At 60.9% G+C, this 53,813-nt stretch carries 50 protein-coding genes (1 of these 50 cut by a window edge); 15 read left to right on the top strand and 35 right to left on the bottom strand.

The genetic code is table 11. From position 1 onward, the window contains the following. Positions 1–136: 136 nt before the first annotated feature. From ACTHND_RS04815 to ACTHND_RS04740, 16 genes are all read right to left on the bottom strand, one after another. Positions 137–685 carry a dihydrofolate reductase family protein gene (locus tag ACTHND_RS04815; protein ID WP_440176280.1) on the bottom strand — a complete coding sequence of 183 codons (549 nt, stop codon included), beginning with the start codon at positions 683–685 and terminating at the stop codon, positions 137–139. After that, the gene (locus tag ACTHND_RS04810) at positions 682–1,038 is read right to left on the bottom strand and encodes a DUF2200 domain-containing protein (RefSeq protein ID WP_440176278.1); all 357 of its coding nucleotides are present in this window, start codon (positions 1,036–1,038) and stop codon (positions 682–684) included. Before ACTHND_RS04810 ends, ACTHND_RS04815 begins: the two co-directional genes overlap by 4 nt. A 3-nt stretch (positions 1,039–1,041) precedes the next feature. After that, on the bottom strand, positions 1,042–1,404 hold the full coding sequence (locus tag ACTHND_RS04805) for a ribonuclease E inhibitor RraB (protein ID WP_440176276.1): 363 nt from the start codon (positions 1,402–1,404) through the stop codon (positions 1,042–1,044). 72 nt (positions 1,405–1,476) lie between these two features. Next, positions 1,477–3,378, bottom strand: coding sequence for an ATP-dependent zinc metalloprotease FtsH (ftsH, locus tag ACTHND_RS04800; RefSeq protein WP_440176275.1), 1,902 nt, complete (start codon positions 3,376–3,378; stop codon positions 1,477–1,479). A gap of 152 nt (positions 3,379–3,530) precedes the next feature. Further along, positions 3,531–4,862, bottom strand: a complete 1,332-nt coding sequence (gene tilS / locus ACTHND_RS04795; RefSeq protein ID WP_440176273.1) for a tRNA lysidine(34) synthetase TilS — start codon at positions 4,860–4,862, stop codon at positions 3,531–3,533. Between the two features lie 8 nt (positions 4,863–4,870). Next, the gene (locus ACTHND_RS04790) at positions 4,871–5,830 is read right to left on the bottom strand and encodes a tol-pal system protein (protein WP_440176271.1); all 960 of its coding nucleotides are present in this window, start codon (positions 5,828–5,830) and stop codon (positions 4,871–4,873) included. Between the two features lie 157 nt (positions 5,831–5,987). Then, a complete protein-coding gene (locus tag ACTHND_RS04785) occupies positions 5,988–6,947 on the bottom strand; it encodes a CsgG/HfaB family protein (protein ID WP_440176269.1) in 960 nt (319 codons plus the stop codon). Positions 6,948–7,195: 248 nt separating this feature from the next. Beyond that, complete coding sequence (gene pal, locus ACTHND_RS04780; protein ID WP_440176267.1) at positions 7,196–7,744, bottom strand: peptidoglycan-associated lipoprotein Pal; 549 nt, start codon at positions 7,742–7,744, stop codon at positions 7,196–7,198. A 282-nt stretch (positions 7,745–8,026) separates the two neighbouring features. Next, a complete protein-coding gene (tolB, locus tag ACTHND_RS04775) occupies positions 8,027–9,352 on the bottom strand; it encodes a Tol-Pal system beta propeller repeat protein TolB (RefSeq protein WP_440176265.1) in 1,326 nt (441 codons plus the stop codon). A 31-nt stretch (positions 9,353–9,383) separates the two neighbouring features. Then, positions 9,384–10,214: a hypothetical protein gene (locus ACTHND_RS04770; RefSeq protein WP_440176263.1), complete on the bottom strand. Its 831-nt coding sequence runs from the start codon at positions 10,212–10,214 to the stop codon at positions 9,384–9,386. A gap of 4 nt (positions 10,215–10,218) precedes the next feature. Next, the gene (locus ACTHND_RS04765) at positions 10,219–10,725 is read right to left on the bottom strand and encodes an ExbD/TolR family protein (protein WP_440176261.1); all 507 of its coding nucleotides are present in this window, start codon (positions 10,723–10,725) and stop codon (positions 10,219–10,221) included. Between the two features lie 4 nt (positions 10,726–10,729). Then, the gene (gene tolQ / locus ACTHND_RS04760; RefSeq protein ID WP_440176260.1) at positions 10,730–11,455 is read right to left on the bottom strand and encodes a protein TolQ; all 726 of its coding nucleotides are present in this window, start codon (positions 11,453–11,455) and stop codon (positions 10,730–10,732) included. A 124-nt stretch (positions 11,456–11,579) separates the two neighbouring features. Continuing rightward, positions 11,580–12,047: a tol-pal system-associated acyl-CoA thioesterase gene (gene ybgC, locus ACTHND_RS04755; protein ID WP_440176258.1), complete on the bottom strand. Its 468-nt coding sequence runs from the start codon at positions 12,045–12,047 to the stop codon at positions 11,580–11,582. Between the two features lie 199 nt (positions 12,048–12,246). Then, positions 12,247–13,941 carry a carboxylesterase/lipase family protein gene (locus ACTHND_RS04750; protein WP_440176256.1) on the bottom strand — a complete coding sequence of 565 codons (1,695 nt, stop codon included), beginning with the start codon at positions 13,939–13,941 and terminating at the stop codon, positions 12,247–12,249. A gap of 1 nt (position 13,942) precedes the next feature. After that, positions 13,943–14,863 (bottom strand): ROK family protein, encoded by a 921-nt coding sequence (locus tag ACTHND_RS04745; protein ID WP_440176254.1) that lies wholly within the window; start codon positions 14,861–14,863, stop codon positions 13,943–13,945. Positions 14,864–14,975: 112 nt separating this feature from the next. After that, positions 14,976–16,364, bottom strand: coding sequence for a sugar MFS transporter (locus ACTHND_RS04740; RefSeq protein ID WP_440176252.1), 1,389 nt, complete (start codon positions 16,362–16,364; stop codon positions 14,976–14,978). Between the two features lie 451 nt (positions 16,365–16,815). On the opposite strand from ACTHND_RS04740, the gene pyk reads away from it, so the two are divergent. Genes pyk through ACTHND_RS04725 form a run of 3 tightly spaced genes read left to right on the top strand, consistent with a single transcriptional unit; the run spans position 16,816 to position 20,819 of the window. Next, positions 16,816–18,279, top strand: coding sequence for a pyruvate kinase (gene pyk, locus ACTHND_RS04735; RefSeq protein WP_440176250.1), 1,464 nt, complete (start codon positions 16,816–16,818; stop codon positions 18,277–18,279). Positions 18,280–18,336: 57 nt separating this feature from the next. Next, on the top strand, positions 18,337–19,593 hold the full coding sequence (locus ACTHND_RS04730; protein ID WP_440176247.1) for a glycosyltransferase family 87 protein: 1,257 nt from the start codon (positions 18,337–18,339) through the stop codon (positions 19,591–19,593). Further along, entirely contained in the window at positions 19,593–20,819 is a 1,227-nt protein-coding gene (locus tag ACTHND_RS04725; protein WP_440176245.1) for a glycosyltransferase family 87 protein, read from the top strand. Before ACTHND_RS04730 ends, ACTHND_RS04725 begins: the two co-directional genes overlap by 1 nt. Here the strand turns inward: ACTHND_RS04725 and ACTHND_RS04720 are convergent. The 4 genes from ACTHND_RS04720 to ACTHND_RS04705 form a co-directional block, all read right to left on the bottom strand. Beyond that, on the bottom strand, positions 20,779–21,069 hold the full coding sequence (locus ACTHND_RS04720) for a type II toxin-antitoxin system RelE/ParE family toxin (protein ID WP_440176243.1): 291 nt from the start codon (positions 21,067–21,069) through the stop codon (positions 20,779–20,781). The genes ACTHND_RS04725 and ACTHND_RS04720 overlap by 41 nt on opposite strands. Further along, a complete protein-coding gene (locus tag ACTHND_RS04715) occupies positions 21,069–21,362 on the bottom strand; it encodes a CopG family ribbon-helix-helix protein (protein ID WP_440176241.1) in 294 nt (97 codons plus the stop codon). Before ACTHND_RS04715 ends, ACTHND_RS04720 begins: the two co-directional genes overlap by 1 nt. Positions 21,363–21,445: 83 nt before the next feature. Continuing rightward, positions 21,446–22,390: a Gfo/Idh/MocA family protein gene (locus ACTHND_RS04710; RefSeq protein ID WP_440176238.1), complete on the bottom strand. Its 945-nt coding sequence runs from the start codon at positions 22,388–22,390 to the stop codon at positions 21,446–21,448. Positions 22,391–22,462: 72 nt separating this feature from the next. Beyond that, entirely contained in the window at positions 22,463–22,822 is a 360-nt protein-coding gene (locus ACTHND_RS04705) for an L-rhamnose mutarotase (protein WP_440176236.1), read from the bottom strand. Positions 22,823–22,975: 153 nt separating this feature from the next. Here ACTHND_RS04705 and fucP point away from each other — a divergent pair, with 153 nt between their 5' ends. The 8 genes from fucP to ACTHND_RS04665 all read left to right on the top strand — a co-directional run bounded on the left by fucP (position 22,976) and on the right by ACTHND_RS04665 (position 29,771). Beyond that, the gene (gene fucP / locus ACTHND_RS04700) at positions 22,976–24,256 is read left to right on the top strand and encodes an L-fucose:H+ symporter permease (RefSeq protein WP_440176235.1); all 1,281 of its coding nucleotides are present in this window, start codon (positions 22,976–22,978) and stop codon (positions 24,254–24,256) included. Then, positions 24,256–25,083, top strand: coding sequence for an amidohydrolase family protein (locus ACTHND_RS04695; RefSeq protein ID WP_440176233.1), 828 nt, complete (start codon positions 24,256–24,258; stop codon positions 25,081–25,083). The genes fucP and ACTHND_RS04695 overlap by 1 nt, the downstream gene beginning before the upstream one ends. Before the next feature lie 9 nt (positions 25,084–25,092). Continuing rightward, positions 25,093–25,848 carry an IclR family transcriptional regulator gene (locus ACTHND_RS04690; RefSeq protein ID WP_440176231.1) on the top strand — a complete coding sequence of 252 codons (756 nt, stop codon included), beginning with the start codon at positions 25,093–25,095 and terminating at the stop codon, positions 25,846–25,848. An 86-nt stretch (positions 25,849–25,934) separates the two neighbouring features. Further along, on the top strand, positions 25,935–26,975 hold the full coding sequence (locus ACTHND_RS04685; RefSeq protein WP_440176229.1) for an aldo/keto reductase: 1,041 nt from the start codon (positions 25,935–25,937) through the stop codon (positions 26,973–26,975). Next, a complete protein-coding gene (locus tag ACTHND_RS04680; RefSeq protein ID WP_090650279.1) occupies positions 26,972–27,274 on the top strand; it encodes a UxaA family hydrolase in 303 nt (100 codons plus the stop codon). The genes ACTHND_RS04685 and ACTHND_RS04680 overlap by 4 nt, the downstream gene beginning before the upstream one ends. Beyond that, a complete protein-coding gene (locus ACTHND_RS04675; protein WP_440176226.1) occupies positions 27,264–28,481 on the top strand; it encodes a UxaA family hydrolase in 1,218 nt (405 codons plus the stop codon). Before ACTHND_RS04680 ends, ACTHND_RS04675 begins: the two co-directional genes overlap by 11 nt. A gap of 39 nt (positions 28,482–28,520) precedes the next feature. Then, positions 28,521–29,249, top strand: a complete 729-nt coding sequence (locus tag ACTHND_RS04670; RefSeq protein WP_440176224.1) for an SDR family oxidoreductase — start codon at positions 28,521–28,523, stop codon at positions 29,247–29,249. 129 nt (positions 29,250–29,378) lie between these two features. Further along, positions 29,379–29,771, top strand: coding sequence for a cupin domain-containing protein (locus tag ACTHND_RS04665; RefSeq protein ID WP_440176222.1), 393 nt, complete (start codon positions 29,379–29,381; stop codon positions 29,769–29,771). Here ACTHND_RS04665 and ACTHND_RS04660 read toward each other — a convergent pair. From ACTHND_RS04660 to ACTHND_RS04630, 7 genes are all read right to left on the bottom strand, one after another. Further along, positions 29,768–30,616 (bottom strand): aldose 1-epimerase, encoded by an 849-nt coding sequence (locus ACTHND_RS04660; protein ID WP_440176220.1) that lies wholly within the window; start codon positions 30,614–30,616, stop codon positions 29,768–29,770. The two genes, ACTHND_RS04665 and ACTHND_RS04660, sit on opposite strands and share 4 nt — an antisense overlap. A 75-nt stretch (positions 30,617–30,691) precedes the next feature. Next, on the bottom strand, positions 30,692–32,122 hold the full coding sequence (locus tag ACTHND_RS04655) for a sugar porter family MFS transporter (protein WP_440176218.1): 1,431 nt from the start codon (positions 32,120–32,122) through the stop codon (positions 30,692–30,694). 338 nt (positions 32,123–32,460) lie between these two features. Next, positions 32,461–34,248: an IlvD/Edd family dehydratase gene (locus tag ACTHND_RS04650; RefSeq protein WP_440176216.1), complete on the bottom strand. Its 1,788-nt coding sequence runs from the start codon at positions 34,246–34,248 to the stop codon at positions 32,461–32,463. After that, a complete protein-coding gene (locus tag ACTHND_RS04645) occupies positions 34,241–35,209 on the bottom strand; it encodes an SMP-30/gluconolactonase/LRE family protein (RefSeq protein WP_440176214.1) in 969 nt (322 codons plus the stop codon). The genes ACTHND_RS04650 and ACTHND_RS04645 overlap by 8 nt, the downstream gene beginning before the upstream one ends. An 80-nt stretch (positions 35,210–35,289) precedes the next feature. Next, the gene (locus tag ACTHND_RS04640) at positions 35,290–36,051 is read right to left on the bottom strand and encodes an SDR family NAD(P)-dependent oxidoreductase (protein ID WP_303829701.1); all 762 of its coding nucleotides are present in this window, start codon (positions 36,049–36,051) and stop codon (positions 35,290–35,292) included. A 45-nt stretch (positions 36,052–36,096) separates the two neighbouring features. After that, complete coding sequence (locus ACTHND_RS04635) at positions 36,097–37,290, bottom strand: fumarylacetoacetate hydrolase family protein (protein ID WP_440176212.1); 1,194 nt, start codon at positions 37,288–37,290, stop codon at positions 36,097–36,099. 188 nt (positions 37,291–37,478) lie between these two features. Beyond that, a complete protein-coding gene (locus ACTHND_RS04630) occupies positions 37,479–38,537 on the bottom strand; it encodes a LacI family DNA-binding transcriptional regulator (protein WP_440176210.1) in 1,059 nt (352 codons plus the stop codon). A 243-nt stretch (positions 38,538–38,780) separates the two neighbouring features. On the opposite strand from ACTHND_RS04630, the gene ACTHND_RS04625 reads away from it, so the two are divergent. Both ACTHND_RS04625 and ACTHND_RS04620 read left to right on the top strand, forming a co-directional pair. Then, entirely contained in the window at positions 38,781–40,748 is a 1,968-nt protein-coding gene (locus ACTHND_RS04625; RefSeq protein WP_440176208.1) for a sialate O-acetylesterase, read from the top strand. Continuing rightward, positions 40,745–42,382, top strand: coding sequence for an alpha-L-fucosidase (locus ACTHND_RS04620; RefSeq protein ID WP_440176205.1), 1,638 nt, complete (start codon positions 40,745–40,747; stop codon positions 42,380–42,382). Before ACTHND_RS04625 ends, ACTHND_RS04620 begins: the two co-directional genes overlap by 4 nt. Positions 42,383–42,584: 202 nt before the next feature. Here ACTHND_RS04620 and pstS read toward each other — a convergent pair whose 3' ends face one another. Further along, a complete protein-coding gene (gene pstS, locus ACTHND_RS04615) occupies positions 42,585–43,655 on the bottom strand; it encodes a phosphate ABC transporter substrate-binding protein PstS (protein WP_440176203.1) in 1,071 nt (356 codons plus the stop codon). A gap of 129 nt (positions 43,656–43,784) precedes the next feature. On the opposite strand from pstS, the gene ACTHND_RS04610 reads away from it, so the two are divergent. After that, on the top strand, positions 43,785–44,243 hold the full coding sequence (locus ACTHND_RS04610) for a hypothetical protein (RefSeq protein ID WP_440176201.1): 459 nt from the start codon (positions 43,785–43,787) through the stop codon (positions 44,241–44,243). Between the two features lie 149 nt (positions 44,244–44,392). Here ACTHND_RS04610 and ACTHND_RS04605 read toward each other — a convergent pair whose 3' ends face one another. Beyond that, on the bottom strand, positions 44,393–45,883 hold the full coding sequence (locus ACTHND_RS04605; RefSeq protein WP_440176198.1) for a hypothetical protein: 1,491 nt from the start codon (positions 45,881–45,883) through the stop codon (positions 44,393–44,395). A gap of 88 nt (positions 45,884–45,971) precedes the next feature. After that, positions 45,972–46,817, bottom strand: a complete 846-nt coding sequence (locus ACTHND_RS04600) for a sulfite exporter TauE/SafE family protein (RefSeq protein WP_440176196.1) — start codon at positions 46,815–46,817, stop codon at positions 45,972–45,974. Positions 46,818–46,943: 126 nt separating this feature from the next. On the opposite strand from ACTHND_RS04600, the gene ACTHND_RS04595 reads away from it, so the two are divergent. Then, positions 46,944–47,453, top strand: a complete 510-nt coding sequence (locus ACTHND_RS04595) for a GNAT family N-acetyltransferase (RefSeq protein WP_440176195.1) — start codon at positions 46,944–46,946, stop codon at positions 47,451–47,453. Positions 47,454–47,615: 162 nt separating this feature from the next. Here ACTHND_RS04595 and ACTHND_RS04590 read toward each other — a convergent pair whose 3' ends face one another. From ACTHND_RS04590 to rpoD, 5 genes are all read right to left on the bottom strand, one after another. Further along, positions 47,616–48,164, bottom strand: coding sequence for an ATP-binding protein (locus tag ACTHND_RS04590; RefSeq protein ID WP_440176193.1), 549 nt, complete (start codon positions 48,162–48,164; stop codon positions 47,616–47,618). Further along, complete coding sequence (locus tag ACTHND_RS04585; protein ID WP_440176191.1) at positions 48,165–49,697, bottom strand: hypothetical protein; 1,533 nt, start codon at positions 49,695–49,697, stop codon at positions 48,165–48,167. It abuts the gene before it with no gap. Next, positions 49,672–50,466 (bottom strand): helix-turn-helix domain-containing protein, encoded by a 795-nt coding sequence (locus ACTHND_RS04580; protein ID WP_440176190.1) that lies wholly within the window; start codon positions 50,464–50,466, stop codon positions 49,672–49,674. The genes ACTHND_RS04585 and ACTHND_RS04580 overlap by 26 nt, the downstream gene beginning before the upstream one ends. 301 nt (positions 50,467–50,767) lie before the next feature. Next, positions 50,768–53,539: a PAS domain S-box protein gene (locus tag ACTHND_RS04575; protein WP_440176188.1), complete on the bottom strand. Its 2,772-nt coding sequence runs from the start codon at positions 53,537–53,539 to the stop codon at positions 50,768–50,770. 241 nt (positions 53,540–53,780) lie between these two features. After that, positions 53,781–53,813, bottom strand: the 3' end of a protein-coding gene (gene rpoD / locus ACTHND_RS04570; protein ID WP_440176186.1) for an RNA polymerase sigma factor RpoD. It continues 2,082 nt past the right edge of the window; 33 of the gene's 2,115 nt are visible here — the last part of the coding sequence; its start codon lies off the right edge, out of view; it ends in the stop codon at positions 53,781–53,783.

Genomic DNA, 53,813 nt, shown 5'->3' with positions numbered 1-53,813 from the left:
AACAAAGGCGCGATGACATCCCATTCTGTATCGGTCAACTCGTAGCGGCGACGCGTCATGAAAAAGGCTCCCTGTTCACCGGAAGCCTTGAATCACGATCAGTTCTAAATGGGAATCCCGTTTATGGGTTTACGCCCTAGTTAATGGCTGCGTAAACCAGATGCAGGGTGTCGTCGTCGATCCTGGCGCTGGAAATCAGGCGCAGCGACGGCGGCACGGTATGGAAAAACGGCTTGCCCTGGCCCAATACAGAGGGCCGCATGACGAGGTGATATTCATCGATCAGCCCCAGACCGGTCATCAGGCCGGCCAGTTCCGGGCCGGACACGCTGATCGTACCATCGATGCGTGCCTTCAGATCGCGGACCTGCGCCGCGATGTCGCCGGAAATAAGCGTAGTGTTCGGACCAACCTCCGTGAGCGTGCGCGATACCACCCATTTCGGCAGTTTGCGCCAGGCATCGGCAAACGCCCGCAATTGCGCGTCCCATTCCGGCCGGTCTTCGTCCCAGTACCGCATAAGCTCGTACATGCGCCGTCCATAGATCGCCGCCGCCTGATCCCGCACGGTCGCTGTCCAGAACTCAAATACCTTAGGGCCGGGTGGCCCCATCACCAGTGTGCCGGCGAGATCATCGACATAGCCGTCGATCGAGACATTCATTGCCAGTATAAGCTTGCTCATGAGGGACTCCGCAGGATTTTCGCCATCGGCCGCCCCCTGGCCAGTTCATCGATCAGCTTGTCGAGATAGCGGATTTCACGCATCAATGGCTCTTCGATATCCTCGATGCGAACACCGCAGATGACGCCGGTAATCAGGCTTCGCGCCGGATTCAGCCGAGGCGCCGCCGTCAGGAAGGTTTCAAAATCGGTCCCGGCATCGAGCTGCTGCTGAAGCTCGGCCTGACTGTAACCGGTCAGCCAGCAGATGATCTCGTCGACCTCATCCCGGCTGCGTCCCTTCTTTTCCGCCTTGGCGACAAGGTGCGGATAGACGCTGGCAAAACGCATGGCGTAGATGCGGTGACCAGCCATGGGTCAGACCTCATTCACCTGGAAACACCCCCAGCCGTCATTGCGGCCGTTAAGCGGCGCGGCGGCCTCTTGCAATTCCGCTTCAAAGGCGGTGATGGCGGCGTGATCCGGCACCATGTGGTGAACGACCTGAACATTCCATTTACCGAAATTGAGGTCTGTGACATTGTCGTGGTCGATCTCCCACGGGCCATAATCGACCTCATAGCCCTTCTCGGCGAAGATCACGCAGAAGGCTTTCGCCGACTCCTCATCACCGAACAGCAGCGAGAAATCGATATCGCGCGCCACGGAGAGATCGTCGCCATCGGCCTGCATGGCGCGCAGGACATCGCCGGTTTCATCGGCGGGAAAATCAACAGGCATGACAGGACTCCAAAGAAAAAGGCAGGCGGGATGCGCTCCCACCTGCCTTTAGCACATATATATCCGGAAAACCTATTCAGCGATCACTGGAACCGCGGTCGGGGCCGTTTCGGTTTCCGGCACCGCCGAATTGGCGCTCAGTTCGATTGCCACGCCGGTTTCCTCGTCGCGGACGATTTCCTCGCCATTCAGAATCTTGGCGATTTCATCACCGGTCAGGGTTTCCAGGTCGAGCAGTGTCTTGGCCAGGCGGTGCAGGCCATCGAGGTTTTCCAGCAGGATGCGCTTGGCCTCTTCATAGCCGTCATTGACCAGGCGCTTGACCTCGTCATCGATGATCTGCTGCGTTGCTTCCGAGGTATCGCGGCCGAGCGCGCCGTATTCATCTTCGCCCTGCTTGTAATCGACGAAGCCGAGCTTGTCCGAGAAGCCCCAGCGCGTCACCATCGACTTGGCCAGGCGCGTGGCGGCCTGGATGTCCGACGAGGCACCCGAGGTGATGTTGTCCTTGCCCATGATGATTTCTTCGGCCACGCGGCCGGCCATCATGATGGCGAGGCGCGAGGTCATCTGGGTGAAGTTCATCGAATAGCGGTCGCCTTCGGGCAACTGCATGACCATGCCGAGCGCCCGGCCGCGCGGAATGATCGTCGCTTTGTGGACGGGATCGGCCTGCGGGGTCTTGAGCGCCACGATGGCATGGCCGCCTTCGTGGTAGGCGGTATTGCGCTTCTCTTCCTCCGACATGGCCATGGACTTGCGCTCGGCGCCCATCATCACCTTGTCCTTGGCGTCCTCGAAATCGCGCATGGTGACCAGCTTGCGGTCCTTGCGCGCCGCCATCAGCGCGGCTTCATTGACCAGGTTGGCGAGATCGGCGCCGGAGAAGCCCGGCGTGCCGCGCGCGATCACCTTGACATCGACATCGACGGCCAGGGGCACCGGCTTCATGTGGACGCGCAAAATGGCTTCGCGGCCGGTCAGGTCGGGGTTGGAGACCGTCACCTGGCGGTCGAAGCGGCCGGGACGCAGCAGGGCGGAATCGAGCACGTCCGGACGGTTGGTGGCGGCGATCATGATGATGCCTTCATTGGCCTCGAAGCCGTCCATCTCGACCAGCAACTGGTTGAGCGTCTGTTCGCGCTCGTCATTGCCGCCGCCATGACCGGCGCCGCGGTGACGGCCGACGGCGTCGATTTCATCGATGAAGATGATGCACGGCGCATTCTTCTTGGCTTGCTCGAACATGTCACGGACGCGCGAGGCGCCGACGCCGACGAACATTTCGACGAAATCCGAGCCGGAGATCGAGAAGAAGGGCACGCCCGCCTCACCGGCCACGGCGCGGGCCAGAAGCGTCTTACCCGTACCCGGAGGGCCGACCAGCAGGGCGCCTTTCGGAATCTTGCCGCCCAACTTCTGGAACTTCGACGGATCCTTAAGGAAATCGACGACTTCCTGCAGTTCTTCCTTGGCCTCGTCCACGCCGGCAACATCGGTAAAGGTGACGCGGTTCTTGTGTTCCGTCAGCAGGCGCGCCTTGGACTTGCCGAAGCCCATGGCCCCACCGCGACCGCCGCCCTGCATCTGGCGCATGAAGAAGATCCAGATGCCGATAATCAGGATGACCGGCAAAAGCGTGGTGACGACATTCATCAGCAGCGACGTCTTGCCGCTTTCCTTCTTGGTCGGCACCTTCTTCTGGGCCAGGGCGTCATCAAGATCCTTGTGATCGAAACCGACCACCGCATGGAACTTCTTGCCATCGGCGGTCTTGCCGGCGGCCTCGTCATTATGGATGACGATTTCGGTCACCTTGCCGTCGTTCACATTCGCCACCAGTTCGGAATAAATCATCTCGACCGGCTTGTTCGGGTCACTCACCAGGCCACGGGCGTTGGTGTTCATGACCACGTAAATGCCCAGCAGAAAAGCCAGTATCACGCCGATAATCGCCATGGACTTCAGGTTCATGCCAATGTCTATCCTCAATAAGGCCCTTGAAAACGGGCGCCCCTCCACGGGGTTTTCGTACATAATCAGACGCCTCATGTTTATCCAAAAAGCGGCAATCCACTTTTTGGCATGAGGCTTTACTACCATATAGGACGCGCCGGGCGGTTTCGCTACACGCCATTTATTGGTGTAAAAACGCAATCGCTTTTTGCGCTTATTACAGCGCTTTCCGTCGTGATCAATCCCAGGGCGGCCCGCAAGCGCGATCCGACCAGACACCGGGCCGTAATGGCACCATACGCCCCTTGTCTTAAGGCCGGGTTTGTCAGCAAATATTTATTTTGATTATTGTTTTGAGCGGCCGGCACAAAAACCGGCTGAGTGCCACGCAAGTCCGCCGGCAGGCGCATCAGCCAGGACCTGTCAGCCTCAGTCAGATCACCGCGCACCCGCCCGGAGGCGACGACCTCGCCCGCTTGCGACGACCGGACAAGAAAGCGGCCATCCCAGACCGCCGCATCCGTTCCATTCAGTGTGCATACGCCGGACCGGTTGCGACCGATATCGCCCGTTTCCCGGCTGAGAGTGATCAGACCGTCCCGTCGGACGATCCGTGCCCCGGCCAGGTTCAGGGGACCGGCTGAAGACAGGTTTTCCAACAGCGCCGCGATCTTGTTCCGCCGCGGCAGTCTGTCACCGCCGCCGGCACAGACCTCCGCCGCCGCTAGAAGCTTAAGGGCCATTTCCCGCGGCAGGGCATCGAATGCCTCCGCCCTGAAAGCGATCATGCCTAAAGGCGCTAGGTCCTGGGGCTGATAAAGCAAATCGCGCAGCCCGCCGGCCGTTATTGTGGCTTCATCTTCACGCGCACTGAGATCAACGGATTGTTGATGCAGGGCCTTCCGTGTCCGCGCCCGTAAGGAGTGCGGACTGTCATTGGCAGGATCATCGATCCAAGTCACGCCCATGCCACGCAAATACGCCCGCAAGGTTTCCCGCCGCACATCGAGAAACGGCCTGTAAAGAAAGATATCATGCCCTTCCGGCCAGACCGGCGACGGCGCCCAGATTTTCGGCGCACCGACATTGGAACCCTGTGCGCGCATGACCTGGGCCTCGGCGATATCATCGGCGGTATGGGCCAGGCAAAGCACGGACAGGCCCTTTTCCCGCGCGGCCTCAGCCAGCAGGCGGTGCCGCGCCAGACGCGCCGCCGCAGACAGGCCGGTGGCCGGTTTTTCGCCTTGCCAGTAAAGCACGGTAAAGCCGGCCCCGACGCGCGCCGCGTGATCGGCCACCGATTGTGTCCATTGCGGACTTAAGGGATTGAGCCCGTGATCAACGCAGAAGACCTCCAGTGGCCTTTTGTTCCAGGCTGCCAGCGCATAGAGCAGCGCCACGGAATCGCCCCCACCGGAAACGGCCACACCGATTGCCCCGTCACCATCGAGACGGGCCGCGAAGTCTGGGAATTTATCCTGAATAAAAGCCGGAGCAGGCAAGGCGGCGCTTAAACCGCCCCGCACCTGTTCTTGTCCTTCAGCACCTTGGCCTGATTGCGCATCTCATTGGTGGCCAGCTTGGCATAGACCTTGTCGAACTGGGTCAGCGACGCACAGACATCGGCCGGGCGATTGCTGTCATTCAGCGCCTGGGCCAGCCTGACGGTCGCTTCCGGCGCCCACGACGTCTTTGGCCAGCCCTTGAGCGAGGTGGCATAGGCCGAAACAGCACCGGACGGATCGCCCTTCATGGCGCGGACCTGCCCGAGACGGAACCAGGCTTCCGGCGTCTGCGTCGATTGCGGCCAGGCCGTGGTGAAGGCTTCGAAGGCGCGGCCGGCATCATCCGTCTGTCCGGAGCTCATCAGGCTGAACGCCTGGTCGAAATCACCCTGGGCGCTGCCAGTCGAAGCCGGCGGCGGCGGCGGCGGCGCCAGTTGCGCCTCCAGATCCTTGATGTGGGCATCGGCGAGATCAGCGCGCTTGGTCAGGGTATCCATGCGGGCCGTCTGATTGGTCAGCGCCTGCTGCATCAACTGGTTCTGGTGCTGCAATTCCTCGACCTGGCCGATCAGGGTGGTGATCGAGCCGGCCTGCTGGTCCAGCTTGCGCGCCTGGCTGTCGACCGTGGCCTGGAGCGCCACCACTTCGGGATCGGGCTCGATCAGGATCGGCGGCGCGCCCTTCTTGTTTTCGACGCGCGAAACCGCACGTTCCAGCTTGCGGACATTGCGATCCAGCTTTTGCAGCTTCTTGGCGTCCCAGACCGTGTTATCGGTCGGCTGCTGTCCGGGGATTTCCTCATCATCCTCGTCGCCGAAAATCTGGGCATGAGCACCAGCGGGCGCAAAAGCCGACAGGGTAATCGTCGTCAAGGGCAGGGAAAGCGCCAGAATGGACAGGCCGGCGGCCATCTTGCCGCGTAAGCCCATTCGCAAACCACGGCGGGTCATATTACTATCCGTCATGTGCAGATCGCCCTTTTACTCAAAAACCAGGGAATTATCTTATAACTAACAACATAGTCAGGCTGAAATAAGACGCAAACCCTAAATTGCATCTGGCGAAATAAAGGGCGCGAGCCTTGCGGCCGCGCCCTTTATATAGCTCATGCGCGCCGTGCGCTTACTGCGAAGCCGCCAGGCTGTCGTTCTTCACCCAGCCGACATTGTCATTGTCGTCGGCCACTTCCCAGTACATGCCGTCCTTGTTGCCGGTCGGGTAAACTGTCAGCCCCACCGGCAGGGCACGGATGACCTTGCCCGTGGTATTGGGCGCCGAACGCAGGGTGGTCGCGGTCTGGACGGTGAAGCTGCGGCTCGGCGCCGCTTCCTTGCCGCCGACATCGATGCCGCCGAGATTATTGACCATTTCGGCATAGGCGACGATGAAGGCCTGGGTCACGATCTTGCCGATGTCGGTATCTTCGTAGCCGCCGCCGACCGCGCCGCCGAAGCCGATACCGCCGCCGGCGCCCCAGCTCAGGTCATTCTTGGCAGCATGGCCTTCAAAGGAATTGGACTCGGATGTGCGCACATCGGTCAGCGACAGGACCACATCGGCCTCGCTCTTCTTGGTGCGGAAGCCACCGACGATGGCCCCGGCCCGGCCGCCGACCAAACCGCCCAAGAGGCCAGCGGCCCCGCCGCCGCCCGTATTGGAATCGGCGCTGCCGACCTCCGCCACCAGCACGAAATCGGCGGCCTTGATCTGGCCCTTGCCCATGTTTGAGCCGCGTTGCAGACCCAGGCTGCCGCCGATATCGCGCTCACGCTGCGCCGCGTCCATGCCGGCGCCGCGATCGACCAGCGAGAAGCAGCCGGATTTCTGGACGATGACCTTGAGCAGCTTTTGCGGCGCCGCCAGGCTGTTATTGGTCCAGCCCGACGGGTCATCGCCATTGACGACCGAGATGGTGCCGAGCTTGGCCGAACAGTGCGGCAGACCGGCCATCATCTTGTCCTGGGTTTGTTGCGCCTTGCTGGCCTTGGCCTGGGCAAAGGCTGGCTCAGTCACGGCCAAGCCAAGCACGGCGGCGATCGCCGCACCGGCGGCCGCGGATTTGCGGATGGAATTGAATGTCATGGAACAGCTCCCCAATAATCGATTGAAAACAGGCGGACAACCCGCCGCAACGACTATGCGCAAGCCGAAGGCAGTTGACCGGGAAATATCAGAAATACGCGAACTGACTGGCGGCCAACGGGGCCGAACTGAACAGGTGTGACAGCGCCGGGAACGGATGCCCCCTGAAACGCATCATGCCCCCTGACCTTACGGCCAGAGGGCATGAGTTTCAATCCAAAAACCGACGGATAAGGCCGGTTTGAACCTTATTGGGCGCCCGAGGTCAGGCTGGTGTGGGCGTTACGGTTCTTGGCCCAGGCATCTTCACCCGAACCGTTGTCGATCGGGCTTTCCTTGCCGTAGGAGATGGTCGAGATGCGGCTGGCGGCGACGCCCTTGCCGGCCAGGAAGTCCGAAACGGCCTGGGCGCGGCGGGCGCCGAGGGCGAAGTTGTATTCGCGGGTGCCGCGTTCGTCGGCATTGCCTTCGATGCGGATATTGACCTGCGGATAACGGACCAGCCAGGCGGCCTGGGCGGCCAGAATGCCCTGCGCGTCAGAGCGGATGTCGGAGGAATCGGTGTCGAAATAGACGCGGTCGCCGACATTGACGACGAAGTCCTGCTGCGAGCCCGGAACGATGCCCGGCAGCGGCGCTTCGGCGACCGGCGGTTGCGGAACCGGCTGCGGCGCCGGCTCGGGGGCCGGAGCCGGAGTCGGCTCAACGACGGGCTTGGGCTTGCTGGTACAGGCCGCCATAGACGCCATAACCAGGGCCATTACGGCGAACTTTGCTACGGACTTGGTCGATACCATGATGTTGAATCCTCTCATTTCAATACAATGTGCTGAACATATCTCTGTTCTGTGACGGGATTATGCACAAAACTTATAAAGATACGATGATATGGCTGTTAACTTTTGTCAAACGGGCGTTGTCATTTTTCCAGAGAACTGGATGTTTTTTCCATCTTGCGGCGGAATTGGGCAATTTCACGACCGCTTTACACCAAATCCGATGAATTTTCGGTTTGTGGACATGGTTGCCCAATCCTTACACAGCTTATAATTACAAAGTTTGCGCCCTGTTCCAGCCGCCTACTTCAACCGCGGCGACCAGGCCGGATCCGAGGCGCCGCCGGGATAAGGTACGGCACGCTCGACACGGCCGGTGACCTCGACCATCCACAGAGACGGGTTGCCGCCCTGGCTCTCGCGGAAGAACATGATGTAGCGGCCATTCGGCGCCCAGGTCGGCCCCTCTTCGAGATAGGAGGAGGTCAGGAGCTTGGCATTGCCGCCACCGGCATCCATGACACCGATCGAGAAGCGGCCACCCGACTGCTTGGTAAAGGCGATCTGGTCGCCCTTCGGCGAAAACACCGGCGTGGAATAGGAGCCGCCGCCAAAGGTTATCCGGCGCACATTGCCGCCCGAGGCGTTCATCAGATAGATTTGCGGCGAGCCGCCGCGATCGGAGGTGAAGGCGATGGTGGAGCCATCGGCCGAGAAGGACGGCGAGGTATTGATGAAACCACCGCTGGTCAGCTTGGTCATCGAGCGGGTGCGCAAGTCCATGACATAGATATTGGTGGCGCCGCCCTGGCTGACCGAGAAGGCCAGCTTGGAGCCATCGGGCGAGAAGCGCGGCGCAAACGCCATGCCCTTGATCTGGCCCACGGCCTCCTGACGGCCGGTTTCGAGGTTATAGATATAGATACGGGCGCTGTCGGCGGTCAGGGCCATATAGGCAATTTCCTGGCTGTCGGCCGAGAAACGCGGCGTCATCACCTTGGTATTGTTGCCGGCCACCGGCAGGTAGGAAGGGTTGGCGCCATCCTGGTCCATGATGGCCAGGTGCTTGATGCGCGCCGTGCGGTAGCCGCTCTCGGCCACGAAAACGATGCGGGTGTCGAAATAACCTTCCTGGCCGGTCAGCTTTTCATAGATGGCGTCGGCGATCTTGTGGGCGATGCGGCGCCAGTTTTCCGGCGTGGCGGTCAGGGACTGGCCCAGAAGCTGGTTCTGCGAGAAGATATCCCACAGGCGGAAATCGACCTGAAGGCGACCGTCGGAATCGACAAAGGCGCGGCCATTGCTGAGATATTGCGCATTGATCGTCTTCCACGCGGCAAATTCCGGCTGGACGGCAACATCGGGATTCTGCTGGATAAAGGCCGCCGGATTGATAGGCGCGAAATAGCCGGAGCTTTCCAGGTCGTTCATCACCACCTTGGAAATCTTGTTGCCGAGATCACCGCCAGACGCGTCATTACCACCAATAGCAATGGCGATCGGCAGGGGCTGGATATTGCCCTGATCGACCGTGCCGGTCAGTTCATCTTGGGCATGAGCAAAGGCGGGGATGCACACCAGCATCAGCGCGCCGGACACCGCCGCCAAAATTGTTTTCATCAGTTTCATGTTCGCTCCTTTGGTCGGGACGGGCCGCTCATCAGCGCCCCTGGCAGGCCTTTCGGGCATCAAAAATAATCTTCAGCGGACGGTTATAGAGACCATCCGGCAGGTCGGTAAACGCATTGGGCTGGCCCTTGTTGACAGCGGCCAGGGCGAGATTGGCGCCCGCCTGCCAGACCGGGTCATTACGCTTGTTCACCCACTCCGGCCCCTGGGTAACACGGCCATTGGGCGAAAGTGTGAAGCGGATTTCCGGCGCCACGTTCTGGCTGCCCGGCACATCGCAATTGAGCAGCCACAGCTTGTTGAGGCGCTGGGTCAGGGCATTCATTTCGGTCTTCAGGCCGGCATCGGCCGGGCCGGATCCAAAGGCGGACGCGCCGGTCGTCTTCTGCGTGCTCGCTGACGGCGCGCGGCGGGTCGGCGCCTGGGAGGGCGTGGCAGCCAGACGGCTCAGGAGGTCGTCCTGCGGCTTGGCCTTGGGCGCCGGCTTGGCGGGTGTTGGCTTCTTCGCCGGCGGCTCCGGTTTTTTCAGCCCGTTCTTGTCGGGCGGGACCGGTGCTGGCTTCGGTGGCGCAGGCGTTGGCTTGGCTGCCGGCTTGATCGGTTCCGGCACGGGCTGTGGCGGGGTCGGGACCGGCTGTGGCGGTACGGGTTCGGGCTGCGGGATCGGTTCCGGCGTCTTGACCGCGAGGTCATCGACCGGGGCTTCCGCCATCTGGCGGCTCGGCATGTCGGAAATGATCGTCACCGGCACGGAGGCTACCTGGAGCGGCGGTGGCGTCAGGTGCAGGCTGATCAAGGCAAGCAGGATCAGGCCGACGTGCAGCAGAAGGGAGACGAGAAAGGACGGTCCGAATTTCTTCATGCGTCTATGGGGTCACGCTTTCGGGTTCAGCGGCGACCGTTGGTGCTGCGGGCTTGCCCCCCGAACCCTTACCCATCGTATCGGTGACCAGGCTGATCTTGGTGAAGCCGGACGACGACAGCTTGCCCATCACACGGGCGACGGACTCCCAGCTCGCCTCGCCCGCGCCCCGGACATAGATCTGGGTCTCTGTATCGCCGCGGGTGATGGCCAGAAGGCGCGGCGCCACCTGGTCATAGCTGGCCGGATCGTCATTGACGTAAAGCTGGCCGGTCTTGTCGATCGACACGGTGACGGGCTCGCCCTCATCCTTGAGCGCAGCCGCCTCGGTCTTTGGCAGGTTGATCTTGATACCCGAATTGAGCAGCGGCGCCGAGATCATGAAGATGATCAGCAGTACCAGCATGACATCGACCATCGGCGTGACGTTGATTTCCGACAGGGCGGCACGGCGGCGCGTGCGGCGTCCGCGGCGGCTGCCCCCTCCGTGGCCTGAACCTCCCATAGCCATAGGATCAGCCTCCCAGCTTGTCGCCGAGGCGGCGGGTGAGCGACACCATCAGCTCGTCGGCAAAGCCTTCCATGCGCGAAGTGAAGCGCGCCACCTTCGAGTTGAAGAGGTTGAAGGCGATATAGGCCGGAATGGCGGCGAACAGGCCCATGGCCGTGGCGAACAGGGCTTCGGAAATGGCCGGGGCCACGGTGGTCAGGTTGGTGTCGCCCTGGCTGGCAATGGCCGAGAAGGCGTTCATGATGCCCCAGACCGTGCCGAACAGTCCGACGAACGGCGAGGCCGTGGCGATGACCGCCAGTATGCTCAGCCCGTCTTCGATCGTATCGGCTTCGCTGGCGATGATGTGGTTCATTTCGCGGTCAACCTGGGCGACCAGCAAATCGCCCTGCGCAGCGCTCAACGACTTGCCCTTGTAGTCCTTCCAGGCGGCGGTGACGGCGACCAGCAGCTTCTGGAACGGTTCCTTCGGCTGGGTGCCCAGCGTGGCGGCGATATCATCGAGCGCGCGACCGGAATTGAGCGCGCCTTCGAAGCCGTCGGCCTCCTTGTTGACGCGATTAAGCGCGCCGGTCTTCTGGATGATGATGGCCCATGACCACAGCGAGGACAGGGCGAGCCCCACCATGATCACCTGGACCACGATATCGGCGTGCAGGAAAAGCTGAAGGAAGTTCAGGGCGCCGGGAAGGCTGTCGGTAGCTGAGCTGGCGGCGGAACTGGCGCTCATGTCGCATCCTCGGTGTTTAGGTTAAGACGAATAGTGAATCTGTAATGCTTGATACAAAGAAGTTTGGGTACCATGCCCGACAATTGGCGACATTTCTATGGCGTCGGAACAGAAAAAGGCGCTTTTACAGCGCCTTTTCACCCGCTACGTGCAATTTGATGGCGGTTTGCAGGTCTTTCGGCAGGCGTTTCGGGCGGCCTTTCAGATCGATGCAGACGACCTGAACCTGGGCTTCGGCGAGCTTTTGGCCCTCGCGCTCAACCCACTGATCGAGGGTGAAACTGGCGCCGCGCGCCGCGATCAGGCGGCTTTTGACGGTGACCAGATCATCGATGCGTGCCGGGCTCAGATAACGGATATTGATGCTGCTGACGGCAAAGGCCAGCGGCTCATCGAGCGCCGCCAACTGATGGTGATGGACACCGATCAGGCGCATATATTCGGACCGCCCGCGCTCGAAATATTTGAGATAGTTGGCATGATAAACGACACCCGAAAAGTCGGTGTCCTCATAATAGATGCGCACCGGCAGTTCGTGATGATCACCGTCGATGCGGCCGGATAGGTCTGAGGTCTGAAGGTTTGAGGTCATCCGATGAATGTAAAGACAGTTCACTGCGTTTTCCAAGCCCTTTTGCTTCTCCTCCCCTGCAAAGCGGGGGAGGTGGCAGCGCGAGGCTCGCAGAGCCGGTGTCGCTGACGGAGGGGGGCATTCCACAGGTTTGCCCCCCTCCGTCTCGACGCGCTGCGCTTGCTCGACACCTCCCCCGCTTTGCAGGGGAGGAGAAATGTCACGGCCTATCCAGCAACGCGCAGATATCGGCGCGCATATCGTCCTCCATCCGGCTGCCCTTGCGAGTGAATTCGATATAGCGCCCTTTACGGCCATAAGATTTCCAGTCATTCAGGCCCTTGCGGTTTGGATCACCCGTCTTGGCAAATTGCACCCAGTAATCCATCAGCGTCGGCCAGCGATCTTTTTTCACGCCTTCCGGGCGGTCATTGAAGACGAAGTTCAGTTCAGACCCATGATGCACATCGGCTTTCGGGTCGGCATCGATATCGAGTTGGTAAAGCCACGCTGCCTGCCCGGCAGCCGTCATCTGACGGGCCATCCAGTCAGCCGGACAGCGCAGCATGAGATCGGTGGAAAGCTGCATCGCTGCATCCCCCAGTACCGGATCGGACTTCGGGGTCTTGTCGATATCGAGTTTATAAAAGCGCAGCACCTTGCTACGGTCTTCACCAAAGCGTGTGGCGATGGCGCCGTAGAGCGAGGCGCTGACGTCGGCCAGCATGAGTTCGCGCGCGGAAACGCCGATGATCAGCGGCACCTTCGCCCCCTCGCCGGCCCTGAAAATCTCCGCCGGCGATTTCGGCAGCACATGGCCATCGATCGTCGCCTGGTCCCATATAAAGCTGGCGTCCTCCATCGGCGGAGAGAGCTTGTCCCCCGCCTGCTGGAGCGCCAGGGCCGGCGCCTGGCGCAGGTCGGCCAGAGCCCTTGCGCTGTCGGCCGGATCGTTGCTGAACTGCTCAGCCAGCCGGATGCCGAGGGCCTCGTTCTGCGCCAAAGTGCGCGGCGCGAAGCCGAACTGCGGTGTGCCGCTTTCCTTTATGGCTTTTTGGAACAGCCCGCGCGCCAGCGGCGAGGCCAGCATCAGCCCGACATCCTGCCCGCCGGCGCTGTGGCCGAAGATCGTCACATTCTCCGGGTCGCCGCCGAAACGAGCGATATTATCACGCAGCCATTGCAGGGCCTTGATCTGGTCCATCAGGGCATAATTACCCGATGCGCCGCCTTGCTCGGCGGTCAGGGCCGGATGCGACAGAAAGCCGAAGACGCCCAACCGGTATTGCAGGGTGACGATGACGACATCGCGCCTGCCGAGGCCGGAAGAAATGGTGCCCTCGCCCGCCCCGGCGCGATTGGCCCCGCCATGGAAAAAGACCATGACCGGCTTTTTCGCCTCGTGGCTCAGCGAAGGCGTGCGGATTTCGAGATAGAGGCAGTCCTCCGAACTGGCCTGCGAGATTTTCGTCTGCCAGCCGTAATCGGCCTGGAGGCAGCCGGGCGCACTGGTTTTGCTGAAACGCACGCCTTGCCAGGCCGGCACATCCTGCGGCGCGGTCCAGCGTAGGTCGCCCACGGGCGGTTTCGCAAACGGCACGGCCTTGAAGGCGAATGTGCCGTCCTGCCACGCCTCGCCGCCAAGCTGTCCGCCGGTGACCGGCACGATGACATCGGGCTGCGGACCGGCAGGTATCGGCGCCGGTGTTTCGACCTTAGGCGCCACAAGGCCGCTTTCGGACGGCGCAGAACGTATGACCGGCGGCGGTAGCGCAGGCTGAACCGGTTTCGATGGCGCTTTTCCCGGAAGGACCATGCGGTAGCGGCCATCGCCCCCCCGCATAGGCTGCTGAGCGAAAACGGGAAAGGCCGCGAGCGCCGCCAGCAGACACAGCCCGGCCAGCCCCGCCTTCACCCTAGTGGCCCTGTGCCCAGAGATAGGCCGCGCCGCGCACGCCCGACGAATCACCCCATCTGGCGGGCACGAATTTGGATTCCCAGCGATCCGTGAAGACCAGCGGTTCTATGCGCGACGCCAGGCGCTCATACATTTCCGGCACGTTCGACATGCCGCCGCCAAAGACAAACACGTCGGGATCGAGGATATTGACGACGACGGCCAGGGCCTGCGCCAGGCGGCGCACCCAGCGGTCGAAACAGGCGTCGGCCTCGGCATCACCTGCACGCATGGCGGCGATAATCTCCTCGCCCTTTAGCGAGCGGCCCGTTACGGCATGGAAATCGCGGGCAAAGCCGGAGCCGGAAATCCAGGTTTCCAGGCAGCCATGCAGGCCGCACCAGCATTTCGGGCCGGGATTTTCCTCGGGCAGGGGCCAGGGCAGCGGAATATGTCCCCATTCGCCGGCCAGGCCGTTGGCGCCCTCGACCAGATGGCCATTGACCACCACGCCACCGCCGCAGCCGGTGCCGATGATGACGGCAAAGACATTGGCCTCGCCGGCGCCGGCGCCATCCTTGGCCTCGCTAAGGGCCAGGCAGTTGGCGTCATTGGCCAGGCGGATCGGTTGGCCAAGTGCGGCTTCGAGATCGGTCTTGAAAGGCCGGCCATTGAGATAGGTGGAATTGGAGTTGCGCATCAGGCCGTGACGCGGCGAGGCCGAACCAGGCGAACCTATGCCGATGGTCTTGGCCCCGAGGCCGGGCTGTTTAGCGCGGGCTTCGGATTCGACGCTGGCGATCAGATCACGCACCAGGGTCAGGGCGGCGTCATAATTGCCGGGGTTCGGCTCCCGGTGCCGGGCCAGGAACTCACCGGAGGGCGACAGGGCCGCCGCCTCGATCTTCGTTCCGCCGAAATCAACGCCGATATGCAACATGTCTTTTGTCTCGTCCCCGGTTTTTCTTATTTTTATTTTATTTAATAGAAAAAGCAAACCCCTGAAAATGCCGGGCAGGCATTTTCAGGGGCTTTATTTCCGGCCTCGGTGTTTAGTGGCCGACGCTCACGCCTTCTTCGATGACGTGGACATGGGCCTTCTTGGCAGCCTGCGAGAACCACAGAACGTAGAGGTAGCAGATCAGCGGCACACCGAAAGCGAGCGAACGCGCGCCGATCGGGAAATGCGCCACAAGCTGGTCAACCGTGAAGCCGTACAGGATCGAGATGAACCCGCCGCCGCAGATGGCCATGCACATCAGACCGGAGGTGGCCGAGGCCGGGGCCGTCGAGCGTTCGAGCGTGATGGTGAAGATGGTCGGGAACATGATCGAGTTGAACAGGCCAATCAGGATGGCGGCGCAGCCCGGAATGAAGCCTGTGGTCAGCGGCGCATTGAAGACGCCGTTGTCGCTGGGCAGGCCGACCGTGCCGCCAAGCGGAGTGGCCGGCATCGAATAGGTGGCGATGACGATCAGGCAGAGGATCGACGCGCAGGTGGCGACAAAGGCCAGCATGGACGTGGCCTTGAACTTGCGCAGCAGGACCGAGCCGCCGAAACGGCCGAACATGGCGAACAGCATGAAGACCGGGCCGACGAAGCCGGCGACCTGCGAGGGCACATTGAGGATCTGCTTTTGCTCAAGGAAGAAGATCATGCCGGAAATGACGCAGACCTCAGCGCCGACATAGAGGAAGATGCCAAGCGAACCGAGATTGGCCCACTTCGACTTCAGCGCCGAGAAGGGCGATTCGGCGTGTTCGGCCATCTTGGGGGCGTGGTGGGTGATGGTGTTGCGCACCAGGAAGACGGCCAGAGTGAAGACGGCAAAAACAACCGCCAGCAGCAGGTAGACATTGGTGACGAAGCTGAGGCCCGTATCCTTCATCGCCTGGGTGATCGTGGCGTCCGGAATGAACAGGTCGCCCTTGAGCAGGTATTTAGCGCCGAAGATGCCGCCCAGGAAGGCGCCCATCGAGTTGAAAGCCTGCGACAGGTTGAGGCGGAAGTGCGAACCCTTCGGATCGCCCATCGAGGCGATCAGCGGGTTGGCCGCGACCTGGAGCAGGGTGATGCCCGAAGCGGCAACGAACAGGCCGAGCAGGACGGTGATGAAGTTATGCGAGAAAGCGGTCGACCAGGCGATCAGGCAGCCGGCGACGATGCCGACGAGGCCGAGCACGATCGACTTGGCGTAGCCGTTCTTGGCCAGGTAAGCCGCCGAAGGAATCGACATGATGCCGTAGGCGATGAAGAAGGCGAACTGGTTGAGCTGGGTTTCAAAGTCGGTGAGCGTGTAGATGACCTTCATGCTCTTGACGAGCGGGTCGATCAGGTTGGTCACGAAGGCCCAGATAAAGAAGAGGCATGTGACGTAGATAACCGCCAGTAAGAGGCCACCGCCTCCCGATTTTGGCGCTGCGGATGAAGAGTCGGACATATGACCTGCCTGTTGCACTGTTATGGGTGAAGTGCGCGCAAGCTGCCCTCACCGGTTAAATAAATCAAATTGCAAAAAACGTGTTTTTGCGGTGTTGGCAAATGAAAAACGTTGCGCGGTGCAGCAATTCCATCTCCAACCCGATGACAGAGGTATATTCAAAATAATTGTCTGACAAGTGGCAGCACCTTTCCGGCGAGCGATCCACCTTATCGTAAAAGGAAAAAACGATATCCGGGCGAAGAATAAGCCTTGCCGCCGTTTAAGTATGACAATTTTTCAACAGAAATATAAACTTAGACAGCGCTGTCACACCTTGCGGCGCAGCATAAAATTAAACTTGACCCGGCGGGAGAATAGAGGCTTTGTCGCACGCGAAAAATGCCATAGAGGCAGCGCCCGGCAATCCGGCGGAAAACCCCGGATTTGCCTTTAATCCGTGAGATGTGAATTGAAAATTCTTCGCCGCCGTAAAACCAAGATCGTCGCCACCCTGGGCCCTGCCAGTTCCAATGCCGAAATGCTGGCCCAGCTTTTCCAGGCCGGCGCCGATGTTTTCCGGCTCAATTTCTCGCACGGCAGCCACGAAGACCACGGCCGCAATATCGACCTGATCCGCGATCTGGAAGCCAAATCGAAACACCCGATCGGTATCCTGGCCGATGTCCAGGGACCGAAACTGCGCGTCGGCCGCTTCATGGGCGGCGCCGTGGTGCTGACCAACGGCCAGAATTTCCGCCTTGACCTCAACCCGACGCCGGGCGATTCGCGCCGCGCCAACCTGCCTCACCCGGAAATCATCACGGCCGCCCAGATCGGTTCGCACCTGCTGCTCGATGACGGCAAGCTGAAACTGCGCGTCACCCATGTGCGCGAGGATCATCTGGAAACCGTCGTCGTCAATGGCGGCCGCCTGTCCGACCGCAAGGGCGTCAATGTGCCAGACGTGGTCCTGCCGATCCCCGCCCTGACGAAAAAGGACCGCGAGGATATGGCTTTCGCCCTGTCGCGCGGCGTTGAATATATCGGCCTGTCGTTCGTGCAGCGTCCGGAAGACGTGCTTGAGGCGAAGGAAATCATCCAGGGCCGCGCCTGGGTGCTCTCCAAGCTGGAAAAGCCGCAGGCCCTCGATAATCTCGATGAAATTGTCCGCCTGTCCGACGCCATCATGGTGGCGCGCGGCGATCTCGGCGTTGAACTGCCGCCGGAAGAGGTGCCGCTGGCGCAAAAGCGCATCGTTCAGGCGTCGCGCGCCGCCGGCAAGCCGGTCATCGTGGCGACGCAAATGCTGGAATCGATGATTTCGGCCCCGACGCCGACCCGCGCCGAAGCCTCCGACGTCGCCACCGCCGTCTTCGATGGCGCCGATGCCGTCATGCTGTCGGCCGAAACCGCTGCCGGCCAGTTCCCGGTCGAGGCCGTCACCATCATGGACCGAATCGTCGCCCGCGTCGAAACCGATGACGGCTGGCGCAACCTGACCGACCGCCGCCGCCCGGAACCGGAAAAGACCACCAACGGCGCCATCGCCGCCGCCGCCCGCCAGGTGGCCCAGACCATCGACGCAGTGGCCATCGCCGCCATGACCAATTCGTCCAGTTCCGCCCTGCGCGTCGCCCGCGAACGCCCGACCGCCCCGATCATGGGCCTGACGCCGAATGTCGAGACCGCCCGCCGCCTGGCCCTGACCTGGGGCGTGCATCCCATCCTGACGCCGATCACCCATTCGATGACCGAAACCGTCGCTGTCGCCTCCAAGCTGGCGCGCTCCGAAGGCATAGCCGAGCCCGGCCAGGATATCGTCATCGTCGCCGGTATGCCGTTCGGCAAGTCGGGCTCGACCAACTCCCTGCGCGTCGCCCGCGTCTCGCGCACCAATGCGCAGGAAGCCGAATTCGACGACAGCGAGAAGTAACGCTAAATCAAAGCTTTCGCTTTAGGCTCCGGAAACCAGATTTCCGGAGCCTTTTTCATGTCGCCAGTTCGCCTTATATATGCGCTCCGCCGCGCCGACTGGCTGAATGGCGAACGGGGACGCGTCTACAGCCTGATGGGCCTGGTCGCCTTCCTCCTCATGGCCCTGTGGTTCTGGCTGCGTTTCGCCGTCATTGCCCCCGGCCCGGACCCGCTGGGCGGCGATTTCACCAGCTTCTATGCCGCCTCAAAACTGGCCCTGTCCGGCCATCCGGCCGATGCCTGGAACCCCGCCGCCCATGCCAAGGCCGAAGACAGCCTTTTCCATGGGCCGCATGACTATCTCGCCTTCTTCTATCCGCCGCCCTATCTGCTGCTGTGCTGGCCGCTGGCGCTTCTGCCCTATGGCTGGGCGGCACTTAGCTGGATGACCGGCACGGCCGCCCTGGCGCTTGGCCTGCTGCGCGCCTTTTTCCGCCGCGTGCGGCCGGAAGGCCCCATGCCCCTGGTGGTGATGCTGGCTTTTCCGGCCTTGTGGATCAATATCGGCTGCGGCCAGAATGGTGCCGTGACCCTGGCCATCCTGACCGGCGGCTTCCTGATGATGGACCGCCGTCCGATCGTGGCAGGGCTGATTCTCGGCCTGATGGTCATAAAGCCGCAACTTAGCCTGGCCCTGCCGTTTGTGCTCGGCGGCGCGGCGCTGGCTGAACCGAAACGCTGGCGGACCTTCTTCGCCACCGGTTTCAGCGCGCTGGGCCTCTGCGGACTGGCCTGGCTGGCTATGGGGACAGCGGGCTATGCGGCCTTTTTCACCAACAGCGCCTATGCCCGTGACGTGCTGAACCAGGGGCTTGTCGATCCCGCTCTGATGCAGAGCCTCTATGCCGGCCTGCGGATGCTGGGCGCTTCCATGACCGCCGCCTATGTCGCGCAGGGGGCGCTGTCCGCCATCGTGCTTGCCCTGGCTGGCCATACCGCCTTCCGCTATCGCCCCACCGGTCTGGCGCTCGGCGCGCTGACGATTTCGGCCACGGTTCTGGCTACGCCCTTCCTGCTCGATTACGACCTGCTGGTCACCGCCCTGCCGCTGGGCTGGCTGGTGCTGACCGGCGCGAAGCACGGCTTCCGCAACTGGGAAAAACTGCTGCTTCTGCTGGTCTTCCTGTTTCCGCTCGCTGCGCGCAAGCTGGCCCTGGTGGCGCACCTGCCGATGGCGCCCTTGCTCCTGCTGATCGTGTTCGCGTTTGTCATCCGGCGCATCAGGACCGCTGAAAGCGTTCCCGCCGCCCTGCCTGCCGCCTGTGCCGCCTGATGATCAGTCGTTTCCTCGCCTTTGTCAGGGATGCCGACTGGCTGGACCGGAAGCGGATCCGGGCCTACACTCTGATCCTGTTCGCGGCACAGGTCATTGGCTTTGTCGTCTGGATCGGCTTGGCACGCGGCGGTATCGATCCCGGCGGCAAACCGCTGGGCACCGATTTCATGAGCTTTTACGCCGCCTCGAAACTGGTCCTGGCGGGCCATGCGGCGCAGGTTTGGGATCCGTATGCTCATCAGGCGGCGCAGGATGCCATTTTCGGGCGGCAATTGGGCTACTGGGCCTTTTTCTATCCACCGGCCTATCTGCTGGTCTGCGCACCGCTGGCGCTGCTGCCTTATGGCGTGTCGCTGTGCCTGTGGCTGGCGGGTACAACGGCTGCCACCGTGGCGCTGGCCCGGAAATGGTTGCGGCAACAGGCGCCGGTGGCCATCGGCCTGATCCCGCTGCTGGCTTTCCCGGCCTTGTGGATCAATATCGGCAACGGCCAGAACGCCGCCCTGACCACGGCGCTGTTTCTGGGCGGTTGCCTTCTACTTGATCGCCGGCCATTTATCGCCGGGCTCATCCTCGGCCTGCTGGTCATCAAGCCGCAACTGGGCCTGGCCCTGCCGTTCGTCCTGGCCGCCTCCGGGCGGTGGAAAACCTTTGCCGGCGCGGCGGCGGGCGCGGCGGGCTTGAGCCTGGCGGCCTGGGGTTTGGTGGGAACGGAGGGGTATCTCACCTTCTGGCACAACAGCGAACTGGCGCGCCGGACACTGGAAACCGGGCTGGTCTCACCCGGTCGAATGCAGAGCCTGTTCGCCGCGCTTAGAGTGTGGAACCTGCCGCTGGGGCTGGCCTATGGCGCGCAGATTGGGCTGGCGCTGGGCGTGATCGTTTCGGCCGGTTTTATCGCCTGGCGGTTCAAGCCGGATCGCTTTGCGCTCGCCGCGCTGATGGTCTCCGCCACCCTGCTGATGTCGCCGTTCATGCTCGATTACGACCTGCTGCTCAGCGCCATTCCGCTGGGCTGGCTGGTCATGAGCGGCCTGAAAGACGGCTTCCGGCCATGGGAAAAGACCCTGGCGCTGACGGTCTTCGTCCTGCCGCTCTTCGCCCGCTCACTGGCGCTGAACCTGCATCTGCCGATGGCACCGCTGGTGCTGCTGCTGTTTTACGTGATGGTGGCGCGCCGGATCAGTAACCCGCCTCAAACATATGACGCACAGAGTGAATAATCACAGCCTCGTCAGTCGTTTGATAAGCGACGACATATCCTGACTGTCCGAACGGCACCGGCCATTCCCGCACATCCTCAGGCAGATCGTCCGGATGACGGCCTGCTTCGGGATGGCTGGCCAAAATGCGTACGCCCTGGCGTATGCTGGCGACCGCCCTTCTGGCGGCATCAGGGTTATTGGCAGCAAGAAAGCTGTGCAACCTGTGTAAATCCCAGAGCGCGCGCCGTGTCCAGCGCAGGTCGCGCATCACCGGGACGGCGAAACCGCCGCCGGCGGTTCGATCACAGATCCGGCTTCCAGTTGATCAAGCCAAACATCGGCGTCACTGGCGCTGACGTATTCACCTGTTGCCTGATATTCCGCATAGGATTGCATGATCTCGGCCACTGCCCGCTGGCGCCGCTCCTCGCGCTCGATATACTGCTCGACCGCCTGACGCATCAACCAGTGCGGTGTGCGTTGACGCGATTTGGCAAGGGCCTCCAGCCGGCTTTTGATGCCGTTGTCGAGCTTGAGGCTGGTTGTGGAGGTATCCGCCATAGGCGCCATCCGGTGAGTTGAACAGGTATAGCCCTTACCATCGCAGGTATGACCGGGTAATACCTATATCATCAGATGACTTTTTACTCAATATATTCCGGCGCCGCGATGCGCTTGCCGAGCAGCATGGCGTCGGCCACGATACGCAGCGGCGAGAAGTCGGCGTCCGACTCCTTTTTCTGGATCAGGTTGTAGAAGTGGGCATAGAGGCCGGAATATTCGGCCTCCTTTTCCTTCATCAGGGTCTTGCCGTCGATCTCCAGTTCCGTGCCGCCCATAGACAAGGTCAGCTTTTCGCCGGCCGCCGATTCGACATAGATGCTCCAGGTCTGGATGCCGGTTTGCAGAAAGTCATACTCGGCGCGGATCGGGAAACCGGCCTCGGTCTGCATGTCCATCTCGACCTGGATCGGCGCATCGCAATTGACCGGGATGTGCAGGTCGGCTTTCTTGACCATCACCGCATCCTTGAGAATACGAGTCAGGATGGACAGCGAGTTGATGCCGGGATCGAAGACCCCCATGCCGCCGGCCTCGAAAATCCACTTCTGGCCAGGATGCCACTGGCGAACATTTTCCTTCCAGTGGATGGTGATGCTCTTGATCGGACGCTCGGACACCCACTTGCGCGTCGTTTCGACAGCCGGGGCGAAACGCGAGTGCCACGAGGCCAGCAGGGAGACGCCCTTGGCGGCGGCCAGGGCCTTGATGCCTTCGGCCTCGCCCAGCGTTGCAGCGGGCGGCTTTTCGAGGAAAACGTGACGGCCGGTGGCTATGACCGCCTTGGCGATTTCATGCCGGATCTGCGGCGGGGTGCAGATGGCGATCGCCTCGATTTCCGGGTGCGCCTTCAGCATGGCGTCCATGTCGGGATAGGCGTTGATGCCTTCCGGACGGGCGTGCGGCGAGCAGCCGGCCACCAGTTCCAGGTTCTTGTTGCCGCGAATCGACGGGATGTGCTGATCGACGGCAATCTTGCCAAGCCCGATCAGGCCAATCTTCAAAGGTTTCTTGCCAAACAGTCCCATCGTCGCGTTTCCTTAAGTCGTCTTTGCGGCTTCCTTTAGCGTGGCCGCGTTCGATTGTAAATTGTAGTATAATTAATTCTGCTCGGCGAGCGAATAAATCCGTTCCATCGGCAGCCACTTCTCACCCGGCGCGGCAAATGGCAGGGCCTGCTGGAAGTCCCACATCAGGGTCTCCCAATTCTGCACGTCCTCGCTGGCCGCATCCGACGCCGCCTTGGCCACGGGATCGAAGTCCGGGCCGGGCGTCAGGATCATGAACATCCGATTGCCAACCAGATAGATTTCCAGCGCCTCGATGCCGGCCTTGCGGATCGACTCGTTGATGGCGGCCGGCACCTGACCAGGCGCGTGCCATTGTTTATAACGCTCGATCAGCGCCGGATCGTCTTTCAGATCGAGGGCATAGACCCGTTTTTCAAGTGAAGCAGGCATAAAGCGTTTCCCAATTTTGTCTGAGTATATAGAGGCGAACGTCTTGAAGCGCAAATGGTTCACGAAATTTCATATTTGACGTTCTGATTCATATGTGATGTTAAATGACATCATAACGGGCCTGCAAGGCTGAAAATACAGGGACATTGCTGCATGGATTCGACGCCAGATACCTCAGAGACCAAAGCCCCCAAAGGTTTCGCCGCCCTCTGGCCGATCATACTGATCACGGCCCTGTTCTTCTTCTGGGGTATGGCCAACAATCTCAACGACATCCTGATCCCGCAATTCAAGAAAGCCTTCACCCTTACCGATTTCGAATCGAGCCTGGTGCAGCAATCCTTCTATCTTGGCTATTTCCTGATGGCCGTTCCCGCCGGCCTGCTGATGCGGCGCTTTGGTTATAAGGCGGCTGTCGTCACCGGGCTGATCATCTTCGCCCTTGGCGCCTTCTCCTTCTATCCCGGCGCGGAAATCCGCCAATATCCCTGGCTGCTGGGCGCCCTGTTTGTTATCGCCGCCGGCCTGGCCTTCCTGGAGACCGCCGCCAATCCGCTGATGACCATTCTGGGAGACGAAAAGCACGCGGCGTTCCGGCTGAACCTGGCCCAGGCTTTCAATCCGCTGGGGTCTCTGGCCGGCATCTGGGTCGGCAAGACCTTTATTCTTTCAGGCATTGAGCATATGAATGCCACCGCCGATCTGGTGCGCGAAACCAAGGCGGTGCAGATGCCATACATCGCCATCGGCTGCGTGGTGCTGGCCTGGGCGGTGCTGGTGGGCTTAAGCCGGTTCCCGGCCGCCGCCACGAAGGCGGCGCATGACGCCGAAGACGCGAAGATTTCCGCCGGACAGGCCCTGACGGGGCTGCTGAAGCACGGCCACTTCCTGACCGGTGTAATGGCGCAGTTCTTCTATGTCGGCGCGCAGGTCGGCATCTGGAGCTACACCATAAAGTACGCCCAGAGCGAAATCGGCATCACCGACAAGGCGGCCGCCGACTATGTGTTCGCAGGACTGGTGCTTTTCGCCATTGGCCGCTTCGCCGGTACGGCCCTGATGCGCGTCATTCCCGCCACGAAGCTGCTGGGCGCCTTTGCACTGATCAACATCGCCCTGACCGCCTACGCGGCAACGGTCGGCGGACAGAATGGCCTCTATGCCCTGGTGGCCGCCTCCTTCTTCATGTCGATCATGTTCCCGACCATCTTCGCCACCTCATTGCGGGGCTTAGGCATCCTGACAAAAACCGGCGCCTCCCTGCTGGTCATGAGCATCATCGGCGGCGCGGTCCTGACCGCCGCCATGGGCTATATCTCCGACATCAGCCACATCAAGACGGCGATTTTCGTGCCCCTGGCCTGTTTCGTGGTGATCGCGCTCTACGGCCTCGGCTCGAAATCGGCAAAGGTCGACATGACCAAAGGTCATTGATGACTATCGACTCCCACCAGCACCTGTGGCGGATCGGCCAAAGCGGTCACGAATGGCCGACGCCCGATCTGAGTGTAATCTACCGCGATTTCATCCCAGATGATCTGGCCGCCGCTTGCGAGGGGCTGGAAATCACCGGCACCGTTCTGGTGCAGTCGCAAGCCTCCGATGCCGATACCGACTGGATGCTGGCGGTCGCGGCCACCACGCCGCTGATCAAATGCGTGGTCGGCTGGACCGATCTCGCCGCGCCGGACGCCCCGCAGCGCATCGCTTATCTTGTGCGACAGCCTAAACTGAAGGGGCTACGCCCCATGCTCCAGGGCCTGGCTCAGGACGACTGGATCCTGCGCGACGATGTCCGGCCGGCACTGGAAGCCATGAGCGGGCACGGCCTGACCTTCGATGCGCTTGTCTATACCCGGCACCTGCCCTTTATCGGCCAACTGGCGCGCCTGTATCCAGACCTGCGCATCGTGATCGATCATGGCGCCAAACCGCCACTCGGCGATCCAGACGGGATGAAGGAGTGGCGCGAGGAAATGGCCGCCGTGGCCTCAAATCTCAATGTTACCTGCAAGTTGTCCGGCCTGCTGACCGAGATGGCCGGCGAGCAGGTGGAAGACATTCTCGTGCCCTGCGCCGATCATCTGCTGGCTGTCTTCGGGGCCGATCGCCTGATGTGGGGTTCGGACTGGCCGGTCGTGCTGCTGAAAGACAGCTACCGCCACTGGCATGACTGGACATTGCGCTGGCTGGACGGCAAACCCGAAACCGCACAGAATGCGATTATGGGCGAAACGGCCCGCCGATTCTACAAACTGTAAGGTCATACAATGTCGGATAAAGCCACCAGCAAATACCGCGCCCCGGCGCTGGAAAAAGGTCTCGATGTCCTCGAACTCCTGGCCACCGCCAAGTCGCCCATGACCCTGTCGCAGATATCGGCGCGGCTGGACCGGTCGGTCAGCGAACTGTTCCGCATGGTGCAGGTGCTGGAAATCCGCGGCTATGTCGGGATGTCGGCCAGCGGCGAAGGCTTCGAGCTGACCAACAAGCTGTTTTCGCTCGGTATTTCGCGTGGTCCGAGCCAGAACCTGCTGGCCAGCGCCCTGCCCCTGATGCAATCCCTGAGTGACCAGACCCGCCAGGCCTGTCACCTCGCCATCGCCTCGGATGACCGCATGGTGGTCATCGCCCGCATCGAGGCGCCGGGCGATGTCGGCTTCTCGGTGCGCGTCGGCTATCAGCGGCCGCTGGCCCATTCGACCTCCGGCCTGCTGATCTATGCCTTCCAGAAGCCGAAGATCCGCGAGCAGTGGCGCGCCCTGCTTAAGCCCGGCCTGTCGCCCGACGAATGGGCCACCTTTGAGGCCCAGGCGGACAAGGCCCTGGCCCAGGGTCATTTTTCCGCCCCCTCCAGCTATATCGACGGCATCACTGATATTTCCTGCCCCGTGATCAATGATGTTGGCGTCATCGCCGCCCTGACCATGCCGTGGATTCATATCGAGGACGGCATCACCCTCGATGACGCTTTGGTGCGCCTGAAGGCCACAGCCAAAACTTTAAGCAAGACACTCGGCGGATAGCCCTTGATTCGGGGCGGCGCTATCGTTATTAATTTCACATATAAGAACAATTTCAAACTTAAACAGACCAGAGCAGACGCCGCAAAGTGACGACCGCGTACCCCCTTCCCCGCCGCAGGCTGGGCTCGACCTCCGTCGACGTGACGGCGCTTGGCTTCGGCGCCGCGGCGCTCGGCAATCTCTATCGTGCCATTCCTGACTATACGGCGCAGGCCTGCCTTCGGGCCGCGCTCGACAGCGGCATCGCCTATATCGACACCGCACCGCACTATGGCCAGGGGCTTTCGGAACGCCGCGTCGGCCAGGCCCTCGGAGAGTCACTTGCCGGCCGGCCTCCCCTCACCCTTTCCACCAAGGTTGGCCGTGTCCTGACACCGATCGCGCCGTCTCCGGCCGGGACTGAACGCCACGGCTTCATCGATGGCGACCCGTTCGAGCCCGTCTTCGATTACAGCCATGACGGCGTCATGCGGTCTTTCGAGAGCAGTTTGAAACGCCTGGGGCTTGAAAAGATAGACATCCTGCTGGCCCATGATCTGGGCACGGTTACGCATGGCAACGACGCCGCGGGCCATATGAAAGCCTTTCTGGACGGTGGCCTGCGCGCCATGCAGGATCTGAAGGCCCAGGGGCTGGTGGGAGCAATCGGTCTTGGCGTCAATGAATGGCAGGTGTGCGAAGAGGTATTGGCCCATGCCGACCTGGATGTCGTGCTCCTGGCCGGCCGCTATACCCTGCTGGAACAGGGGGCGCTTGATAGCTTCCTGCCGCTGTGCGAAGCGAAAGGCGTCTCCGTGATCGTTGGCGGCCCGTTCAATTCCGGCATACTGATAGGTGGCGATCATTATGATTATGGTCGGGTGCCGCCGGAAATCTGCGACCGAGTCACGGAACTGAAAGCAGCCTGCGCCGCGCACGATGTGCCGCTCGCCGCCGCCGCCCTGCAATTTCCGCTCGCCCATCCGGCTGTGGCCTGCGTCATTCCCGGCATGGCCGACGCCGCCGAGGTAGCCGCCAACGTGGCCCTGTTGGCGCAGGATATTCCGTCCGCCCTGTGGGACGATCTTAAAACCGGGGGGCTGCTGCACGACCGCGCGCCCATACCGAAAACACGAGTGCTGTCATGAATACCGGCCCCTTCATCCTGCTCCATCCGGACGACAATGTGCTGGTCTGCCGCCAGCACGCCTTCCGTGGCCAGTCGATCACGCTCGATGGCGACATTGTCGTTCTCCCCGATGAGATCACGGTCGGCCACAAGATCGCCCGCCGCGATCTGAAGGCCGGTGAAAAGATCATCAAGTATGGCGCCCCCATCGGCTCGATGAAGACCGATGCCGCGCGCGGCGCCCACATCCACATGCACAATATGCAAAGCGATTATATCAAGAGTCATACGCGCGAGGTCACCGGTCATGGTCACTGATAAACCGTTCCGGGCCTGGCTGCGTCCCGACGGCCGCAAGGGCATCCGCAATGTCATCTGCGTCGTCTATCTCGTCGAATGCGCCCACCATGTGGCGCGCCAGATTGTCAGCAAGTGCGACGACAGCGAAGTCCATCTGATCGGCTTCCCCGGCTGCTATCCGAACGACTATGCCTATGACATGATGGAAGCCCTGTGCACCCATCCCAATGTCGGCGGTGCGGTTCTGGTGTCGCTCGGCTGCGAAAGCTTCAACCGTGAGGCCCTGAAGCGCCACATCGAAGCCTCAGGCCGCCCGGTTGAGACCTATGTCATCCAGAACGAGGGCGGCACGCTGGAAACCATCCGCAAGGGTGTCGAGGCTGTCCGCCGCATCCAGGCCATCGCCAAACAGACGCCGCGCGGCGACATGAACGTCTCTGAACTGGTCATAGGCACCATCTGCGGCGGCTCAGACGGCACCTCCGGCATCACCGCCAATCCGGCGGTTGGCCGGGCCTTCGATACCCTGGGCGCCGCCGGCGCCGCCTGCATCTTCGAGGAAACCGGCGAACTAGTCGGCTGCGAGACAATCATGGCCTCCCGCGCCATCACGTCGGAACTGGGCGCCGAACTGGAGGCCTCGGTACTCAAGGCCGAAAAATACTACACCGTCATGGGCTTCGGTTCCTTCGCGCCCGGCAATGCCGAAGGCGGCCTGACGACCCAGGAAGAGAAGTCGATGGGCGCCTATTCCAAGTCGGGTTCGGCGCCGATCTGCGGCATCATCAAGCCGGGCGATGTGCCGCCCTCCGGCGGGCTTTATTTGCTAGATGTGGTGCCCGACGGCGAGCCGCGCTTTGGCTTCCCGAATATCTCCGACAATGCCGAAATCGTGGAAATGATCGCCTGCGGGGCACACCTGACGCTCTTCACCACGGGCCGCGGCTCGGTGGTCGGCTCGGCCATTTCACCGGTCATCAAGGTCTGCGCCAATCCGGAAACCTACCGCAAGCTTTCGGGCGACATGGATATCGATGCCGGCCGCATCATGGAAGGCCGCGCCACGCTCGATGAGGTCGGTGCCGAGATCACCGACCGGGTGCTGCGTGTCGCCGCCGGCGAGCAATCCCTGAGCGAACAGATGGGCCACCAGGAATTTATCCTGACCTACAAGGCGTTCGATCCCATTGGTCCGGCGTGTTTGCCCTTACGGACGGCCAGATAGTTTTTTGAACCGTTTCCTTTTGAATATGAGGCACCAGACATGGGACGTTTAACCGGCAAGACCGCTTTGATCACCGCCGCCGGACAGGGCATTGGTCGCGCCACGGCCGAACTCTTCCTGAAGGAAGGCGCCACAGTTGTTGCCACCGACATCAATGCCGAGGCCCTGACCGGGCTTGAGGGCGCCACGACGCGCGCGCTCGATGTTACCAGTGCCGAGGCGGTCAAGGCCATCGCTGCCGAATTTCCCGAAGTGAACGTGCTCTATAATTGCGCCGGCGTCGTCCATGCCGGCACCATTCTGGAGTGCGACGAGGATCAATGGCAGTTCGCGCTTAATCTCAACGTAACGGCGCAATACCGCATGATCCGCGCCATCCTGCCGAACATGCTGAAGGTGGGCGGCGGTTCAATCATCAACATGTCGTCGGTCGCCTCCTCGATCAAGGGCGTGCCCAACCGCTTCGCCTACGGCGCCACCAAGGCCGGCGTGATCGGCCTGACCAAGTCGGTGGCGGCCGATTTTGTCACGCGCGGCATCCGCTGCAACGCCATCTGCCCCGGCACGGTGGAGACGCCGTCCCTGCTGCAACGCCTGCGCGATACCGGTGATTTCGACAAGGCCTATGCCGAATTCAATGCCCGCCAGGCGATGGGGCGCCTCGGCCGCACCAGCGAACTGGCCAATCTGGCGCTTTACCTGGCCTCGGATGAATCAAGCTTCACCACCGGCCAGATCCATATTATCGATGGCGGCTGGATCAACTAGAGCGTTTTACGATCCGATTGAATCGGATCGACGCTCTAATTTTTTGCTTTGACGCACTTTTTAATCCGAAAAGTGCGTCACACTTTTCGGAAAGTGCTCTAGGGGCAAGCCCCGCGAGGAGATGTCAGCATGTCCGTTTTAGCCAGCCTTTTCCTGAGCGCCACCGTGGCCTCTGCCATGGTCGTGATCGATGAAGCCAGGGTCAAACGTGACGAGCCCCCACCACATGGCCATATCGGCATGAGCACGGTTTCGCCCCTGACCGAAACCGTTGCCGGGCGCACCATGGAGTTCCGCAAACGCAGCCTGCATAAAGGTGCCGCCATTGGCCTCCATGTCATCAATCACGATGAGGTCTATTACGTGCTATCCGGTGAAGGCGAAGTCACTTCGGACGGCCAGACCCAACGCCTGACCGCCGGCATGATGGCTTATCTCTACTCCGGCGCCAATGTCGGCATCACCCAGACAGGCGACGCCCCCCTGACCCTGATCATCAGTTATCCGGTGGTAAAGCCTTAAGCGAAGGTGATATCCATCCACACCATCGCCGTTTCATCGTGCTTCAGGCACTTCAGGCCCGAATTCGGCTGGTTGAACGGATCGGGCATGTGATTGACCGGTTCGATGCAGAAATAATCACCCTCCACCGGTACGAAGACATGCAGCCAGTGGCAGTCCGGTGAGGCGCGCATCGTGTGCGTCAGGCGGTTACCCTCGTGGATTTCGGCACGGCCCTTGAAGCCGGTATAGGCATTGTCGATGGTTATCTCGTGCGCCAGCGTATCGCCATGCGTCCAGTCTTTTTTCAGCACGCCGGCGTGCCAGTTGCGCGGCAGGGTTTCCTCGTCGGAAATCCACACGCCATCCACCGCCGCCTTCAGGCGCGAGTCCGGCTTTCGGTTGAAATAGGGGTGGAAACCGAGGCCAACCGGCATGGTGGCCCTGGAGAGGTTCTTGACATTGAGGAAGGCGCGCAGGCCATCGGCGCGCAGTTCGTAGATCAGGGTTGCTTCATATTCCCACGGCCACTCATCGGCGAAATGGTGATAGCCCAGAACGGCGCGCGATGCGGTCGCCTCGATCACCCGCCACGGCTGGCGCCACCCCTGGCCGTGCAGGGGATGCGGGTGACCGTCCCCTAGATTAGGGGATAGCTGAACCTTGTGGCCCTCGAAAACGAACTTGCCGTTGCGAATGCGGTTGCAGAAGGGCACCAGCGGAAAGCAGGCAGTTTGCAGGGCGTCTGTGGCCCCTTCCGGCGTTGGCCGCATGACATCGACGCCATTACGGACCAGGCGCGAAATGCTACCAGCCACGTCGGGGTTTATGTCGAGAAGGGTATCGCCGGAGCTTAAGCGCAGCATTTTTTATCTTTCGTCGCTTAAAATGAAATGGGGCGAGCCCTGTAAGACCTCGCCCCACCAATCGTATACCAAAGTTTATGACTTCTTCCAGAGGCTTTCAATGGCCTCCAGCGTCTTGCCCTTGGTTTCCGGCACGAACTTCCACACGAACAGCGCGGCCAGGACCGAGCAGGCGGCGTAGACGTAATAGTTCAGGCCGTGATTGAAGACCGCATTAATCGCCGTATCGCCATCGACCACCTTGAAGGAGGCGGTGACGATATAGTTGGAGATCCACTGCGCCGCGACCGCAACCGCCATGGCCGGTCCCTTGATCGAGTTCGGGAACATTTCCGACAGCAGCACCCAGACCACCGGTCCCCACGACAGGGCGAAACCGGCGATATAGAAGATGGCGGCGTAAAGCAGGGCCGTGCCTTCGGTATGGGTCTGGAAGAAATAGCCGAGCAGAGCCATGGAAACGGCCATCATCAGGGCGCCCAGAATCAGCAACGGCTTGCGGCCCCAGCGATCGACGGTGACTGTGGCCACCAGGGTGAACAGCACATTGGCCGCACCGACGATGACGGTTTGCAGCAGGGCCGTATCGGTGCCGGAGCCCATGTTCTTGAACATCAGCGGGGCATAGTACAGCACGGCATTGATGCCGACGAACTGCTGGAAGACCGAGAGCAGGACGCCCACCACGATGACGCCGGCGCCGAAGGAGAACAGCTTGCCGGAATGCTCCTTGAGGCTGTCCTTGATTTCGCTCATTGTATTCTGGGCAACTTCCGGACCATCTAGCGAGGTCAGCAGCTTCATCGCCTTTTCTTCGTGGCCCTTCATGACGTACCAGCGCGGTGTATCCGGCATGAAGAAGGCAGCCAGGAAGAACAGGGCGGCCGGGATGGCACAGGAGGCCAGCATGTGGCGCCAGCCGGTGGCCAGAACCCAGGCATCATCGCCCATTTCACCGATCTTCAGGTTGACGAAATAGACCAGCAACATGCCGCCGACGATGGCGATCTGCTGGAAGGTGACCAGCAGGCCGCGCTGCTTGGCCGGAGCGATTTCGGCGATGTAGAGTGGTGAGATCAGCGAGGCCATGCCGATGGCGCAGCCACCGAGGAAGCGGTAGACCATGAAGGGGGTGAGCGCGTCAGGCCCCATGCCGCCGATCGGGCCCAGGCCCAGTTCCGGATAGCCGGCCATGATCGACGAGATGAAGAACAACACGGCGGCGATCATCATGCCCGTGCGGCGGCCGATGGCGGTGGCCAGAGGCCCGGCGATCAGCGAGCCCAGGAAGCAGCCCCACAGGGCGATGCCGACGGCATTGCCGGTCATGGCGTTGCGGGCCAGTTCACTCAGTTCGGTGCGCGGCTGGACGAAATTGTGATCAATGGCTTCGACGGCGCCGGAAATAACGGCGGTATCGTAACCGAACAAAAGACCGCCCAGGGCCGCGCCGATGGCGAGACCCATGACCAGTCCCATATTCACGGACTTGGTTGTTGAGGACATACCCCTAAAACTCCCTTGTGAGCGGACGACATGTCCGCCTTCCCTAACCTGACGCGCCCTCGCCGGATCTTTCCCTGTGTCCGGCGTTATAGGCACGCTTAATGAAAGCTTAATTCGCTCTTGGCTTTTGCGCAAGCATATCGACCGAAAAGAGCGATATAATCTAATAACTTAGGCGAAAACTCGCCTGGTTACACGCGAAAATTGTTAACGCTAACAATACTGAAGGGATGACGCACCGCACCATCCCTTCAGTCTGTTTAATGGTTATGGCATTTTACCTTCTGGCGTAATCACTGATCCTGTCACCAACATTTGACCACCATACATCTGATTTATCAGTGATTATGCCGGGGCATTTTCTCGGCGATCTTCGCATATTTCAATGCCGGTTCCATCACACCGCCGGTGTGCAGTTGCGATACCGTGGCGCGGTAGATTTCCTGCCAGGGCGTCTGGCTTTCCGGGACCGGCGGCAAGCCGTCCTTTTTGCGTGTTTCGATAACATCGGGCTCGACCAGCATGTCGCAGGTGCCCTTGTTAAGGTCGATGCGGATGATATCGCCGGTACGGAGCCATGCCAGGCCGCCGCCGACCGCCGATTCCGGCGAGGCGTTGAGGATGGACGGGCTATCCGAGGTGCCCGACTGACGGCCATCGCCCAGGGTCGGCAGCGACGTGATGCCGCGTTTCAGCAGAGCGTCGGGCGGCTGCATATTGACCACCTCGGCAGAACCCGGCCAGCCGACCACACCGGAACCGCGGATCACCAGGATAGTACGCTCATCGATACCGAGCGCCGGATCATTGAGGCGGTTATGATAATCGGTCGAGCCATCGAAGACGACCGCCTTGCATTCAAAGACATTTTCGTTGCCCGGTTCGCTCAGGTAACGGTCGCGGAATTCCTTCGAGATGACCGAGGTCTTCATGATGGCGCAGTCGAACAGATTACCCTTCAGTACCATGAATCCGGCGCGTTCCAGGATCGGATCGGCGACCGTTTTGATCATCTCACGATCCTTGCTGTTTTTGCCGGCATTGTTCTCGGCGATCGTCTTGCCGGTGATAGTGGCGGCAGAGCCATCAATCAATCTGGCGTCAAGCAGTTCGGCCAGGATGGCGGGCACGCCGCCGGCACGGTGGAAACGCTCGCCAAGATATTTGCCCGAAGGCTGCATGTTGAGGATCAGCGGAATATCGTGCGCCTGCATCCAGTCGGCATCTGTCAGTTCAAAGCCGGCATGGCGCGCCATGGCGATGATATGCGGCTGGGCATTCGTCGAGCCGCCCATGGCCGCCACCGCAACTATGGCATTGGTAAACGAAGCCCGGCTCAGGATTTTCGACGGCTTCAGGTCTTCATAGGCCATTTCGACGATGCGACGGCCGGTTTCATAGGCCATCTGCCCGCGCTCACGGTAAGGCGCCGGAATGGCCGAGCAACCGGGCAGGGACAGCCCCATGACCTCGGCGACCGCGTTCATGGTCGAGGCCGTGCCCATGGTGTTGCAGTGACCGGCTGAAGGGGCGGAAGCCGCCGCGAGATCGATGAATTCTTCCTCGGTGATCTGACCAGCCGCCAGCTTGGCGCGCGACCGCCAGATGATGGTGCCGGAGCCGACAAGTTCGCCTTCATGGTGACCGTCGAGCATCGGTCCACCCGACAGGACGATGGCGGGAATATCCATGGCGGTGGCACCCATGATGCCCGCCGGGGTGGTCTTGTCGCAGCCGGTGGTCAGCACCACGGCATCGATCGGGTAGGCGTGCAAGATTTCGATCAGGGTCATCATCGACAGATTGCGGTCGATGGCGGCAGTCGGGCGGCGGCAGTTTTCGAAGATCGGGTGAACCGGAAATTCCATGCAGATCCCGCCGGCATCGCGGATGCCCTCGCGGGTGCGCTTGGCCAGTTCGAGATGGATGCGGTTGCACGGCGCAATATCCGAACCGGATTGCGCGAAGCCGATAATCGGCCGACCGGAGCGCAGTTCGGCGGGCGTGATGCCGTAGTTCATGAAACGCTCAAGATAGAGCGCTGCCAGGTCGATATGACCGGGGGCTTCGAACCAGTCCTGCGAGCGGAAACGGCCATTGGGCGTGGCGGGGATTCTTTTAGACATGGCTGATCTCGTTCATAATTTCATTTTGGGGCAAGCCCGCGATATCGGTCTGGAAAGTGAATAATCCGCCGGCCAGCGGCTGCGTTTGCAGGTCTTCCGCACTCAGCCCCTTGGCGGCCGTGGTGGCGTAGACGGTCTTGAGGTCGGGGCCACCGAAGGCGATCTTGGTGACATTTGAAACCGGGAACCTGACGCGGCGGATCAGGCGGCCATCGGGCGCATAACAGTTGACGCCCCAGCCGAAGAACAGCGCGTTCCACACATTGCCGGCGCTGTCGACCACCGGGCCGTCCATATAGCCATCGCCGTGTTCGCTGTGGCGCTCGAACTCACCGGCATAGCAGACCGGGCTGGAGATATCGGCCCGTGTGTCCTGATCGAGTTGGGCGAAGACCCGTTTGTTGGACAGATGACCGTCAGCGCTCAGATCGAAAGCGTAGATGATCTTTTTCAGGGTATCGTTGTGATAGAGGGTCTTGCCGTCGGGCGAGACCGCCGGACCATTGGTGATGACGTAATCGTCGTCCATCATTTTCAGGCCGCGCGCGTCATAGCGATAGAGCTTGCCGGTCGGGTGATTTTCGTCGTCGTCCATCGAGCCGAACCACAGGCGTCCCTGGGCATCGACATAGCCGTCGTTCAGGCGGTTGCCAGGCAGGCCGGGCTCGACATGGGTCAGGAAGGTGAAATTGCCGGAAATGGGATCGAAATCGTAAAGGCCGGTCTTGCAGCCGACGATGAAACCGCCGCTTTTTTTGGGGGCAATAAAGCCGCAGGGGCTGGGGGCATTGAAGGTTTGGTGGCCACCGGTCACATCATAGCGGTGAATGTGCTGCTTCTTGATATCGACGAACCAGACGGCGTGGTCCCTGGCCGACCAGACCGGACCTTCACCAAGGGTGGCTTTCAAATCCCAGACGCAGGTGGGCCGAAAGAGCGTAGAATCTGAAAGATCGGTCATGATCAGCCTTTCGGAGTTACCCCTCCGTCGCGGACGATCGCCGCGACACCTCCCCTCCAGGAGGGGAGGATCTAAAGCGTTTACCGCCAGCCGGCGTCGATCCAGTAGCCGTGGCCAGTGCAGAGCGCGGCGTCGTCCGAGGCCAGGAACATGGCCAGGGCCGCCACGTTTTCCGGCACAATACGGCCGGGCAGGCACTGCGCCTCGACGATCTGGCGCTCGCCCTCCGGCGTGTACCACTTTTCCTGACGCTTGGTTTTCACATTGCCGGGAATGATGGTGGTTACGCGGATATTGTCCGGGCCCAATTCGCGGGCCAGGGCGCGGGTGAAGCCCTCGATCGCCGCCTTGGCGGTTTCGTACAGCACCAGATCCGGCAGGCCGAGGTGCCACGAGATCGAACCGAAATTGAGGATGGCGCCGCCGCCAGCCGCCTTCATGCCCGGCGCTACGGCGCGGGTACACATGGCCATGTGTTTGAGATTGACGGCGATATTGGCGTCGAAGAATTCCGAGGTAACTTCGGACAGCGAATGACGGTCGTCACGCGCGGCATTATTGAGCAGGATGTGGACCGGGCCATCGGCCAGGATGGCGGCCAGGGTCTTTTCCAGCAGAGGCGTATCGGTCAGGTCGCATTTGTGGAAGACCGGCTTCTGGCCCAGCACGCCGGTATCGAGCGTGGCGCTGACATCATCGACGAGGTCTATGAAATGCACAATCGCGCCCTGGCGGACGAAGCCGGTGACCAGCCCCGCGCCGATGCCGGAGCCGCCGCCGGTGATCAACACCTTGCGGCCCTTGAGACTGGGATAGATGGCAGACGGCGCGGGGGTAGTCATAGGGACTGTACTCACTTTTGCAGGAGGTATCTTCTCAGGTATTTTTTAAGCGGTTTTCTTATGGGTCTGTTCGCTTTTGCGCGCCTTCAGCAGGCCGCGGTCGGCCAGGTTCTGCATCAGGTCGGCAATGCCGAAATTCCAGTGGCGCGCGTCCTTCGAGGTCGTCACGCGGTTTTCCAGGCAGCCAAGCTTCGGCGACGACACCTTGACGACATCGCCCACCTTGTGGGTAAAGCCGCGGCCCGGTGTATCACGGTCCTGGGTCGGCGCGAACAGAGTGCCAAGCATCAGGACGAAGCCGTCCGGATAATGGTGCTCGCTCATCGCCTGACCGATCAGGTCCAGCGGATCGCGGCTGATCTCACTCATGGTCGAGCGGCCGACCAGTTCGTAGCCTTCCGGCCCGTCGATCTTGAGGTCAAGCACGGCCGAGCGCACGTCATCGATGGTGAAGCTGTCGTCGAACATGCGGATAAAAGGACCAAGCGCGCACGAGGCGTTATTGTCCTTGGCCTTGCCAAGCAGCAGGGCCGAGCGGCCCTCGAAGCAGCGCAGGTTGACGTCATTGCCCAGGGTCGCCCCGACGGCGCGGCCTTCCGGTGTGACGATCATGACCACTTCGGGCTCCGGATTGTTCCAGGTCGAATCCGAACGCACCCCGACCTCGTCACCCCAGCCAACGCTGGACAGTACCGGCGACTTAGTGAAGACCTCGGCGTCCGGGCCGATAGCGACTTCGAGATATTGCGACCACAGGCCGTCGGCGATCAAAGCCGCTTTCAGGCGCGCCGACGCTTCCGAGCCCGGCTTGACCGAACGGATATCGCCGCCGACGCGTTCGGCCAAGTCGTTACGGATGGCCTGGGCCTTGTCGGCATCACCCCGGGCGCGCTCTTCGATGACGCGCTCGACGGCCGAGACGGCGAAGGTCACGCCGGCGGCCTTGACGCATTGCAGGTCGATCGGGGAGAGAAGCTGGTTGCCGGTGCGATGGGCGGGCGAGCCGTCCTTCGTCCAGGTTTTGGAAAATTCGAAATCCTCGAAACCGCCGAACGGCAGGCCGCCTTCGGGGACACCGGTCTCCGGCCAGACCTTCAGCAATTGCGAAACGGTCGGCGCGATCGGCGACATGTCGAACACTTCGCCATTCTTGATCATGATCGGCGTCGGGCCATCGGCGGTCTCGATGCGGCCGATGAGGGTGGCTTCACGCCAGTCCACAGGCAGAAAATCAGGCATTATCTCACTAAATCCTTCAATGCTTGGGCGGATGACCTCATCCGCATCTTCTCTACCCGTTTACAGCCGTCATTAAACCTTCGCAGGTCACAGCCTGTTTGTTAGCGCTACCAATCTGGCAGACAGCCCCTTATGTCAAGCAGAAATACACTATTTCCTGCCCATAAATATAATTTTATCCGCGCAACTTAACTGGAAGCGCTTCCGATATCGGCGGACGACTGACGCTCGATCAGCGAGAAGTCCCGGACCTCGCGCACGGCCTCGAATGGACGGCCCGAACGGTGCCCCTTGATCTGGTCGAGCAGCAGGCGCACCGACAACCCGGCCATGTCGGAGATCGGCTGGCGTACGGTCGTCAGCTCCGGCCAGACGCTGGAGGCCATGGCCGTATCATCGAACCCCACCACCGTCAGCTTTTCCGGCACTTCCAGGCCCAGGCGATGGGCGGAAGCCACGGCGCCGGCGGCCATGTCATCATTGGAGGCGAAGATGGCCGTGGGCCGCACCTTCTGGCTCAGCATCCGCTCGGCGGCATCGAACCCAGACCGATAGGTGAAATAGCCCTGCGCCACATGGCCGGGATCGATCTTCAGGCCGGCCTTTTCCATGGCGGCGGCGAAGCCGTCATAGCGGATCTGGCTGGCATAGGCATTCGGGTGCCCCTTGATGAAGCCGATATCGCGGTGACCCAGTTCGATCAGGCGGCGCGTCATGGCGGCGGCGGCCTTGAAGTCATCGATCGTGACGCAGGAAACGTTCGGGTCGGGCCGGGCCATGGCGACGCCGACGAAGGGCATCTTCATGTCCTGCAATATCTTGGCGACCCGCGTCGAATCGCTGAGCGGCGGCGACAGAATGACGCCATCGCAGCCGGCGGCTTTCATCTTTTCCAGGGCGGCGGTGGCGCCTTCAGGGCCTTCGCAGGACTCAATGAGCAACTGCGCGCCGCTTTGCGAGCTTTCCGACAAAATGCCGAGCAGGAACTCGCTGAGGAAGGCGACGGACGGATTGGAGTAGAGCAGGCCGATGCGCGCCGAATCCTGCGTCGCCAGCGAACGGGCGGCCAGGTTAGGCGAATAGTTCAACGCCTCGACCGAGGCCATTACCTTGGCGCGGGTTTCCTCGCGTACGTTTTTTTCGCCGTTGATGACCCGTGACACCGTCATTGGGGAGACGCCGACATGGCGCGCCACATCATGAATGGTGACGATATTGCCCCCTCGCCGACCGACCTTGCGCGCCAAACTCAGTACCCCGTTCTATTCCGTTATTTGCGAATCTATAGGATGCAATCGCTTACTTGGCAAATAAATGAGCAAAACCGGTCACCGAGGCAACCGAATTCATCAAATTTCACGAATGAAAATATTTTGGCAAACGAAAAATTCGCGCAGAAAATACTTGAAAACCGGCCCATAATTTGACGCTATGACACTGGCCGCCGGTAAGAGCGCGCCGCAATCATAATATAGTGAGGGGAGCCCGCCATGAGGCCCGATATCCGCCGAATCATCACCCTGGTCGCAACCACGGGCCTGCTGACCGTTCTGCCTTTCGCGGCTCAGGCGCAAACCGCGCCGCAGTTCGCCCGCATCTTTGGCGACCACGCCGTGATCCAGCGCGATCAGGCGGTCAATATCTGGGGCACCGCCGCGCCCAATGCCGCGCTTACCGTCAGTGTCAACGGCCAGACCGCCACCGCCACTGCCGGCTCTGATGGTAAGTGGAAGACCGTCCTGCCCGCGCTCACCGCCGGTGGTCCCTATACCCTCACCGTTTCCGACGGCCAGTCAACGACAACGCTGAGCGATATCCTGATCGGCGACGTCTATCTCTGTTCAGGCCAGTCCAACATGGAGTTTCCTGCCAGGCTTTCGACCGGTGCCTGGGGCGAGATCGGCGCCTCGGCCAATCCCAATCTGCGCTTTGTCAATATCGAGAAGGACAGCGCCGCCAGTCCGCGCGATGACCTGAAAACCGCGCCCGCCTGGAAAGTAACCGGGCCGGACACCACAGGCGAGGCTTCGGCCGTCTGCTACTATATGAGCAAGGCCCTGCAAAAGGAACACAAGGTGCCGGTGGGCTTTATCGGCACGGACTGGGGCGGCACCACGATCCAGAGCTGGATCAGCCCCGCCGCCCTGCGCACCCTTCCCGCCTATACCGCTGGCGTCGATGCCGTAGCGCAGTATGGCGAAAACCCCGAAAAGGCGCAGGCCGCCCACGCCAAGGCACAGGAAGCCTGGTGGGACGCGCATGACAAATCCGCCAAGGCCCAGCGCGCCTGGATTTCGCCGGCCTTCAACGATTCTTCGTGGTCGCGCCTGAAGGCCACCGGCGGCTGGAAGGACAGCGATGCCGCCGATCTCAAAGGCTTCGATGGCGTGGTCTGGCTGCGCAGCCGCGTGACGCTGACCGCCGATCAGGCCGCCAAAGCCAATGAACTGACGCTAGGCCCCATCGATACCTTCGACACCACCTGGGTCAATGGCCAGTGGGTCGGCAGCGGCGGCATCAACTGGGTGTGGCGCGATTACAAGGTGGCACCAGGTGTCTTCAAGGCCGGCGAAAATGTCATCGTCCTGCGCGTGCTGGGCAGTAACGGCCTGACCGGCACGCCCGACATGCGCTTCGTCAAGACCAGCGATGGCCAGGCTATTCCGCTCTCCACCGACTGGACCTACAAGACCGGCATGGCGGCAAAAGGGCTGAGCATTCCCGCAGCCCCCTGGGATGTGCCGACCAGCCTCAACACCCTTTATAACGGCATGGTCGCCCCGCTGGCGCCTTATTCAGTGAAGGCCGCGGCCTGGTATCAGGGCGAATCGAATGCCGATGCCGCCACGGAATACCGCACCTTGCTGCCGATGCTGATGGCCGACTGGCGCAAGAGCTTCTCGGCGCCCGACCTGCCCATGCTGATCGTGCAGCTTTCGAGCTATGGCTCGGTCTCGACTGCCCCCGGCGTCTCGCACTGGGCGGAACTGCGCGAGGCCCAGCGGCTGAGCGTGGATGCCGATCCGCACGCCGCCCTGATCGTCAGCTATGATTTCGGCGACCGCAGCGATATCCACCCGACGCAGAAGAATATCATCGGCCTGCGCGCCGCCCGCGCGGTCGATAACCTGGTCTTCGGACAGGCGGTTGCCCCGACCGGGCCGGAAGCGACCTCGGTGACACGCGCCGGCGCCGACCTGACGGTCAATTTCCGCTACGCCGACAGCGGCCTGAAAACCTATAGTTCCGACACCGCCATTGGTTTCGAGACCTGCGACGCGAAGGATGCCTGTCGCTATGTAACCGCCGTGGCCGATGGCAGCCGCGTCGTGCTGAAAGGTGCCAATACGCCGGACACCATTAAGGTACGCTACGCCTGGTCGGATGCGCCCTTCACCAATCTCTACAGCGGCGATGACCAGCCCGTCGTGCCGTTCGAACTGAAAGTCAGCCAATGAAACTGAACCGCCGACACCTACTGGCCACCGCGACCGGTGCCGCCCTTGTCGCCCCCGCCGCCGCTGAGGCTGCGCCCAAGGCGCCTTTCAAGGGCTCATGGGAATCACTGGCCGAAAGCTACCAGACGCCGGAATGGTTCCGCGATGCCAAGCTCGGCATCTGGGCGCACTGGGGCCCGCAGTGCGTGCCCGAATGGGGTGACTGGTACGGCCGCCAGATGTACCAGCAGGGCAATCCCTATTACGACCATCACATCAAGACCTATGGCCATCCGGCGCAGTTCGGTTTCATGGAGTTCATCGGCCAGTGGAAGGTCGACCAGTGGGATCCGGATCGCCTGATCGGGCTCTATAAGGCGGCCGGCGCGAAATATTTCGTCTCGCTGGCCAATCACCACGACAATTTCGACATGTTCGATTCCAAATATCAGAGCTGGAACGCCACGAAGCTGGGCCCCAAGCGCGATGTCGTCGGCACCTGGGCCAAGGCGGCGCGGGCGCAAGGCTTGCGCTTCGGCGTCTCCAACCACGGCGCCCATGCCTGGCACTGGTGGGCGACCGCCTTTGGCTACGATGCCGAAGGGCCGGCGCGTGGCCTGCGCTATGACGCCTTCCGCGTGAAGAAGGAAGACGGCAAGGGCAAGTGGTGGGAGGGCTATGACCCGCATGAACTCTATGTCGGGCCTGAAGGCGATATGGTGCCGCCAGATGGCATTACTACCATCAAAGCCATGCAGGATTATCACGACAGCCATTCCGGCCAGTGGCTGGAAACCGTGCCGCCGGGTGATCCGTACTTTGTGAAGAAATGGGCACTGCGCCAGCAGGACCTGGTCGACAAGTACCAGCCCGATCTCGTCTATTTCGACAACACCACCCTGCCGCTGGAACAGACCGGCCTTGACGCCACGGCCTATTACTACAATGCAAGCTACAAGTGGCACGGCAAGCTGGACGTGGTGGCCACCGGCAAGCGCCTGAACGACCTGCAGCGCAAGGCCATTACTGAGGATGTCGAGCGCGGCTACTCCGACCGCCTGCGCGAAATCCCGTGGCAGACCTGCACCTGCATCGGCAACTGGCACTATGACCGGCCGCTCTATGAGCGCAACGGCTACAAGACGGCGAAGGAGGTTATCCAGCGCCTCGCCGATGTGGTTTCCAAGAACGGCAACATGCTGCTGAGCATCCCGGTGCGCGGCAATGGCTCGATCGACGAGAAGGAAGAGGCGATCCTGGCCGACATGGCCGCGTGGATGGCAGTCAATGGCGAGGCGATCTTCGCCACCCGTCCGTGGGATATCTTCGGCGAAGGCCCGTTTGCGCCGCCGGCGGCCGGCGACATGGATGAACACAAGGCCAAGCCGTTCAGCCATGAGGACATCCGCTTCACCACCAAGGCCGGCGCCTTGTATGCGCTGGTGCAGGACTGGCCGGAGAACGGGTACGTCCAAGTCTATTCGATGGCCGAGGGATCGCCGCAGCGAAAAGGGACAATCGAAAAAGTCGAACTTCTGGGCTATGCCGAACCCCTGAAATTCGAGCTCGGCATGGATGGACTGAGCGTGAAACTGCCGGACGCGAAGCCGACCTTTACGCCGGTGCTGAGGATTACGGGTTCGGGGTTGGTCTGACTTTCTCCTCCCCTGTAGCGCAGCGTGCGGGGGAGGTGGCGGGCAAGCGTAGCGCGTCGAGACGGAGGGGGCCTCTTGAAGCCAGGAAGCAGCCCCCTCCGTCGCGGACTTCGCCGCGCCACCTCCCCCGCTACGCAGGGGAGGAGAAAATAAAAAACCCCGCGATCGGTGATCGCGGGGTTTTGTTATGGAATGCGCGAACTTACTGCGCCGTATAGACCGGCTTGCCACCGGCCTGAACCGTCGACCATTGCTGGCGGACCATGGTCTTCACCGTATCCGGCATCGGCACATAGTCGAGCGAACCGGCATCGGCATCACCGGACTTATAGGCCCAGTCGAAGAACTTCAGCACCGCCGCACCCTTGGCGGCATCGGTCTGTGTCTTGTGAACCAGGATGAAGGTGGCGCCGGCCAGCGGCCAGGCGTCAGCGCCCGGCTGGTCAAGCAGCAGCATGTAGTTGCCCGGCGCATGGGCCCAGTCAGCGCTGGCGGCGGCGGCCGAGAAGGAAGCGGCCGCCGGTTGCGGGAAGTTGCCCGCCTTGTTCTTCACCAGCGCAAAGGTGCCGCCGTTCTTCTTGGCATAGGCATATTCGACATAGCCGATCGAGCCCACGGTCTGCTTGACGAAGGCGGCGACGCCGTCATTGCCCTTGCCACCCATGCCGGTCGGCCATTCGACAGCGTCGGAGCCGCCGACCTTGGACGCCCATTCCGGCGATTGCGAGGACAGATAGGTTGTGAACAGGAAGGAGGTGCCGGACCCATCTGAACGGTGGACCACGGTGACCGGCAGGGCCGGCAGGGTAACGCCGGGGTTCAGGGCGGCGATCGCCTTGTCGTTCCAGGTGGTGACCTTGCCGAGGAAGATATCGGCCAGCAGCGGGCCGCTCAGTTTCAGCTTACCCGCCTCGATGCCCGGCAGGTTCACCAGGGGCACGATGCCGCCCATCACAGTCGGGAACTGGTAGAGACCGTTCTTGTCGAGTTCCTCGGCTTTCAGCGGTTTGTCGCTGGCGCCGAAATCGACCGTGCCGGCCTCGATCTGCTTGATGCCGCCGCCGGAACCGATAGCCTGATAGTTCAGGGTTGCGCCGGTCTCGGTCTTGTACTTTTCGGCCCAGGCGGCATAGACCGGCGCGGGGAAGGTGGCGCCGGCACCGGAGATACCGCCGGCAGGGGCGGCTGAGCCAGCGTCGCCGGCCGGTTTTGACGGGCTGCAGGCGACCAGCGCCAGGGCAGCGAGAGTTAATGCGAGAACCGGCTTGAACATTGGCTTTCTCCAGATAATTCCAAACGATGCCACTAGGGACCGTAATTGTGACACCTGCGCCAATACAGTATAAAAGCGGCGTTCGCAATTTGGCTTGAACATATAAGAATGCCGTAAAAGGAGGGCGCCATGTCCTGGAAGATCATCGCCGCCAGCCTGATGGCGCTGGCCCTGACCCAATGCTCACCTAAGCCGGCCGAAACGCCACCGCCGGTGGCCGCGAAACCGGTCGATTTCGCCTATGATATCGCCCTGCATATCAAGCCGGAAGTCGCAGACCAGGCAAAGCAGGTGACCATTGCCGCCCGCTATTACGGTCTGCCGCGTCCCGAAACCGCCAGTCAGGCCACGGCGGCCGGCGTCATCGAATTCGATACGGATGAGGTGGTGGTCAGCGCCACGGATCAGACCGTGCGTATGACCGGGAAAGGTATGCCAAAGGACCAGGTAAAGAATATCAGCGGCAGCGCGCCGCTGGTGCAGATTACCGTGACGGATGCGTCCGGCCGCATCGGGTGCAGTGTCTTCCAGGACTATGTGAAGACGGCACAGCAAAAGCCGGTCGATATCTGGTGCGGGCTGAAATAGGCGGAGCAAAAACGACGACGCGGTAAGACCCGCAGAATGTCGGGCGGCGGAGAGTGTCCGCCTAAGAAAATGCCCCTCACCCGGTCGCCTTCACTTCGTTCGGCTCCCGCCCTCTCCCCACATGTGGGGAGAGGGGATTAAGAGAGTCCCTAATTTAACCTAACCGGCCACGGGCGGATGATGATGTGGCTGGCCTCGGCCGCCGCCTGCACATCGGGCCGTTTTTTCAAAGCCAGCAAGGCCGCGATAAAGGCATCGTCGCGGTTGCTGACGGAAATCGGCGGCAATCCATCCTGCATGAAGGCGATCATGGTGTCACGCGTCGCCGGATCGGTCATGGCGGCGATCAGAATCTTCGCCGCGCTGTCGCTGTCGCTGTCGCCGGCACACAGGAACGGCTTGACCTGCATCAGGTTTTGTCCGGTCAGGGCGGCCATGCTCGCCGCGAAGCCAGCCTTGTCCCCGCCATAGGCCCGCGCGCAGGCTTCGGTCATGGCCAGCGTGGCTTGCTGCGCGGCATCCGGCGCGGTGATACGGTCCTTGATCGCCAGGGCCGCGGCATCCTGCCCGCGATCGACGAGGAAATTCATATAGGACAGCAACAGGTCGGTCGATTTTTCCGGCCCCAGGGCCTTGGCGCCGGCTTCATAGGCCGCGCCGGCTTCGAGGAAACGTCCGGTGCGGGCATAAAGCTCGGCCCGCGTGGTCAGCAATCCGGGATAAGCGTCCGGCGACGAAAACTTGTCCAGGCCGTACTTGTCAACCAGGTCGAGAATACCGCCGAGCTGGGTCAGGGCCAGGGCATTCTGGTCATTGGTGATTTCCAGGTGCATCAGATAGGCCAGCGCCGACAGATTGGCCGGATTGGCGGTGATGACCGCTTTCACCTCTTCGATCTCGCGGTTGAGCACCGGTCGGACCGGTTCGGCGGGCACGGCGGCCTGACTGATATCGCCATCACCCTGGCTGACGATGTAGAACGGCGCATCGCTTTTCAGGTCGGTGCGATAGAGGTCCGCATGGGTCGTATCGCCCACCTTGACCGAGGTGCGCAAACCTTCGAGACGCAAAAGCCCCATCAGCGGCCGGCCGGAAATGTCATGGATCTGCCAGCGCCCTTCCTCCAGGCGGTTGAGCACGGCCTGAGCAACATCCGGGTGGCTTTCGCGGTTGGCGATCAGAACGCCGATGACGCTCATATCGGTCAGGTCCGGCGCCTGGGCCGGAAACTGCGTCAGGGCGGCGTTAAGCGTCGCGGTCGCGTCATCGCCCTTGCCGCTGATCAGTTGCAGGAAGATGTGCAGGTCATAGGCATTGATGTCATAGGCGCGAGTGACGTTTTCGGCGGATAGGGCCAGGGCGGCCGGTATGCCCTGGGTCTGGGCCGTGCAGGCGATCAACTGGAAGCGGAACTGCGCCGCCAGTTTCGGATCGTTCTGTTCGAGATAGGGGTCATGCCAGAGCTGGTTGAGCGGCGCCATGGCGGCGGCGCAATCACCGGATTGTGTGGCGGCGGTAGCCTGCATGATGGCGACGGCGGTGCCACTGCTGCTGGCCGGCGGCGCAGCCAGAGCCGGAAGGGCGCAAAAGCCTACCGCCAGCGCCGCTAGTCCGGCCATGATGTTTGACAATACGCGCATAAGCCCCCCAGCCCGGTCGCCAATGACCGTTAACCACAGATTAACGGTAATCCGCGGCGTCACAAGCGGAATCTGCCGGGAGACGATATCAGGCGGTGACGAGCTTGAAACCGACAAGCGTAAGCACTGCCGCCAGCAGGGCGCGCAGCACCTTTTCCGGCACTTTCGATGCGAACATCGAGCCGATGATGATGCCGGGGATCGAGCCGGTCAGGAGCGAGGCCAGCAAGCTCAAATCGACATTGCCGATGTAGAAGTAGCCGAGACCGGCCAGGAAGGTCAGCGGCACGGCGTGGGCGATATCGGACCCGACGATCTTCACCGTCGGCAATTGCGGATAGAGCAGGATCAGGGCGGTGACGCCCAGCGCGCCGGCGCCCACCGAGGACAGCGACACCAGAAAGCCCAGAACCAGCCCGGTCAGGACGGTCAGGAAGGCGCGGCGGCCGGTATGCAGGGGCTTGTGTTCCTCGATCGCCTTATCCTGGCGCTTCTTCGCCAGTTTGTGGATGAGGCCGCGCAGCAGCAGCATGGCGGCCGTAACGAACAGGGCGTAGCCGAGCACATGGGTGATCATGTAGGAAACGGCGTCGGACTTGCCGAAGTGGTGGATGGCATAGAGCGTGGCGGCCGTGGCCGGGATGGAACCCAGGGCCAGCAGGCCGACAATCATCCAGTTGATGGTGTTCTTGAAACCATGAATGACGGTGCCGACGCCCTTGGTGATTGAGGCATAGAGCAGGTCCGTGCCGACGGCGGTGGCCGGATGGATATGGAACAGCAGCACCAGAAGCGGCGTCATCAGCGAGCCGCCGCCCACGCCGGTCAGGCCGACGAGAATCCCCACCAGCAGCCCGGACAGCGAATAGAGCGGATTGATATGGATGCCCGAAACCAGATTGGTCAGGTACGCGGGCAGGTCGAACTGGGTCATGAAGCGAGGGCTGTCCCGTGCAGGCTGAGCTTTTCGTGAGCCGGCACCATAAAGCCCCCGCCGCCGGAGACAAATCAAATAAATTGGCGCTACCCGTTAGAGAGGCTTACGGGTATGGAGGATATCATGCCCCTTAATCGTCTGACCACGCCCCTGCCAGCCCCGCTTCTTGATGCCCTGCACCGGCTGAACGAAGATCACGCCACGGAACTGTCTTCGCTGTCCCGGCACAGGCTGGAGCACCTGATCGGCAGTGCCTTCTTCGCCGCCACGATCGATGAGGGCTGCGGACTGGTGATCGCCTGCGACCAGGATACACCCTATGACAGCCCGAATTTCCTGTGGTTCAAGGCGCGCTATCCCCGGTTCGTCTATGTCGACCGCGTGGCGGTGAGCGCCACCCGGCGTGGCGAGGGCCTGGCGCGGCAGCTTTATGAGGCCGTTTTCGCCGCCGCCCGCGCGGCCGGTCATGACTGCATGGTCTGTGAGGTCAATTACGACCCGCCCAATCCGGCGTCCGATGCCTTTCACGACAGGCTGGGCTTTACAGAGGTCGGCCGGGCGCATCTGGCCGATCGCGGCAAGGGCGTCAGGTATCTGCACGTCCCGGTTCAGCCGCCCCTCCCGAAGGACTGACTTACATCTGTGTTGACGGGTCGGCTTTGCGTCCGTTCCGGACATAGACAGGTCAGGGATCATCCACGCCCGAAAGCGGACTATTTGGGGAAACCGAATTCTGGCTCTTGCCTGAGTTCGGTGGAAGGCCGCTCCGATGTGCGTCAAGTGTGGAGCCCTCAGTCATCGCTTACTTATGCTTAAAAACGCAACCATCTGAGCCCTGTCCTGATTTGAGCAGATCAATAATGGGATGCCAAGTTGTACGGCTGCCTCAGAGGCAAGACGTATCTCGTGAGCCTGATGCGACGCAATTTCAGATATGCTGTGCGTCGGCCGCAGACGTTCAACGTCCTTGTTGCGCCTCTCTGCGATAGCTTCAGGTTGAGCATATAAGAAGATCAATTTCGACACACCAATATCTGCAAAGACCGTGGCGGGTATTTCCGTGATACCGCTTTTGCCATCGATCAATAAATGGCCGTCCAAAATTACAAGCTTCGCCGTGGTACCAGTTGCGGCATGGAAAGAATCTATCAAAAGCCGCTGATTGTTTACTACCTCGCCAAGTCTCAGTTCCTCCGAGGATGGGGGAGCCAATTTTTGGCGGGCGAACCCATCCTTCAACAACTGACTGGCTTGTAAATGTAGGAAATCGACCTCCGTGGCCAGGTTTGCCAATACGGTCGATTTACCAACGCCGGACAAACCAATTAATGCGATTACTTCCATTTATTCCTCCAGCGTGAGACTCAAGCGCTCCAAGATTGTCGATAAGTGCTCCTGGGGGAGTGTCGTTATGGACTGAGGGTGACTGCTGAAAATGCCAGCGTTGACGAATTCTTGCAGCGGAAATGGCGGCACTATATGTCCTGCGAGCAAGAAGTTGATAACCTTCACTGGACTGCTTTGCGTTGCATTCCATGCTGTCAAATCTCGTTCTGAGTAAACAGAACGACCGCCCGTCATGCGCATGAGTTCTGCTGTTGACGTTGCGAGTGTGATATCTTCGAATATGCCCACTGTGGTCAACGCTTGGCTCGGGGAATAGTGAGAAGAGCCTTTATAAAAAATCAGGACGGTGCCGGGTTGAGTGAGAACTTTTGGTGAGCGGCACAAATAAACCTTGCGAATTGTGTTCCCTGGTCGTCGAGGCCCACTGCCACCGCCATCTAGCCCAAACAGGTCGAGTTGCGGGACTCTTTTCAGTTCCGGGAAGAGGATGTCGTGATAACCTTCTTGGATGGGAATCACACATGCCTGAACTTTGGGGCCGCTATAAAAGGCGGGATAATTGGTTCGGGCTACGTCGAACAACGACTTATCGGGAACGAAGGCGGGATGGCCCGGTGTCATGGCCCTTTCATAGGTCATTTCCCCATCTGCGGCAGTCGTCGTATTTTGAAATCCGTAGTATTCGACGAGGTCGATCAGAGCCTGTTGTTCTGGGAAGGTTGTCAAATAGACCACGTCAAAATTATTGGCTTGGGAGTACCAAAGTACTTGCCGCAGCAATAATTCGCCTAGTTTTGTGCCTCGGCTCTCCGGGCGTACTTTGAAGGTACATACCTTTAGAATTTTCTGCCCCGGTAGGGTGGCCTTGGTGTCTTGAACTGTCTCTTCTTTACGAACAACAATGCCAGCGAGATCGGGGTCAGAAACTGTCCAACATTTACGCATCTCTCGCACGCATTTTGTCTGCCACCAGCCATCGAACGCAGGATAGCCTTCACGCAAACTGTCAAATATTGGGTTGGCAAGCGGGATCGTGTGGGCTTCAACCTCATCCACATATCGCAGCGGTACGATGACGTCTTCGTAAGTTGCTCTTAGCCAAGAAACGGCATCGACAACGTATAGCACCTGACGCGATAGGGCCGGAGCATAATTGCGGGCTCGGTCGTGTAGCCCTTTGTCTTGAGTAACTAGAAAGTCGATGACCCCAAGACGAAGGGCGTGCAGCAGCGTGGCGTCGACAATATCATTATGCTTTGGAAGCGGGCCGAAATCCGATTCGAGGGATGACTTGGTCAGCCCCTGCACTTTGGCAATTAGCGGAAATTTATTGACTTTACTGAGCGAAATTGCACGCCGCTCTTTGTTTTTATCCTGAGCAATATCGTCTCGGGCCGCCTCATGGACATAAATCCCGACGTGAAACTTCGCCGCAAGGTTTGTCAACAATGCGAAATTGGCAGGAACCTCGCGGGGGTCCTCTAAGCCGATAAAGACATTAGTATCAATGAGGAGCTTGGGCGGACTCATTCAGGAGTGCGGCTCGTAATTTGGGTGTGGCGTAGAGAAATGATTGCGGAGGTTCGAAATTAAATCGTTCACGCAACTCATTAAGTTCGAATGGTCTGGACAGCGGTGTCGCGTGTGAAAGCTTAATGACAAAACCATTCTCGGCTCCAGCGAAGTAGGAGTCGAAATCATCTTTGGCGATACAAGCCTCAGTAGAAAAGTTCTTCCAAATGGATGAAGGAGTCCCCTTAAGGACTTCGTCAATTTGGGCGATGCCAGTGACAGCCCTTGTCGGGCTAGTAGAGTAGATGAGCGCCTTTGTGCCTGCCGGCGTGTCGATTGGGAAGCGGCGGCGAAGCTCAACCGTCTTTTTTCCATCTAGGATTTTTTCCGAGTATTGCGGCTTGATACTGAATACTACATCACGGCGCGCAGGAAAATGATCCTCACCGATAAGTGGCAAAACTAACTGATTTTCATCGACCGATTCAAGTGCGTAGTTTGACTCTTGGACAAAGCGGACGATAGTTGTTGGGTCACTAAAACGTGCGTCAATGCGTAAAGTAGCACCGAGGGCTTCGATATAGCCTTTAAGAGTTGAAACGTGAATGTCATCGCGTTTCTCGAGTTTGGAAAGTGCTGTTTGCCCTATCCGTAACCGAGCCGCTAACTCGTCTTGAGTTACGCCAGCGATCTTCCGGATTTCTTTTAAGCGCTCACCAATAGTTGCAGCATCCAAGTCCTTCGCATGCGGGCGGGCTTCAAATACTTTTTCAGTGAACTTTTTCACGCCAACCTCGATTCAACACCAAAATTCTACCATGGGAAGAATATGACCCGCAAATCATATTATCTACTGGTTCATGAGCTGATTCGTTTTAACGAAGATATCAAATCGCGGTCAGACTTAATTCGGCAGCATGGTCCATGAGGCCACCATTTATTTAGCCTGTAGATTTTGCGACGGAAAGACAGCTCATTGCCAATTCCGCTTTTCAAGCGCCGCGACGAAACACCAATGTCTCCTTCGGGCCAAACGCGGACATATTGCAGCCTGTGCCGCTGGCGTCCCTGATAATGCCCGACAAGACCTAAACCACCTGCCCCTGTTCGATCTTGCGGCGCAGTTCTTCCGGGCGGAAGGGCTTGGGGATGTAATCATCCATCCCCACTGCCAGACAGCGCTCGCGGTCACCGGCCAGGGCATGGGCCGTCATGCCGATGATGCGGACGCGCGGCCGGCCTTCGCTCTCTTCCCATTCGCGGATGCGGCGGGTGGCATCCAGGCCATTCATGCCGTGCATCTGCACATCCATCAGGACCGCCACATAGGCGCGTTTCCGCACCGCCTCGAAGGCTTCCTGGCCATTATTGGCGACATCGACATAGTAGCCGAAATCTTCCAGGAAGGTGGTGGCGACCAGGATATTGGGCTCGTAATCCTCCACCAGCAGGACATGGGGCCGGACATGGGCCTCGACCGTATTATCGACGATGGCGTGGATCGAATATTCCGTCCGGTTCACCTGGTCACTGGTGGCGATCTTCAGCGGAATGCAGACCTCGAAGACCGAGCCCTCCCCCACCTCGCTCCTGACCGAGATGCTGCCGCCCATGATCTCCGTCAGGGTCTTGGTAATGGCCAGGCCCAGGCCGGTGCCGCCATATTTGCGGTTGATACTGGTATCGGCCTGGACGAACTTCTGGAAGATGGTTTCCATCTTTTCCGGTGCGATGCCGATGCCGCTGTCGGTGACGGAAATGCAGACCATTTCGCTATCCGGCAGGGCAGACGGATGGCAGGTGATGCCGACATGGACGCCGCCCTTTTCAGTGAACTTGATGGCGTTGCTGCACAGGTTGACGATGATCTGGCGCAGGCGCGTCGGGTCGCCGATGAACATGCGCTCCTCGACGCATTCGCCATCGCCGGTGAAGGTCAGGCCCTTGTCGCGCACCGACACGGCCATCATGCTGGCCACCTCCTGCATCAGCCGGGTCAGGCTGAAAGGGATGTGCTCCAGTTCGACCGTCCGCGCCTCGATCTTGGCAATATCGAGCAGGTCGTTGATCAGGGCCAGCAGGCTGTCGGCGCTGTTGGACAGGGTACGGATATATTCCATCTGGCGCGGCGTCAGGGGCTGACTTTTCGACAGGATGGTGCTGAGACCGATGATGGCATTCATCGGCGTGCGAATTTCGTGGCTCATATTGGCCAGGAATTCCGTCTTGGCGATATTGGCGGCCTCGGCGGCGTTGCGCGCTTCCAGGAGGGCTTCCTGCGCCTGCTGCTGAGCGGTCATGTCGCGGGCGATCTTGATGAAGCCCCTGACGCGGCCTTCGTCATCATACATCGCCGCCATGGTGCCCGAGGCATAAAAGCGATCGCCGCTCTGACGCAGATGCCAGCGCTCATCCGAGGCGCGGGTATTTGTGGCGGCCATGGCCAGTTCGGTGCGCGGCGCGCCGTGCGCGCGGTCCTCCGGCGTGAATATGACCTCGATATGGCTGCCCATCACGTCCTGCGGCTTATAGCCGAAGATCTTCTGCGCTCCGGAATTCCACAGCATGATGCGCCCGGCCTCATCGAGCGAGATAATGGCGTAATCCTGCACGCTTTCCAGCATCAGGTTCAGGTACGCCTGGCTTTCCTTCAGGCGCAGATCGGCCGTCTTGCGAGCGGTGATATCCTGCACCATGCCGACCATATGGGATGGCCGGCCATCGCCATCGCGGATGAATTCAGCGCGGCGGTATATCCAGCGCACCTCGCCATCGGGCCGGCGGATGCGGTATTCGGTTTCCGAGGGCGTTGTGCCTTCGGCGCGGTCATTCTCTGTCGACTGCGCCCCGGCATCTTCCGGCAGGACCAGACTGGCGACTGCGCTCAGCGACACCACCGGGGCGGGGTCGAGACCGAAAATGGTGCAGAATTCTTCCGAAACGGTCAGTTCGTCGGCGTCGGCTGCAACCGCAAACACACCGATTCCGCCGACCTTCTGCGCCATGCGCAACTGATGATGACTTTCATCAAGCGCCAGTTCGGCGCGCCGGCGGTCATCTATATCGATGACAATGCCCGACTGGTTGATCGCCTGCCCGTTGTCATCCAGCACCGCCTTGCCGGTGGCATTGACCCAGCGCCAGCCGTCACCTTTGCGGACACGATAATCGATGACGCAGGGCTCACCCGACGCCATCGTCTTTTCAACGGCCACGATCAGTCCGGGCAGATCATCGGGGTGAACGGCCGCACCTATGGCTTCAAAAGGTACGCCCTCGGCCATTGCGGCCGGATCGATGCCGAAGGTGTGGGCAAAGCCTTCGTCGCCGGTCACCTTTTGCCGCGGCAGATCCCAGAACCAGGTGCCGAGCACCGCGCCGGAAGCGAGCGCCAGCCTGAGGCGGTCGGACGTGGAATCGGCCACCTTCTGCATGGCCGCCAGGCTTTGCGCCTGCGCCACGCGCTCGCTGATATCGACAAAGGTACTGATCACCCCGGTGATGCCCCCGTCCCTTTTCAGCGGCTGGACACGATACTCAACCGGGAATGACGTGCCGTCCTGGCGGAAAAAGGTCTCATTGGGCACATGACAGGCATCACCGCTTAAGGCAGCGCGATAGAGCGGGCAATCATCCAGGGGGTAAAGGCTGCCATCGGCATGATGGTGGTGAATGCGGTCATGCAGCACGGTGCCGATGACGGTATCGGTCTCGGAAAAGCCGAACATGCGCAGGAAGGCGGCATTGCACATGGTGATGCGCCCCTGACGATCCAGGGTGCAGACGCCTTCGACGGTCGAATCGAGCACGAGACGGAAAAAATCAGCCTGCTCGCCTGGCGAAAGTTTGCTGAGCGGCATATGCCCCTGAACCCCACTGAGAACTCCGCAGGCGCCCCCCTGCGTTGGGGTAAATCATGACAGTTTGCCATAAAGGATCAATGTGGAAACACATGCGCCTTGAAACGAAGGAGGTTTGGCTCGGCGCCCCCGGGGTCCGTGACCCCATGAATCTTGCCTTGTCCCAAAGAAAAACCCGGTCTTTTGGACCGGGTTTTTCTTTGGGAAGACGAAGACTTGGGGCCGAAGGCCCCAAACCCCATTAGCTATCGAGGAAGCTCCGCAGCTTCCGCGA

This window comes from Asticcacaulis sp. (assembly GCF_051954415.1).
Taxonomy (GTDB): domain Bacteria; phylum Pseudomonadota; class Alphaproteobacteria; order Caulobacterales; family Caulobacteraceae; genus Asticcacaulis.
The sequence above is the reverse complement of the archived record's forward strand: the minus strand, read 5'-3'. Positions and strand labels throughout refer to the sequence as shown.

Excerpts from the sequence above, each read along its gene's own strand:
- ACTHND_RS04670 (WP_440176224.1), top strand. The coding sequence starts at position 28,521 with ATGGGACGTTTAACCGGCAAGACCGCTTTGATCACCGCCGCCGGACAG.
- ACTHND_RS04640 (WP_303829701.1), bottom strand. The coding sequence starts at position 36,051 with ATGACTACCCCCGCGCCGTCTGCCATCTATCCCAGTCTCAAGGGCCGC.
- ACTHND_RS04810 (WP_440176278.1), bottom strand. The coding sequence starts at position 1,038 with ATGGCTGGTCACCGCATCTACGCCATGCGTTTTGCCAGCGTCTATCCG.
- ACTHND_RS04645 (WP_440176214.1), bottom strand. The coding sequence starts at position 35,209 with ATGACCGATCTTTCAGATTCTACGCTCTTTCGGCCCACCTGCGTCTGG.
- ACTHND_RS04675 (WP_440176226.1), top strand. The coding sequence starts at position 27,264 with ATGGTCACTGATAAACCGTTCCGGGCCTGGCTGCGTCCCGACGGCCGC.
- tolB (WP_440176265.1), bottom strand. The coding sequence starts at position 9,352 with ATGAAACTGATGAAAACAATTTTGGCGGCGGTGTCCGGCGCGCTGATG.
- fucP (WP_440176235.1), top strand. The coding sequence starts at position 22,976 with ATGGATTCGACGCCAGATACCTCAGAGACCAAAGCCCCCAAAGGTTTC.
- ACTHND_RS04715 (WP_440176241.1), bottom strand. The coding sequence starts at position 21,362 with ATGGCGGATACCTCCACAACCAGCCTCAAGCTCGACAACGGCATCAAA.
- ACTHND_RS04745 (WP_440176254.1), bottom strand. The coding sequence starts at position 14,863 with ATGTTGCATATCGGCGTTGATTTCGGCGGAACGAAGATCGAGGCGGCG.
- ACTHND_RS04695 (WP_440176233.1), top strand. The coding sequence starts at position 24,256 with ATGACTATCGACTCCCACCAGCACCTGTGGCGGATCGGCCAAAGCGGT.
- pstS (WP_440176203.1), bottom strand. The coding sequence starts at position 43,655 with ATGTTCAAGCCGGTTCTCGCATTAACTCTCGCTGCCCTGGCGCTGGTC.
- ACTHND_RS04785 (WP_440176269.1), bottom strand. The coding sequence starts at position 6,947 with ATGACATTCAATTCCATCCGCAAATCCGCGGCCGCCGGTGCGGCGATC.
- ACTHND_RS04725 (WP_440176245.1), top strand. The coding sequence starts at position 19,593 with ATGATCAGTCGTTTCCTCGCCTTTGTCAGGGATGCCGACTGGCTGGAC.
- ACTHND_RS04805 (WP_440176276.1), bottom strand. The coding sequence starts at position 1,404 with ATGCCTGTTGATTTTCCCGCCGATGAAACCGGCGATGTCCTGCGCGCC.
- ACTHND_RS04585 (WP_440176191.1), bottom strand. The coding sequence starts at position 49,697 with ATGAGTCCGCCCAAGCTCCTCATTGATACTAATGTCTTTATCGGCTTA.
- ACTHND_RS04680 (WP_090650279.1), top strand. The coding sequence starts at position 26,972 with ATGAATACCGGCCCCTTCATCCTGCTCCATCCGGACGACAATGTGCTG.
- ACTHND_RS04635 (WP_440176212.1), bottom strand. The coding sequence starts at position 37,290 with ATGCCTGATTTTCTGCCTGTGGACTGGCGTGAAGCCACCCTCATCGGC.
- ACTHND_RS04765 (WP_440176261.1), bottom strand. The coding sequence starts at position 10,725 with ATGGCTATGGGAGGTTCAGGCCACGGAGGGGGCAGCCGCCGCGGACGC.
- ybgC (WP_440176258.1), bottom strand. The coding sequence starts at position 12,047 with ATGACCTCAAACCTTCAGACCTCAGACCTATCCGGCCGCATCGACGGT.
- ACTHND_RS04605 (WP_440176198.1), bottom strand. The coding sequence starts at position 45,883 with ATGCGCGTATTGTCAAACATCATGGCCGGACTAGCGGCGCTGGCGGTA.
- tolQ (WP_440176260.1), bottom strand. The coding sequence starts at position 11,455 with ATGAGCGCCAGTTCCGCCGCCAGCTCAGCTACCGACAGCCTTCCCGGC.
- ACTHND_RS04720 (WP_440176243.1), bottom strand. The coding sequence starts at position 21,069 with ATGCGCGACCTGCGCTGGACACGGCGCGCGCTCTGGGATTTACACAGG.
- ACTHND_RS04690 (WP_440176231.1), top strand. The coding sequence starts at position 25,093 with ATGTCGGATAAAGCCACCAGCAAATACCGCGCCCCGGCGCTGGAAAAA.
- ACTHND_RS04595 (WP_440176195.1), top strand. The coding sequence starts at position 46,944 with ATGCCCCTTAATCGTCTGACCACGCCCCTGCCAGCCCCGCTTCTTGAT.
- ACTHND_RS04620 (WP_440176205.1), top strand. The coding sequence starts at position 40,745 with ATGAAACTGAACCGCCGACACCTACTGGCCACCGCGACCGGTGCCGCC.
- ACTHND_RS04665 (WP_440176222.1), top strand. The coding sequence starts at position 29,379 with ATGTCCGTTTTAGCCAGCCTTTTCCTGAGCGCCACCGTGGCCTCTGCC.
- ACTHND_RS04730 (WP_440176247.1), top strand. The coding sequence starts at position 18,337 with ATGTCGCCAGTTCGCCTTATATATGCGCTCCGCCGCGCCGACTGGCTG.
- ACTHND_RS04710 (WP_440176238.1), bottom strand. The coding sequence starts at position 22,390 with ATGGGACTGTTTGGCAAGAAACCTTTGAAGATTGGCCTGATCGGGCTT.
- ACTHND_RS04815 (WP_440176280.1), bottom strand. The coding sequence starts at position 685 with ATGAGCAAGCTTATACTGGCAATGAATGTCTCGATCGACGGCTATGTC.
- ftsH (WP_440176275.1), bottom strand. The coding sequence starts at position 3,378 with ATGAACCTGAAGTCCATGGCGATTATCGGCGTGATACTGGCTTTTCTG.
- pal (WP_440176267.1), bottom strand. The coding sequence starts at position 7,744 with ATGGTATCGACCAAGTCCGTAGCAAAGTTCGCCGTAATGGCCCTGGTT.
- ACTHND_RS04770 (WP_440176263.1), bottom strand. The coding sequence starts at position 10,214 with ATGAAGAAATTCGGACCGTCCTTTCTCGTCTCCCTTCTGCTGCACGTC.
- ACTHND_RS04610 (WP_440176201.1), top strand. The coding sequence starts at position 43,785 with ATGTCCTGGAAGATCATCGCCGCCAGCCTGATGGCGCTGGCCCTGACC.
- ACTHND_RS04650 (WP_440176216.1), bottom strand. The coding sequence starts at position 34,248 with ATGTCTAAAAGAATCCCCGCCACGCCCAATGGCCGTTTCCGCTCGCAG.
- ACTHND_RS04590 (WP_440176193.1), bottom strand. The coding sequence starts at position 48,164 with ATGGAAGTAATCGCATTAATTGGTTTGTCCGGCGTTGGTAAATCGACC.
- ACTHND_RS04625 (WP_440176208.1), top strand. The coding sequence starts at position 38,781 with ATGAGGCCCGATATCCGCCGAATCATCACCCTGGTCGCAACCACGGGC.
- ACTHND_RS04660 (WP_440176220.1), bottom strand. The coding sequence starts at position 30,616 with ATGCTGCGCTTAAGCTCCGGCGATACCCTTCTCGACATAAACCCCGAC.
- ACTHND_RS04600 (WP_440176196.1), bottom strand. The coding sequence starts at position 46,817 with ATGACCCAGTTCGACCTGCCCGCGTACCTGACCAATCTGGTTTCGGGC.
- ACTHND_RS04655 (WP_440176218.1), bottom strand. The coding sequence starts at position 32,122 with ATGTCCTCAACAACCAAGTCCGTGAATATGGGACTGGTCATGGGTCTC.
- ACTHND_RS04790 (WP_440176271.1), bottom strand. The coding sequence starts at position 5,830 with ATGACGGATAGTAATATGACCCGCCGTGGTTTGCGAATGGGCTTACGC.
- ACTHND_RS04705 (WP_440176236.1), bottom strand. The coding sequence starts at position 22,822 with ATGCCTGCTTCACTTGAAAAACGGGTCTATGCCCTCGATCTGAAAGAC.
- ACTHND_RS04740 (WP_440176252.1), bottom strand. The coding sequence starts at position 16,364 with ATGTCCGACTCTTCATCCGCAGCGCCAAAATCGGGAGGCGGTGGCCTC.
- ACTHND_RS04575 (WP_440176188.1), bottom strand. The coding sequence starts at position 53,539 with ATGCCGCTCAGCAAACTTTCGCCAGGCGAGCAGGCTGATTTTTTCCGT.